67 protein-coding genes and 1 riboswitch (1 of these 68 only partly in view) are annotated in these 57,450 nt (G+C 41.9%); of the genes, 59 read left to right on the forward strand and 8 right to left on the reverse strand.

Going from position 1 to position 57,450, the window contains the following annotated elements; all coding sequences use genetic code 11:
* Positions 1-165: 165 nt before the first annotated feature.
* The 15 genes from CS060_RS07495 (at position 166) to CS060_RS07565 (ending at position 13,393) form a co-directional block, all read left to right on the forward strand.
* Positions 166-882, forward strand: a complete 717-nt coding sequence (locus tag CS060_RS07495; RefSeq protein WP_035046019.1) for a response regulator transcription factor — start codon at positions 166-168, stop codon at positions 880-882.
* Positions 879-2,642 carry an ATP-binding protein gene (locus CS060_RS07500; protein WP_035046021.1) on the forward strand — a complete coding sequence of 588 codons (1,764 nt, stop codon included), beginning with the start codon at positions 879-881 and terminating at the stop codon, positions 2,640-2,642. Before CS060_RS07495 ends, CS060_RS07500 begins: the two co-directional genes overlap by 4 nt.
* 67 nt (positions 2,643-2,709) lie before the next feature.
* Positions 2,710-2,901: riboswitch (cobalamin riboswitch) on the forward strand.
* Positions 2,902-3,020: 119 nt separating this feature from the next.
* Entirely contained in the window at positions 3,021-3,977 is a 957-nt protein-coding gene (locus CS060_RS07505; protein WP_035046023.1) for an ABC transporter substrate-binding protein, read from the forward strand.
* Positions 3,943-4,983 (forward strand): FecCD family ABC transporter permease, encoded by a 1,041-nt coding sequence (locus CS060_RS07510; protein ID WP_035046025.1) that lies wholly within the window; start codon positions 3,943-3,945, stop codon positions 4,981-4,983. The genes CS060_RS07505 and CS060_RS07510 overlap by 35 nt, the downstream gene beginning before the upstream one ends.
* 2 nt (positions 4,984-4,985) lie before the next feature.
* On the forward strand, positions 4,986-6,437 hold the full coding sequence (locus CS060_RS07515; RefSeq protein ID WP_099668832.1) for an adenosylcobinamide amidohydrolase: 1,452 nt from the start codon (positions 4,986-4,988) through the stop codon (positions 6,435-6,437).
* Positions 6,434-7,366 (forward strand): adenosylcobinamide-phosphate synthase CbiB, encoded by a 933-nt coding sequence (gene cbiB, locus CS060_RS07520; RefSeq protein ID WP_035046028.1) that lies wholly within the window; start codon positions 6,434-6,436, stop codon positions 7,364-7,366. The genes CS060_RS07515 and cbiB overlap by 4 nt, the downstream gene beginning before the upstream one ends.
* The gene (cobD, locus tag CS060_RS07525) at positions 7,341-8,390 is read left to right on the forward strand and encodes a threonine-phosphate decarboxylase CobD (RefSeq protein ID WP_099668833.1); all 1,050 of its coding nucleotides are present in this window, start codon (positions 7,341-7,343) and stop codon (positions 8,388-8,390) included. The genes cbiB and cobD overlap by 26 nt, the downstream gene beginning before the upstream one ends.
* Positions 8,387-8,938 carry a bifunctional adenosylcobinamide kinase/adenosylcobinamide-phosphate guanylyltransferase gene (locus CS060_RS07530; RefSeq protein WP_035046030.1) on the forward strand — a complete coding sequence of 184 codons (552 nt, stop codon included), beginning with the start codon at positions 8,387-8,389 and terminating at the stop codon, positions 8,936-8,938. Before cobD ends, CS060_RS07530 begins: the two co-directional genes overlap by 4 nt.
* A complete protein-coding gene (locus CS060_RS07535) occupies positions 8,917-9,666 on the forward strand; it encodes an adenosylcobinamide-GDP ribazoletransferase (protein ID WP_035046032.1) in 750 nt (249 codons plus the stop codon). The genes CS060_RS07530 and CS060_RS07535 overlap by 22 nt, the downstream gene beginning before the upstream one ends.
* Positions 9,624-10,220, forward strand: coding sequence for a histidine phosphatase family protein (locus tag CS060_RS07540; protein WP_035046034.1), 597 nt, complete (start codon positions 9,624-9,626; stop codon positions 10,218-10,220). The genes CS060_RS07535 and CS060_RS07540 overlap by 43 nt, the downstream gene beginning before the upstream one ends.
* The gene (locus CS060_RS07545) at positions 10,172-10,597 is read left to right on the forward strand and encodes a bifunctional adenosylcobinamide kinase/adenosylcobinamide-phosphate guanylyltransferase (RefSeq protein WP_035046036.1); all 426 of its coding nucleotides are present in this window, start codon (positions 10,172-10,174) and stop codon (positions 10,595-10,597) included. The genes CS060_RS07540 and CS060_RS07545 overlap by 49 nt, the downstream gene beginning before the upstream one ends.
* 12 nt (positions 10,598-10,609) lie before the next feature.
* On the forward strand, positions 10,610-11,197 hold the full coding sequence (locus CS060_RS07550) for a cob(I)yrinic acid a,c-diamide adenosyltransferase (protein ID WP_035046037.1): 588 nt from the start codon (positions 10,610-10,612) through the stop codon (positions 11,195-11,197).
* Positions 11,194-11,664, forward strand: a complete 471-nt coding sequence (locus tag CS060_RS07555; RefSeq protein WP_035046039.1) for an ECF transporter S component — start codon at positions 11,194-11,196, stop codon at positions 11,662-11,664. Before CS060_RS07550 ends, CS060_RS07555 begins: the two co-directional genes overlap by 4 nt.
* Positions 11,657-12,358 carry an ATPase gene (locus tag CS060_RS07560; RefSeq protein WP_099668834.1) on the forward strand — a complete coding sequence of 234 codons (702 nt, stop codon included), beginning with the start codon at positions 11,657-11,659 and terminating at the stop codon, positions 12,356-12,358. The genes CS060_RS07555 and CS060_RS07560 overlap by 8 nt, the downstream gene beginning before the upstream one ends.
* A gap of 222 nt (positions 12,359-12,580) precedes the next feature.
* Positions 12,581-13,393 (forward strand): histidinol-phosphatase, encoded by an 813-nt coding sequence (locus CS060_RS07565; protein ID WP_035046042.1) that lies wholly within the window; start codon positions 12,581-12,583, stop codon positions 13,391-13,393.
* Between the two features lie 29 nt (positions 13,394-13,422).
* Here CS060_RS07565 and serA read toward each other — a convergent pair whose 3' ends face one another.
* The 3 genes from serA to CS060_RS07580 all read right to left on the reverse strand — a co-directional run bounded on the left by serA (position 13,423) and on the right by CS060_RS07580 (position 16,036).
* Positions 13,423-14,997: a phosphoglycerate dehydrogenase gene (serA, locus tag CS060_RS07570; protein ID WP_099668835.1), complete on the reverse strand. Its 1,575-nt coding sequence runs from the start codon at positions 14,995-14,997 to the stop codon at positions 13,423-13,425.
* Positions 14,998-15,171: 174 nt separating this feature from the next.
* A complete protein-coding gene (locus CS060_RS07575; RefSeq protein WP_035046044.1) occupies positions 15,172-15,669 on the reverse strand; it encodes an inorganic diphosphatase in 498 nt (165 codons plus the stop codon).
* A 118-nt stretch (positions 15,670-15,787) separates the two neighbouring features.
* A complete protein-coding gene (locus tag CS060_RS07580; RefSeq protein ID WP_003394452.1) occupies positions 15,788-16,036 on the reverse strand; it encodes a ferredoxin in 249 nt (82 codons plus the stop codon).
* A gap of 200 nt (positions 16,037-16,236) precedes the next feature.
* Between CS060_RS07580 and CS060_RS07585 the strand changes: the two genes are divergently transcribed.
* The 9 genes from CS060_RS07585 (at position 16,237) to CS060_RS07625 (ending at position 23,145) form a co-directional block, all read left to right on the forward strand.
* A complete protein-coding gene (locus tag CS060_RS07585) occupies positions 16,237-17,259 on the forward strand; it encodes a YpbB family protein (RefSeq protein ID WP_035046047.1) in 1,023 nt (340 codons plus the stop codon).
* Positions 17,252-18,694 (forward strand): RecQ family ATP-dependent DNA helicase, encoded by a 1,443-nt coding sequence (locus tag CS060_RS07590; protein ID WP_082180231.1) that lies wholly within the window; start codon positions 17,252-17,254, stop codon positions 18,692-18,694. The genes CS060_RS07585 and CS060_RS07590 overlap by 8 nt, the downstream gene beginning before the upstream one ends.
* Complete coding sequence (locus tag CS060_RS07595; RefSeq protein WP_035046051.1) at positions 18,691-19,281, forward strand: CPBP family intramembrane glutamic endopeptidase; 591 nt, start codon at positions 18,691-18,693, stop codon at positions 19,279-19,281. The genes CS060_RS07590 and CS060_RS07595 overlap by 4 nt, the downstream gene beginning before the upstream one ends.
* The gene (locus tag CS060_RS07600; protein ID WP_035046053.1) at positions 19,274-19,792 is read left to right on the forward strand and encodes a LysM peptidoglycan-binding domain-containing protein; all 519 of its coding nucleotides are present in this window, start codon (positions 19,274-19,276) and stop codon (positions 19,790-19,792) included. Before CS060_RS07595 ends, CS060_RS07600 begins: the two co-directional genes overlap by 8 nt.
* A 60-nt stretch (positions 19,793-19,852) precedes the next feature.
* Entirely contained in the window at positions 19,853-20,290 is a 438-nt protein-coding gene (locus CS060_RS07605) for a YpbF family protein (RefSeq protein WP_099668836.1), read from the forward strand.
* Between the two features lie 45 nt (positions 20,291-20,335).
* Positions 20,336-20,710 carry a hypothetical protein gene (locus CS060_RS07610; protein ID WP_099668837.1) on the forward strand — a complete coding sequence of 125 codons (375 nt, stop codon included), beginning with the start codon at positions 20,336-20,338 and terminating at the stop codon, positions 20,708-20,710.
* Position 20,711: 1 nt separating this feature from the next.
* Positions 20,712-21,473, forward strand: coding sequence for a metallophosphoesterase (locus CS060_RS07615; protein ID WP_099668838.1), 762 nt, complete (start codon positions 20,712-20,714; stop codon positions 21,471-21,473).
* An 82-nt stretch (positions 21,474-21,555) separates the two neighbouring features.
* On the forward strand, positions 21,556-22,476 hold the full coding sequence (locus CS060_RS07620) for a MerR family transcriptional regulator (protein WP_035046055.1): 921 nt from the start codon (positions 21,556-21,558) through the stop codon (positions 22,474-22,476).
* Between the two features lie 81 nt (positions 22,477-22,557).
* The gene (locus CS060_RS07625; RefSeq protein WP_099668839.1) at positions 22,558-23,145 is read left to right on the forward strand and encodes a genetic competence negative regulator; all 588 of its coding nucleotides are present in this window, start codon (positions 22,558-22,560) and stop codon (positions 23,143-23,145) included.
* 28 nt (positions 23,146-23,173) lie between these two features.
* On the opposite strand, the gene CS060_RS07630 is transcribed toward CS060_RS07625, so the two are convergent.
* On the reverse strand, positions 23,174-23,860 hold the full coding sequence (locus tag CS060_RS07630; RefSeq protein WP_035046059.1) for a PIG-L deacetylase family protein: 687 nt from the start codon (positions 23,858-23,860) through the stop codon (positions 23,174-23,176).
* A 183-nt stretch (positions 23,861-24,043) separates the two neighbouring features.
* Here CS060_RS07630 and CS060_RS07635 point away from each other — a divergent pair, with 183 nt between their 5' ends.
* Both CS060_RS07635 and CS060_RS07640 read left to right on the forward strand, forming a co-directional pair.
* Entirely contained in the window at positions 24,044-25,309 is a 1,266-nt protein-coding gene (locus CS060_RS07635) for a Glu/Leu/Phe/Val family dehydrogenase (protein WP_035046061.1), read from the forward strand.
* Positions 25,310-25,378: 69 nt separating this feature from the next.
* Positions 25,379-26,359, forward strand: a complete 981-nt coding sequence (locus CS060_RS07640) for a YpdA family putative bacillithiol disulfide reductase (RefSeq protein ID WP_035046062.1) — start codon at positions 25,379-25,381, stop codon at positions 26,357-26,359.
* A gap of 171 nt (positions 26,360-26,530) precedes the next feature.
* Here the strand turns inward: CS060_RS07640 and ypeB are convergent, their stop codons facing one another.
* From ypeB to prsW, 3 genes are all read right to left on the reverse strand, one after another.
* Positions 26,531-27,877, reverse strand: coding sequence for a germination protein YpeB (gene ypeB / locus CS060_RS07645; RefSeq protein WP_035046064.1), 1,347 nt, complete (start codon positions 27,875-27,877; stop codon positions 26,531-26,533).
* A gap of 12 nt (positions 27,878-27,889) precedes the next feature.
* Positions 27,890-28,747: a spore cortex-lytic enzyme gene (gene sleB / locus CS060_RS07650; RefSeq protein ID WP_231563489.1), complete on the reverse strand. Its 858-nt coding sequence runs from the start codon at positions 28,745-28,747 to the stop codon at positions 27,890-27,892.
* Positions 28,748-28,841: 94 nt separating this feature from the next.
* Complete coding sequence (prsW, locus tag CS060_RS07655; protein WP_099668840.1) at positions 28,842-29,516, reverse strand: glutamic-type intramembrane protease PrsW; 675 nt, start codon at positions 29,514-29,516, stop codon at positions 28,842-28,844.
* 138 nt (positions 29,517-29,654) lie between these two features.
* Between prsW and CS060_RS07660 the strand changes: the two genes are divergently transcribed.
* From CS060_RS07660 to fni, 6 genes are all read left to right on the forward strand, one after another.
* The gene (locus CS060_RS07660; protein ID WP_099668841.1) at positions 29,655-30,314 is read left to right on the forward strand and encodes a flagellar brake protein; all 660 of its coding nucleotides are present in this window, start codon (positions 29,655-29,657) and stop codon (positions 30,312-30,314) included.
* Between the two features lie 54 nt (positions 30,315-30,368).
* Positions 30,369-30,548, forward strand: coding sequence for a YpfB family protein (locus tag CS060_RS07665; protein WP_035046070.1), 180 nt, complete (start codon positions 30,369-30,371; stop codon positions 30,546-30,548).
* A 75-nt stretch (positions 30,549-30,623) separates the two neighbouring features.
* Positions 30,624-31,301, forward strand: a complete 678-nt coding sequence (gene cmk, locus CS060_RS07670) for a (d)CMP kinase (RefSeq protein WP_099668842.1) — start codon at positions 30,624-30,626, stop codon at positions 31,299-31,301.
* Positions 31,301-31,882 (forward strand): lysophospholipid acyltransferase family protein, encoded by a 582-nt coding sequence (locus CS060_RS07675; RefSeq protein ID WP_099668843.1) that lies wholly within the window; start codon positions 31,301-31,303, stop codon positions 31,880-31,882. The genes cmk and CS060_RS07675 overlap by 1 nt, the downstream gene beginning before the upstream one ends.
* Positions 31,883-32,030: 148 nt before the next feature.
* Positions 32,031-33,170, forward strand: coding sequence for a 30S ribosomal protein S1 (rpsA, locus tag CS060_RS07680; protein WP_035046072.1), 1,140 nt, complete (start codon positions 32,031-32,033; stop codon positions 33,168-33,170).
* A 13-nt stretch (positions 33,171-33,183) separates the two neighbouring features.
* Positions 33,184-34,236 carry a type 2 isopentenyl-diphosphate Delta-isomerase gene (fni, locus tag CS060_RS07685; RefSeq protein ID WP_143269810.1) on the forward strand — a complete coding sequence of 351 codons (1,053 nt, stop codon included), beginning with the start codon at positions 33,184-33,186 and terminating at the stop codon, positions 34,234-34,236.
* A 50-nt stretch (positions 34,237-34,286) separates the two neighbouring features.
* Here fni and CS060_RS07690 read toward each other — a convergent pair whose 3' ends face one another.
* Positions 34,287-34,391 (reverse strand): YpzI family protein, encoded by a 105-nt coding sequence (locus CS060_RS07690; protein ID WP_082180232.1) that lies wholly within the window; start codon positions 34,389-34,391, stop codon positions 34,287-34,289.
* 99 nt (positions 34,392-34,490) lie between these two features.
* Here CS060_RS07690 and CS060_RS07695 point away from each other — a divergent pair, with 99 nt between their 5' ends.
* The 27 genes from CS060_RS07695 to CS060_RS07825 all read left to right on the forward strand — a co-directional run.
* The gene (locus CS060_RS07695; RefSeq protein WP_035046074.1) at positions 34,491-35,090 is read left to right on the forward strand and encodes a YphA family membrane protein; all 600 of its coding nucleotides are present in this window, start codon (positions 34,491-34,493) and stop codon (positions 35,088-35,090) included.
* On the forward strand, positions 35,087-35,983 hold the full coding sequence (locus CS060_RS07700) for a YIEGIA family protein (protein WP_035046076.1): 897 nt from the start codon (positions 35,087-35,089) through the stop codon (positions 35,981-35,983). The genes CS060_RS07695 and CS060_RS07700 overlap by 4 nt, the downstream gene beginning before the upstream one ends.
* Positions 35,980-36,162, forward strand: coding sequence for a capping complex subunit for YIEGIA (locus tag CS060_RS07705; protein WP_035046078.1), 183 nt, complete (start codon positions 35,980-35,982; stop codon positions 36,160-36,162). The genes CS060_RS07700 and CS060_RS07705 overlap by 4 nt, the downstream gene beginning before the upstream one ends.
* A 90-nt stretch (positions 36,163-36,252) precedes the next feature.
* The gene (der, locus tag CS060_RS07710) at positions 36,253-37,563 is read left to right on the forward strand and encodes a ribosome biogenesis GTPase Der (RefSeq protein ID WP_099668845.1); all 1,311 of its coding nucleotides are present in this window, start codon (positions 36,253-36,255) and stop codon (positions 37,561-37,563) included.
* 11 nt (positions 37,564-37,574) lie between these two features.
* Positions 37,575-38,594 carry an NAD(P)H-dependent glycerol-3-phosphate dehydrogenase gene (locus CS060_RS07715; protein WP_035049941.1) on the forward strand — a complete coding sequence of 340 codons (1,020 nt, stop codon included), beginning with the start codon at positions 37,575-37,577 and terminating at the stop codon, positions 38,592-38,594.
* Between the two features lie 174 nt (positions 38,595-38,768).
* Positions 38,769-38,972 carry a DUF2768 domain-containing protein gene (locus CS060_RS07720; RefSeq protein ID WP_035049939.1) on the forward strand — a complete coding sequence of 68 codons (204 nt, stop codon included), beginning with the start codon at positions 38,769-38,771 and terminating at the stop codon, positions 38,970-38,972.
* A gap of 15 nt (positions 38,973-38,987) precedes the next feature.
* Complete coding sequence (locus CS060_RS07725; RefSeq protein ID WP_035049944.1) at positions 38,988-39,710, forward strand: YphF family lipoprotein; 723 nt, start codon at positions 38,988-38,990, stop codon at positions 39,708-39,710.
* A 123-nt stretch (positions 39,711-39,833) separates the two neighbouring features.
* On the forward strand, positions 39,834-41,312 hold the full coding sequence (gene spoIVA, locus CS060_RS07730; protein ID WP_099668846.1) for a stage IV sporulation protein A: 1,479 nt from the start codon (positions 39,834-39,836) through the stop codon (positions 41,310-41,312).
* A 259-nt stretch (positions 41,313-41,571) separates the two neighbouring features.
* Complete coding sequence (gene hbs, locus CS060_RS07735) at positions 41,572-41,844, forward strand: non-specific DNA-binding protein Hbs (RefSeq protein WP_003394524.1); 273 nt, start codon at positions 41,572-41,574, stop codon at positions 41,842-41,844.
* A gap of 110 nt (positions 41,845-41,954) precedes the next feature.
* A complete protein-coding gene (gene folE, locus CS060_RS07740) occupies positions 41,955-42,518 on the forward strand; it encodes a GTP cyclohydrolase I FolE (RefSeq protein WP_035049935.1) in 564 nt (187 codons plus the stop codon).
* Positions 42,519-42,532: 14 nt separating this feature from the next.
* Positions 42,533-42,757 (forward strand): trp RNA-binding attenuation protein MtrB, encoded by a 225-nt coding sequence (gene mtrB / locus CS060_RS07745; protein WP_003394526.1) that lies wholly within the window; start codon positions 42,533-42,535, stop codon positions 42,755-42,757.
* Between the two features lie 60 nt (positions 42,758-42,817).
* On the forward strand, positions 42,818-43,468 hold the full coding sequence (locus CS060_RS07750; protein WP_099668848.1) for a heptaprenyl diphosphate synthase component 1: 651 nt from the start codon (positions 42,818-42,820) through the stop codon (positions 43,466-43,468).
* Between the two features lie 25 nt (positions 43,469-43,493).
* Positions 43,494-44,207: a demethylmenaquinone methyltransferase gene (locus CS060_RS07755; RefSeq protein ID WP_099668849.1), complete on the forward strand. Its 714-nt coding sequence runs from the start codon at positions 43,494-43,496 to the stop codon at positions 44,205-44,207.
* 11 nt (positions 44,208-44,218) lie between these two features.
* Complete coding sequence (gene hepT, locus CS060_RS07760) at positions 44,219-45,181, forward strand: heptaprenyl diphosphate synthase component II (RefSeq protein ID WP_035050549.1); 963 nt, start codon at positions 44,219-44,221, stop codon at positions 45,179-45,181.
* A 112-nt stretch (positions 45,182-45,293) separates the two neighbouring features.
* Positions 45,294-45,740 carry a nucleoside-diphosphate kinase gene (gene ndk, locus CS060_RS07765; protein ID WP_004889845.1) on the forward strand — a complete coding sequence of 149 codons (447 nt, stop codon included), beginning with the start codon at positions 45,294-45,296 and terminating at the stop codon, positions 45,738-45,740.
* Positions 45,741-45,848: 108 nt separating this feature from the next.
* Entirely contained in the window at positions 45,849-46,619 is a 771-nt protein-coding gene (locus tag CS060_RS07770) for a CheR family methyltransferase (RefSeq protein ID WP_099668850.1), read from the forward strand.
* Between the two features lie 108 nt (positions 46,620-46,727).
* Positions 46,728-47,897 (forward strand): chorismate synthase, encoded by a 1,170-nt coding sequence (aroC, locus tag CS060_RS07775; RefSeq protein ID WP_035050550.1) that lies wholly within the window; start codon positions 46,728-46,730, stop codon positions 47,895-47,897.
* Positions 47,897-49,036 (forward strand): 3-dehydroquinate synthase, encoded by a 1,140-nt coding sequence (aroB, locus tag CS060_RS07780; protein ID WP_035050551.1) that lies wholly within the window; start codon positions 47,897-47,899, stop codon positions 49,034-49,036. The genes aroC and aroB overlap by 1 nt, the downstream gene beginning before the upstream one ends.
* A complete protein-coding gene (aroH, locus tag CS060_RS07785; RefSeq protein WP_035050552.1) occupies positions 48,996-49,376 on the forward strand; it encodes a chorismate mutase in 381 nt (126 codons plus the stop codon). Before aroB ends, aroH begins: the two co-directional genes overlap by 41 nt.
* Before the next feature lie 169 nt (positions 49,377-49,545).
* Positions 49,546-51,051: an anthranilate synthase component I gene (gene trpE / locus CS060_RS07790; RefSeq protein ID WP_035050553.1), complete on the forward strand. Its 1,506-nt coding sequence runs from the start codon at positions 49,546-49,548 to the stop codon at positions 51,049-51,051.
* A complete protein-coding gene (trpD, locus tag CS060_RS07795) occupies positions 51,044-52,054 on the forward strand; it encodes an anthranilate phosphoribosyltransferase (protein WP_035050554.1) in 1,011 nt (336 codons plus the stop codon). The genes trpE and trpD overlap by 8 nt, the downstream gene beginning before the upstream one ends.
* Positions 52,047-52,808: an indole-3-glycerol phosphate synthase TrpC gene (gene trpC / locus CS060_RS07800; RefSeq protein ID WP_035050555.1), complete on the forward strand. Its 762-nt coding sequence runs from the start codon at positions 52,047-52,049 to the stop codon at positions 52,806-52,808. Before trpD ends, trpC begins: the two co-directional genes overlap by 8 nt.
* On the forward strand, positions 52,805-53,440 hold the full coding sequence (locus CS060_RS07805) for a phosphoribosylanthranilate isomerase (protein WP_035050557.1): 636 nt from the start codon (positions 52,805-52,807) through the stop codon (positions 53,438-53,440). Before trpC ends, CS060_RS07805 begins: the two co-directional genes overlap by 4 nt.
* The gene (gene trpB / locus CS060_RS07810) at positions 53,434-54,627 is read left to right on the forward strand and encodes a tryptophan synthase subunit beta (protein WP_035050559.1); all 1,194 of its coding nucleotides are present in this window, start codon (positions 53,434-53,436) and stop codon (positions 54,625-54,627) included. Before CS060_RS07805 ends, trpB begins: the two co-directional genes overlap by 7 nt.
* A complete protein-coding gene (trpA, locus tag CS060_RS07815) occupies positions 54,627-55,466 on the forward strand; it encodes a tryptophan synthase subunit alpha (RefSeq protein ID WP_035050560.1) in 840 nt (279 codons plus the stop codon). Before trpB ends, trpA begins: the two co-directional genes overlap by 1 nt.
* Positions 55,408-56,523 carry a histidinol-phosphate transaminase gene (hisC, locus tag CS060_RS07820; protein ID WP_035050561.1) on the forward strand — a complete coding sequence of 372 codons (1,116 nt, stop codon included), beginning with the start codon at positions 55,408-55,410 and terminating at the stop codon, positions 56,521-56,523. The genes trpA and hisC overlap by 59 nt, the downstream gene beginning before the upstream one ends.
* Positions 56,505-57,450, forward strand: the 5' portion of a protein-coding gene (locus CS060_RS07825; protein WP_035050562.1) for a prephenate dehydrogenase. Its footprint extends 158 nt past the window's final position; 946 of the gene's 1,104 nt are visible here — the first part of the coding sequence; the start codon lies at positions 56,505-56,507; its stop codon lies off the right edge, out of view. Before hisC ends, CS060_RS07825 begins: the two co-directional genes overlap by 19 nt.

Genomic DNA, 57,450 nt, shown 5'->3' on the forward strand with positions numbered 1-57,450 from the left:
GTGGATAAAAGCGCTTACATAAAATAAGTCCATAAAACCATATATAACCAATAAAGTCGGTTGAGAAAAAAATCTCCCACAAACTCTTGACTCAAACCTTTTCTTATGGGAAGTAGAAAAAAGTTTGGCGGTTTTGTACAATAGAAAAGGAGGAGGTATGACATCATGGAGAAGGAAATTAAAATTTTAGTTGTTGATGATGAAGAACGAATTCGCCGCTTGCTTCGCATGTATTTAGAACGTGAGCAATATGTCATTGATGAGGCGGAAAACGGCGAAGAAGCGCTAGCGTTAGCACTTGAAAATGATTATGACTTAATTTTACTTGACCTTATGTTACCAGGAAAAGATGGAATTGAAGTATGTAAACAGTTGCGTGAGAAAAAAGCAACGCCTGTTATTATGTTGACAGCAAAAGGAGAGGAAGCGAACCGCGTGCAAGGGTTTGAAGCAGGAACGGACGATTATATCGTGAAACCGTTCAGTCCGCGTGAAGTTGTGCTTCGTGTAAAAGCGCTGCTTCGTCGCACTGCAAACTCTCCATATGTACCGACGGATACGACAGCGCGGGATGTGCTTGTGTTTCCGCATTTAACCATTGATCATGATGCACATCGTGTGACAGCGGATGGACATGAAGTCAGTTTAACTCCGAAAGAATATGAGTTGCTTCACTTTTTAGCAAAATCGCCAGATAAAGTGTTTGACCGTGAACAGTTGCTAAAAGAAGTATGGCATTACGAATTTTTCGGCGACTTGCGCACGGTGGATACGCACGTCAAGCGATTGCGTGAAAAACTAAACAAAGTGTCGCCAGCTGCGGCGAAAATGATCGTCACCGTTTGGGGTGTCGGGTATAAATTTGAGGTCGTGAATGAATGATGGCGTTATGGCGTAGTGTAGTCGGCAAACTATGGCTGACGATTTTGTTGCTTGTTGCTTTCGTCCTTTTTATTTTAACCGTCTTATTGCTCGGTTTTTTTGAAAAATATTATTTAGAAAAAACAAGTGATCAGCTTACCCAACAAGCGACAAAAGTGGCTCGGGTCGTCGCTGAACATGACGAGCCGTTTGCGCGCTCCATTGCGTGGACGATGGTGGATGATGTATCAAAGTTAATGATCATTATCGATGATCGTCATTATTGGTATTCACCAAATGAAAAACTTGCTGATTTGCCCCTCTCATTTATTCAGCAAGATAGGCAGTTAGCGCGCGTTTTTGATGGAAAAAAAGTAGTGAAGCGGACGCTTATGCCAAATCAAACGATGCGAAACGACGAATATAATGAACTATTTATTGTTGGTGTTCCGCTTCATACATCGGATGGAAATGGCGCGGTATTTGTATACCAGTCGTTAAAAGCGGTCGAAGAAACGACAAGACAGACGACAAAATTTATTTTTCTTGCGGCGTTTATCGCCATTGTGTTAACGACCGTGTTCGCCTTTTTCTTATCTACACGTATTACAGCCCCGCTTCGAAAAATGAGACAAGTGGCATTTGAAATTGCACGCGGAAAATTTGACTCAAAAGTGCCGATCGTTACTCATGACGAAATTGGGGAACTTGCGATGGCATTTAATCAAATGGGTCGGCAACTACAATTTCACATTAATGCGTTAAACCAAGAAAAAGAGCAATTGGCAAGCATTTTAAGCAGCATGGCTGACGGTGTTATTACACTTAATCGAAATGGAGAAGTGCTCATCACGAATCCACCTGCCGACCGATTTTTACAAGCGTGGTATTACGAACAAGGGCAACGCGATGATTTATCCCCACTCCCTCCGCAAGTGAATGAGTTGTTCAAGAAAGCGGTAGCGGAGGAAAAAGAACAAGCGATAGAAATGGCGTTACAAGGTCGTAATTGGGTCATTGTTATGACTCCGCTATACAATGGAAAAATGATTCGCGGGGCAGTTGCGGTACTTCGGGATATGACAGAAGAACGACGATTAGATAAGTTACGTAAAGATTTTATCGCAAACGTCTCGCATGAGTTGCGCACGCCGATTGCGATGTTACAAGGATATAGCGAAGCGATCGTTGACGATATTGCGGCAACAGATGAAGAGAAAAAAGAATTGGCAAAAGTCATTTATGATGAATCGTTGCGCATGGGTCGCCTTGTAAACGATTTGCTTGATTTAGCGCGCATGGAAGCAGGACATTTAACGCTTCATTACGAGCAAGTACCGCTCAAACCATATATGGAGCGTATTATTCATAAGTTTCAAGCGTTAGCAAAAGAAAAAGGCGTTCGTTTGCTTGTTGACATGAACAACGAGCTCGCTGTTTCGTTTGATCCTGATCGCATTGAACAAGTAATGATGAATTTAATTGATAATGCGCTTCGCCATACAGATCACGGGGGGGAAGTCCGTGTCATTGTCGATGCGGACGAAGAAGTAGTACGCATTTCTGTACAAGATTCTGGTTCGGGCATTCCAGAAGAAGACTTACCGTTTGTGTTTGAGCGTTTTTATAAAGCGGACAAAGCACGTACGCGAGGTCGATCTGGTACGGGATTAGGTCTTGCGATTGCGAAAAACATTGTCGAAGCGCATAAAGGAACAATTACTGTTCATAGCAAACTCGGCGAGGGAACAACGTTTACATTTACATTGCCATTAAAATAGAAAAAATTTGTTGTCATTCATGATATTTTCCGTTATGATAAAGACGTAAAAATTGTTCGACAATTACATATGTTCGTTGCAAAAAGGTGTCGAACGGGCAACCTAGTAGACTTAATAGGGAATCTGGTGCAAGTCCAGAACTGTCCCCGCAACTGTAAATGCTGACGAAATGAAACATGCCACTGTACAATTCGTACGGGAAGGCTTCAAAGTAGGATGACGCATAAGTCAGTAGACCTGCCTTTTTGCACCGTCATTCGCGTCTTCGGGGAGTGAGACGGCGAAACGACAAGGGGAAGTTGTTGTCTTTTGTTGTTTCCAGCTCATTCCATTAGGAATGGGCTTTTTTATTTGACATACATAAAAGGGGGAAAAACAATGAAAAAATGGAAACAATATGTGTGGCTTCTTGCGCTCGTATTGACGCTCGGATTAGCCGCGTGCAACAATAATGCGGAGCCAGCGAAAGAAACGAAGCAAGAGGCGAAAACAGAAGAGGCTGCATTTCCGGTTACGGTAAAAGATGCGGTTGGCGATGTCACGATTGAAAAACAACCGACAAAAATCGTTTCACTCATTCCGAGCAATACAGAAATTGCATACGCGTTAGGGCTTGGCGACAAAATTGTCGGTGTAAGCGATTTTGATAACTATCCAGAAGATGTGAAAAACAAAGAAAAAATTGGTGGCATGGAGTTTAATGTTGAAAAAATTATTTCACTTCAACCAGACGTTGTGCTTGCACATGCATCAAGCGCTCACAATTCTGAGGAAGGATTAAAGCAATTAAAAGATGCAGGCATTACAGTCATTGTTGTGCCAAACGCCACATCGTTCAACGACGTATATGCGTCCATTGAGCTCATCGGAAAAGCGACAGGGAAAGCGAAAGAGGCAGCGGATGTTGTACAACAAATGAAGCAAAAAATTGATGCCATTGCGGAAAAAGCAAAAGAAGTAAAAGGGGAAGCAACCGTTTGGGTGGAAGTTTCTCCTGCACCAGAAATTTATACGGCTGGAAAAGGAACATTTATGGATGAAATGTTAACGATTATTCACGCGAAAAACGCAGCAGGTGATCAAGAAGGATGGCCAATGTTTACTGAAGAAGATGCAGTGGCGCTGAATCCAGATGTCATTATTACAACATACGGTTATTACACACCGAACGCTGTCGAGCAAGTGCTCGCTCGACCAGCTTGGAAAGATGTCCCTGCAATTAAAAATAAACGCGTATACGATGTCAATTCCGATTTAGTTTCTCGTCCGGGACCACGTTTAGCTGAAGGGGTCGAAGAAATTGCCAAAGTCGTTTATCCAGACATTTTTAAATAATTACATTAGCGCATCGCTTATTGCAACGTTTGCTTTATTGTTAGGGGTATCGATTGGATCACAATCGATTCCCTTTTCTTCTATATGGGAAACGTTGTTGCATCATATGTTTCATACGCCCACACATGTTCCTGCGACCATTTCGCAAATTATTGTGTCTATTCGCTTACCAAGAGTGGTACTTGCTTTTTTAGTTGGCGCTGCATTAGCACTTGCAGGGGTAGCGTTTCAAGGTCTTTTGAAAAACGTTCTGGCTGATCCATACACGATCGGCGTATCGTCTGGTGCAGCTGTCGGAGCGGTCATCGTCTTCTTTTTTCAACTTCATTTGTCGTTTCTCGGTCGCTTTACGTTACCGATTGTGAGCATTATGTTTGCGCTCGTGACGTTATTGTTTGTTTTATTATTTGCTCGTCTTGCTGAGCGCAATATGGCGATGGAGACGATTGTTTTAATCGGCATTATTATGAATGCGTTTTTTGGTTCGGTTATTTCACTTATGGTTGCTTTTAGCGGTGAGGAATTGCGTCAAGTCATTAGCTGGCTCATGGGAAGCGTCGCGATGCGCGGTTGGTCTTATGTTTCTTTATTTGTACCGTTTTTTATCATCGGTTCTCTCGGCTTATTTACACATATTCGCGAGTTAAACGCTTTTTCATTTGGCGAGCGAACAGCAGCCAATATCGGAGTACATGTGGTGCGAAAAAAGTTATGGATTTTACTTAGCGCTTCATTGCTTACAGGCGCAGCAGTAGCTGTATCTGGGACGATCGGCTTTGTTGGGCTTGTCATTCCGCATATGACGCGTTTGATTTGTGGGGCGAATCATCGAAAATTGTTGCCGCTTTCTTTTCTATATGGGGGCGCGTTTTTAGCATTAGCAGATGTCGTGGCGCGAACGATTATTGCACCGCGGGAATTGCCGATCGGAGTGATTACGTCGTTAATTGGAGCACCTTTATTTGCGATGTTGTTATTTAAAAGTTTAAGACGGAAGACGGGATGAATATGATTGATGTGAAGGACGTTTCGTATCAATATGGAGAAAAACAAGTATTGCAACGTATTTCATTTACTGTTCATGAAGGAGAGTTTTTCGGTATTTTAGGTCCGAACGGGAGTGGAAAAACGACGTTAATGAAACTATTAAGCCGTGAACTCTCTTTACAGCAAGGGGACATTTTTGTTGCCGGTCAACATATTGAAGTGTATAAACCGAAGGAATATGCCCAACTCATTGCTACGTTGCCGCAACATACAGATGTTTCGTTTGGATATACAGTGAAAGAAATGGTTGAGCTCGGTCGCTATCCTTATCAATCAACTCTTTTTCCGAAATGGACGAAGGAAGATGAGCAAGTGGTTAGTGACTCACTCTATGCGGTGACATTAGCACATAAACAACATGTTTTACTAGAGCAATTAAGCGGCGGAGAACGTCAGCGTGCTGCACTTGCTCGTGCACTTGTGCAACAACCGCGCGTGTTATTACTAGATGAACCAACAAACCATATGGATGTGGCGCAACAGTTTAAGTTGTTGAATTTATTAAAACAGTCGAAACTGACGGTTATTGCTATTTTTCATGATATAAACATCGCATCGCTATATTGCGACCGTCTTCTTTTTTTACGAGATGGAAAGGTAGTGGCGTGTGGCACACCGAGACAGTTGCTGAACGAGTCCATGATTGAGAGCGTGTTTGATACATGCATGAAACGACATGAACATCCTGTATTACCGAAACCGCTTGTGACGTTTGTTCCGTTTTTGGAACAGTCGATTGACGATGTGCTATGGCACGTGACGCAACATGAAAACATGGTCGTCATTGAAACGATGAAGCCGTTTAAAGTGCTTTCATCTGCGCTTGTTGGGGGCGGTATGCGTTGGGCAACGACTTTTGTTAATCGCCATGTTTCACTTGATTACCGTTGTGACGATGCCGAGCAAGAGATGATTGAATTTTTGCGACAACAAGGTTTTGATGAGCAATGGACCGTTGGGATGATGACAGCGGTGGATATAAGGGATGTTGTGTTTACGTCCGCTTATGAACCTGTTCGCTTTTTTGTTGCGGTAACTGCTGGGGTGGGAAATGCCGTTGATAGTGCGAATGCGTGGCGTCGTGCAGATGCGATCGCTTCTCCTGGAACGATTAATACGTTTGTTTTCATTGATGGACATTTGTCAGAAGCTGCATTTGTGCAGGCGCTCATGACTGTAACAGAAGCAAAAACAAAGGCGCTGTATGATAAACAAGTCGTCGATACACAAACACATACAATCGCAACAGGAACATCAACAGATTGTACTGTCATTGCTGCGTCACAACAAGGAACATATTATGAATACGCAGGAACGATTACAGCGATTGGTAAACAACTTGCTCGTTTTGTATACGAAGCAACAAAAACAGCAATCGACCGCTATAATGAGCGAAAGGGTGAAAATCGATGACGCACGTATGGGCTATTGTGTTTGCGCTCTTGCTTGATCGCATATTCGCTGATCCACGTCGCTTTCACCCTGTTTGTTGGATTGGACAAATGATTGCGTATATGGATCGTCGCCTGAATAAAGGAAAATGGCGAAAAGAGAAAGGAGTATTCACCCTTTTTGTCGTTTTTACGTTTACGTTTGTCATTAGCTATGGGGTCATTACTGTTGCGTATCAGCTTTCTCATTTATTTGGCATATTTATTGAAGCAATAATCATTTTTGTTTCTATTGCACCAACAAGCTTAGCAAAAGCCGCATACGATGTGCTTGATCCACTAAAAAGAGGTGACATTGAGGAAGCGAGAAAAAATGTGGGGATGATTGTCGGGCGTGATACAAAAACGTTGCAGAAAGAAGGGATCGTACGTGCATGTGTGGAAACAGTAGCCGAAAATACGAGCGACGGAGTGACAGCCCCTCTTTTTTATGCTTTTCTTGGCGGGGGAGCTTTGGCGATGTTGTATCGCGCCGTGAATACATGTGATTCCATGCTCGGCTATAAGAACGACCGATATGCCCAATTTGGCTGGGCTTCCGCTCGCTTAGATGATATACTCAATTACCTTCCTGCTAGGCTAACAGCGTTTGTTATGCTCTTTGTCCATCGTGCCAACAAGCAAGCATGGAAACTATTATTTCGCGATGCGCGAAATCATCCGAGTCCAAACAGCGGATGGTGCGAAGCGGCGATGGCTGCGTTATTAGGCGTTCAACTTGGGGGAGTGAATACATACAAAGGGGTTGTATCTGTTCGTCCGACAATTGGTGATGCTTCCATTCCGCTTATGTTTATGCACATCGAACAGGCTGTGGCGGTGATGAAACGGACGACAGTTGCTTTTACGATTGGGGGGAGTTTGTTTGTATTTGCCTGCACATGGAGCTAATCCGCATCGTTTATATGAAGCGATGAAAATGAAAATACCAAGTTTATATATTGATTTTAGCGTCAATGTGAATCCGCTTCAGCACGAACATGTGCCAACGGAACAACAGTGGTTGTGTTGGATGAGTGAGTATCCAGAAGAGCGAAGTGAGACGCTTCGTACGATCATTGCTGAACGAGAACGTGTTATGCCGTCAAACGTCTTTGTTGGAAATGGTGCTGCCGAGTGCATTTATTTGCTTGCTGAACAATTTGCAGGAAGACATATTGGCATCATTGAGCCAACGTTTTCAGAATATCGTCATGCATGTGAAGCTTACGGTTGTACCGTTCACTCGTTTATGTTAGATGAACATTGGCAACAACCGCTCGACCAAATGGTTGCGAACTTGCCGTCTTTACACGCGCTATTTGTTTGCCATCCAAACAATCCGACAGGTACGGTATGGTCGAAAGAAACGATGTATGCTTTATTAAAAGCAGCAAATGATGGAGGGGTATATGTCATTGTCGATGAAGCGTTTTACGATTTTTGGCTTGACGGTTATTCCGTTTCTTCTTTTTTACGTACGTTTGATCGTTTAATTGTGTTGCGGTCGTTAACGAAAATGTATCGACTGGCAGGTGTACGGCTCGGTTATGTACTCGCACACGAACACGTCGTAAAAAAGTTAATGAAAAAACAGCCACCTTGGAGCGTCAATACGATTGCTCAACAAATAGGAAAACAATTATTGAACGATGAGGCATTTGTCGCACGAACAAAAACATATATCGCATCAGAACGAAAACGAATATTTTCACAGCTCACTGAGATGGGTTATCGCTATTCACCGTCTGTTGTGAATTTTTACATGTTACACGATGAAACAATGACACTTTTTCCTTTTTTGTTGCAACATGGAATCGTCGCTCGCCATACGTTTAATTTTCAAGGACTGGACGGAAAATATGTCCGTTTTGCGATTCGAACGAAAGAAGAGAACGATCACCTCTTGCTTTGTTTAAGGCGGTGGAAGAGATGATCGTATTTATTAGCGGTGGAGTGCGTAGCGGAAAATCTTCATTTGCGGAACAATGCGCGAAAATGATGGCAAAAGCGACTGATTCGCTTCATTATATTGCCACAGCGATGAGGACAGATGAAGAAATGGAGGCGCGCATCATTCATCATCAAAAACAACGAAAATATGATCGTTGGCAAACGTGGGAACAACCGTATGACCTTGATAATATCATTCCGATGTTTGGTAAGCGTGATATTGTTTTGCTTGACTGTTTGACCAACTTATGGGCTAATGAGCTGTTTCGTGATGATCGATGGCACATAGAAGAGAAAGTGCCACGCATCGTACAACAAATCAAAAAATTAGGCGATCAAGCGAAAGTGTGTATAGTTGTAAGTAACGAAATATTTTATGATGGTATACCTTATGAACAAGGAACGTATGCGTATATGCGCGGACTCGGTTTATTGCACCAACATATTGTTATATTCAGTGATGTAGCTATTTTGATGCGCTGCGGGTTGCCGATTGTAAAGAAAGGAAGATGGCCATGTGGCGTGGGATAATCTTAGCGATACAGTTTTTAACGGTGCTTCCTATTCGTATGCAAGTGGACTGGAATGAACGAACAGCACGCGCAGCTGTTCTGTCGTTTCCGTTCGTCGGTGCGGTGATCGGAGCGTTTCTCGTTGTTTTGTACATGTTCATGTTTCATCATGTGTCTGTGCTCGTCTTATCATTTTTGCTCATGTTTTTTTCTATCTTTCTTTCCGGAGGTTTGCATGCTGACGGATGGATGGATTGCAGCGATGCGTATTTTTCATATCGCGATCGACAGCGTCGTCTTGATATCATGAGCGATTCGCGCGTCGGGGCGTTTGCGGTGCTCTCCATTTTATTTTTACTTGGCTTTCGCTTCATTTTCATATTTGAAACGGTTGCACATATGTCATTGTTTGCTCTTTTTTGTATTCCGTTATTTTCTCGCCTTGGCATGACAGTACTTTTATTGACAACACCGCTTGCAAAACAAACCGGGATGGCAGCAACATTTCGAAAGCATGTCGATCATCGGTATGTGCCATTTGTTGTTGTGTACGGGCTTATTGCCTTCTCATCATGTGAAACGTTCGTTTTGTTTGTTGCACTTATATCGTTTTATATTGTAGCGCGTGCGTTTGCTATAAAGCAATTCGGTGGAATCACAGGCGACGTGCTTGGTGCGTTTATCGAAGGGAGCGAAACACTTTTATGGTGCGTCATTTGGCTATTACATACGTTCGCCATTTTGTAACGAAAGAAAATGAAGCGAAACAATATATCGGCTGGACGAATGTGCCAGTGATTAAGCCGAAAAATGTGTCGCATCAGCTTGAACCAGAAATTGTCATGACAAGCGACTTGCTTCGTTGTCGCCAAACGGCGCATTTGTTGTTTCCGAATCACGTCATTGAATGTTCTTATCGCTGGCGTGAACTCCATTTTGGCGATTTTGAAGGAAAAACGTACGAACAATTGCGAACGGTCAAGGCGTATCGTCATTGGCTAGATGATCCGCTTCGCTATGCGCCTCCAAACGGTGAGACGTTTGCTCAGTTTGAAGCTCGTATTGAACAAGCCGTTAGCGATGCGATTCATCGATCCGTTTCACATCTTGTCGTTGTGACGCACGGCGGTGTGATTCGTTATATATTATCGAAGTACGCACCGAACATCCGTCCATTCTGGGAATGGCACGTTCCGTTTGGCGAAGGAGTGACGCTTTATAATACGAACGAGCGATGGAAGGAGAGAAAGCGATGCATTTCGTTAGCGGCGGTGCATTTCAAGGGAAGCGAAAATGGGTAAATGCCCATTATTCATTCACGCATACGCCATACAGTTGGTATTGTGCATATGAAAATATGTTTCCGCTCCCACATGATGAAACTGCATCTGTTGTTGTGCTTGAAGGAATAGAACATTGGATTCGCGAATACTTTTTTCCTTATACGGACGATGAAAAAGAAGCGATCATGTCGTATATATATGCATGGGAACGATGGGAAAAAGAGAAAAAACGGACGGTCATTTGGATTGGCTGTGATATTAGTCAAGGGATCGTACCGATTGACTCGCATGAACGAGCGTGGCGAGATGCAGTCGGTTGGACATATCAACAACTTGCTCGCATATGTAGCCGTGTTGATTACATATGGTGCGGTATGAATGAACAAATAAAATAGGGGTGATTGATTATGAAATTGTACACAAAAACAGGTGATAAAGGCCAAACGAGTTTAGTTGGAGGACGAGTCGATAAAAACGATGTACGTGTTGAAGCGTACGGAACGATTGATGAAGCGAATTCTGTCATCGGTTGGGCCATGACGTTATTACAGGATGAGAAGTTTCGCGACATTTATGAAGAATTGCAACGCATTCAACATGAACTGTTTGATTGTGGCGGTGATTTAGCTATTGTCGGTGAAAAAATACCATACAAAGTAAAAGCGGAAATGGTGACGTTTTTAGAAGAACGCATCGATGCATATATTCAACAAGCGCCGCCGCTTGAACGGTTTATTTTGCCGGGAGGTTCGCCACAAGCAGCAGCTTTGCATATGGCACGGACCGTGACACGAAGAGCGGAACGTTGTGTCGTGGCATTGATGAAACAAGAGAAAACGAACGAAATTGTTTTGCAATATATGAACCGCCTTTCCGACTATTTATTTGCTGTTGCCCGCGTTGTCAACGCTCGCCTGCAAGTAAAAGATGTAGAATACGAGCGTAGCGCGATTGTGTTTCGTGATAAAAATGAAAAAAGGGGTGAATCGGAATGAAGCGTTTCACGTTGCTCGTCATGTTTATTAGTTTATCCGTCATTGGTTCACTTATAAAAATCCCATTTACGATTGGAAGCATTGCATTAGATAGTGCACCGGCAGTTGTTGCTGCGTTTTTGCTCGGTCCAACAGCTGCTGCGGTCGTCGCGAGTGTGGGGCATATTGTATCGGCTCTATTTGGCGGATTTCCACTTGGGCCTTTTCATATACTTGTGGCGATGGAAATGGCAGCTCTTTTATATGTTGTTGGCTTGTTAATGAGAAGGGGATGGTTCACTTCTAGTTATGTATGTTTTTTTATCGGTAATGCACTAATTGCCCCGTTGCCTTTTGTATGGATCATAAGCCCAGCATTTGTACTTTCCATCATCCCATCTCTTGCACTAGCTACAGGAGTCAATGTAGCGATTGCAATCGTCGTGTCAAAAGCGTTGCAACGAGTATGGGGGAAACGGCATGCGTGACGTATTATGTGTGCCGCTTGATGAAGAAAACGAACTCGTTTTGGCGACAGATTGTTCGGGTGGCATTGGCTTAAAACAAGATGATGTTGTAAATGTACCATACGATGTTGTTGCGTACTACGGCGCGCGGGTAGCATGGATGGAATTGATGAGTATAGGAGCCACACCAAAAGCTTTTGTTTTACAAAATTTTGTGAACGACGATGCATGGCATGCACTTGTCGCAGGCGTTCAACAAACGATGGAAGAATTGCAGTTGTCGCTCCCTATAACAGGAAGTAGCGAATCAAATATGCCGCTCATGCAATCAGCTGTCGGTTTTGTAGCGGTCGGCACGGTGCGTAAAACAGAAAAAAGGATACATTTTACGCCAACCGATGCATGTTGGGCGGTCATCGGTGAGCCGCTCGTTGGAGAAGCGGTTATACAAAAACAAGATCGGATCATTCCGCTTTCGCTATTTCGCACGTTGTTGCAGTTAGATGGTGTATATGAAATCATTCCAGTCGGTTCAAAAGGAATATGGCATGAGTGGAAGCTTATGCATGGGGAACGACCACTTCGTTGTTCCCTTCCACTACATACTTCTGCCGGTCCAGCTACGTGTGTGCTTATTAGCTATGATCAAGCTCAACAACATTTCTTGCAGTCACTGGCGCAAACACTTTTTTATCCGATTGTAAAGCAATTGTAAAATGTAGCCTTCTATCGTTCTAACCGTTCGTATTTTTGCATACAACATATATGGTTATCGCAAACGGGAGGGAATAGACGATGGAAGATATGATGAAACGAGTGCTCGTTGTGATTGGTATGGCCGCGTGCATTCATTTATTGTTTCTTGTTGGCTTAAACAACTAGAAAAAGAGAGAGATGTGCTATATAATTTAAAACAATACGAGAGGGGGAGAGAACAATGTTAACAGATTATCATAATCATTTAGAGCGTGGGACGTTAACACTTGATTATTTAAAGCAATTTACGGACGAAGCCGCGCGAAAAGGCATTGAACATTTCGGTATTTCCGAACATGCTTATCACTTTTATCAAACGAAAAACATTTTATCAAATGCGTGGATTGAAGAGCGCCGTTATTATGATATGGCTGATTACGTTCGTTTATTTCACGAAGCGTGGGATGCTGGAATTGATGTGAAAATGTCGATTGAAATGGACTACACGCCAGGTAAACATGAAGAAATGGCGGAATTTATTCGCGCTTATGATTTTGACTATGTCATCGGCTCGATTCATTGGGTGGATGACTTTGGCATTGATTTAGCCGAGTTTCGGAAAGAGTGGGATCGTCGCGATCTATACGATACATATCGAAAATATTTCGATCAAGTTGTCACATTAGCTCAGTCGAACTTATTTGACATTATCGGTCATTTAGATTTAGTAAAAATTTTTAAATACGTGCCAGAAGACGAAGAATTTTTACTAGAACAGTACGATCGTGCAACAACAGCGTTAGCGAACTCTAAAACGTGCGTTGAAATTAGTACCGCAGGTTTGCGCAAACCAGTCGGAGAGCTATACCCTGATCCTCGTCTACTGGAAATGTGCTATGACAAAGGCATTCCGATTGTGTTATCGTCTGATGCGCACGTTCCTCAAGATGTCGGGGCCGATTATGATCGAGCGATCGCTCTTGCGAAAACAGTCGGTTACACGGAAATTATGACTTTTTCAAAAGGGGAACGAAAAGCCGTTCCACTTGGATAAGAAAAGGTTCAGCCATTCGGCTGAACCTTTTATACTTCTAATCTTTTTACAACATCAATGTCGCTAATTTGTTCGAGTGTTTCAACGAGTGCGTCATCAAGTGGTTTATCGAGTGAAAGCATCATAATCGCTTTTCCACCAGCTTGTTGGCGACCGACTTGCATCGTTGCGATGTTTACTTGATGGTCACCTAAAATGTTACCGACTTTTCCGATCATTCCAGGTTTATCATGATGTTGAATGTACAACAAATGTCCTTCTGGAGCAAAATCGATCGCAAAACCGTTAAAATGAACGATGCGATCACCATAGTGAGCGATATGCGTTCCTTTCAACGTAAACGTTTTGTTTTCGCCATATACGGTTAATGAAATGCTGTTGTTATAGTCATTGCCATTAGCTGAAAATTTTTCGCTAAAAGCAATGCCTCGTTCTTTGGCGATCATCGCCGCATTCACTTCATTGACGGTTGAAGCGACGCGAGGTTTCAAAAATCCAGCAAGCAAACTACGTGTAATAAATGTTGTTTCCAAATCAGCAACAGAACCGGAATACGTAATCGCAATTTCTTGAACCGGTTCGCTCATATATTGCGAAGCTAAAGTGCCCATTTTGCGAGCTAATGTATAAAAAGATTGAATTTTTTCGTATACATCTTTTGAAAGTGTCGGCAAGTTAATGGACGATGTGACCGGTTTACCTTGTAAAAATGTTAATACTTCTTCGGCGACTTGTGTCGCGACATTCACTTGCGCCTCGATCGTTGATGCCCCAAGATGCGGAGTGACGATGACGTTATCAAACGAAAGAAGCGGATGATCTCCTGGCGGCTCTTGTTCAAATACGTCGAGTGCAACGCCTGCTACGTGTCCATTTTCTAAAAACGAAATAAGCGCTTGTTCATCGATAATTCCACCGCGCGCGCAGTTAATTAAATATACACCTTTTTTCGCTTTTGCTAAGTTTTTTGGACCGAGAAGACCTTTCGTTTCTTTTGTGAGCGGTGTATGTACCGTAATGATATCCGCTTGCGCAAGCAATTCATCAAGCGTGCAGACATCAACGCCAATTTTTTCTGCTCGTGCTTTCGTTAAAAATGGATCGTACACATGAACATGCATACCGAATGCTCGCGCCCGTTTCGCTACTTCAGAACCGATGCGCCCAAAGCCGATGATTCCTAAATGTTTTCCAAATAACTCGACACCGACGAAAGCGGAACGATTCCATTCACGTGATTTGACCGAAATGTGCGCTTGTGGAATACGGCGCACTAATGAAGCCATCATCGCAAATGTATGTTCCGCTGTAGAAATTGTATTGCCATTTGGAGCGTTAATGACGACGACACCGTATCGTGTAGCCGCGTCAACGTCAATATTGTCGACACCGACTCCAGCACGTCCAACAATTTTTAAATGCTTCATTTTTTGGATCAATTGTTCTGTGACTTTCGTTGCGCTCCGAACGAGCAACGCATCAAACTTGTCAAGCTCATCTTCTACTTCTGTTACTTTCTTTTGTACAACTTCAATCGTTGGATCAGCAAGAAGTGGGGCAAGACCTTCTTCGCTCATCGCATCAGCTACTAAAATGCGAACCACAAATATCCGCTCCTTTCAAATCATAAGTTTTTAAATTTCTGATAATTTAACATAACCGTATACATGTGTCAATAACTTTCGGAAAGGTCATACAAATGAAAGCGTTTTTATATATTAATGTTCGGAAAAAAGACAAAAAGCTGGCCAAAAGCCAGCTTAAAACACGGAATGTATTTATTTTTGTTCATTGTAACGAGCGATGCATTCGTCAATGAGTTTCGCCGCTGCTTCCGGACCTTCCCACGTACCAATTTCTGTTTTCTTTCCTTCTAAGTCTTTATAACGTTCAAAGAAATGAGCGATTTCTTTAAGCTTATGCTGCGGAAGATCTTCAAGCGTGCGTACATCAGCAAAGCGAGGATCATCAACAGGAACACCAATTAATTTCGCATCTTCTTCGCCCCCGTCTACCATGTTTAAGTAGCCAAGTATACGCGTTTCGATGACGCAACCAGGGAATGTTGGATTTGTGACGATAACTAAAATATCAAGTGGATCCCCATCTAATGCAAGTGTATTTTCTAAATAGCCATATTCTGCAGGGTAAAACATTGGCGAATATAAGACGCGATCGAGTTTAAATACGCCACGCTCTTTGTCATATTCATATTTGTTTTGGCTACCTGTTGGAATTTCAATAAACGCTTCAACAATTTTGTTTTCAAACGCCATGCCAAATTCCTCCTTTTCATTATGTATACTTTTTTATTATAGTCGATTGGACAAGTGGTGACAATGACTGAACAAAAGAAAAGGGCAACCTCCATGTGAAGTTTGCCCTTAGTTGTTCTTATTCAAATTTATTTGGATCGCCATCAAATGGCTCGTCCGCTACTTTGATCGAGTCTGTTGGACAGCCTTCAAACGCATCCATCATATCGTCAATTAATACGTCTGGTACTTCCACAATACCTTGGTTGTCGTCTAATGTAACGTACGCAATGCCTTCATCATCGTAGTCGTAAATATCTGGTGCAGCTGCTCCACATGCACCACAGGCAATACATGTTTCTTTGTCAACAATTGTGTACTTTGGCATACAATGACCCTCCTTAATTATATGGAACCAATCGCTTCATATGAAACGTTGGAAACGTATTCCTCACACTTTTATAATAAATGTGTTTCGATAACTTTTCAATAAAAAACTCCAATGAAAATGCTTATCAGTACACAGTTTTCCCTCACATCCTTTCGCTTAATCTGGTAAAATGAAAGGGAAAATGGAGTGAATGTTGCATGTTACAACACATCGTTTTGTTTTGTATCGATCGTTTTCGTGGCGAGCGATCACTCGCTGCGATTGACCATTTGCTGAATGGGAAAAAAACGGCGCAAACGCTACAAGATAGTAAGTGGTACAACGTTAGTCGTCTATTTGGAACCGTGCCAATTGATCGTTCTCGTTTATTTGACGTCGCACGAGCATTAGAGGCGGATGGACTGATTTCTCAAGTAGATGAACATATATATTGCACAACCGCAAGCGGAAAAGAGGAGCTTCGTTATTTTTCTTTTCCTCCTTACGTGGATGGATGGAAATATATGAATGAATCATCCCTGTTTTGGAAACGGCTTTCTTTGCTTATTCAAACGGTCGCAAACATCATTCATCGCACACCATTTGAGCCTATACATCGCGATGAGCGCATTCAATCATTTGTAAAGCGATGGCTCTTTCAACATAAACATATGCAGACAATTGCTCGGACGTTATATGAAGAAATGTATGAGTTACTCGGACGTGTAGAAGAAAAAGACGCAAACGTTTTTGTTTGGCGGTTGACAAGCCATGCGCGCATTGGATGGACGAACGAACAAATTGCTTATGCGATCAAAGAAGAAGATGTAGCTGTATCGCTATCGTTTCAAAATGTGTTGCATTTTATACTTGAGACGACAGAAAAAGAAAAGGAAAACTTTCCGCTTCTTTTTTCATTGCGTGAACAAATGCGCACACAATTAACAAGCTCAGCCCAAAAAACTTGGGAAATGCTAAAAGAAGGATATTCAATTGAACAAATTGCCGAGTTGCGTCGATTGAAAAAAGGAACGATTGAAGACCATATTGTAGAGATTGCAACATATATCCCGTCATTTGTGACGATGCTGTTTTTAGATGAGAATAAACGTAAGCGCATTATACAACAGGCACGACAATTAAAAACGAAAAAATTGCGGGCAATTAAAGAAGCATTGCCAGACGTCTCTTATTTTGAAATTCGGCTCGCGTTAGCAAGGTGGGATCAGGAAGATGCTTAACATATTAAAGGAACGATTTGGTTACGATTCGTTTCGCATAGGGCAAAGAGAAATTATTGAAGATGTGCTGAATGGACAAAATTGTGTTGCTATGCTTCCGACCGGTGGGGGAAAGTCGCTTTGTTATCAGCTTCCTGGCTACATATTGGACGGTAGTGTGCTCATTATTTCACCGCTCGTCTCCCTTATGGAAGACCAAGTACAACAGCTTAAAAATCGCGGTGAAAAACGTGTGGTAGCACTTAATCGTTTTCTTTCCTATCGGGAAAAAAAAGACGTGCTACATGAATTAGCATCGTACCGTTTTATTTACGCTTCGCCTGAAATTTTACAATCTCCCTTGCTCATTGAAGCGCTAACGCGTATCAACATTTCGTTGTTTGTTGTAGATGAAGCGCATTGCATTTCACAATGGGGACACGATTTTCGTCCTGATTTTTTAAAGCTCGGTCTTCTTCGTGAAACGCTCGGCACCCCACCTTGTTTAGCGCTAACAGCAACGGCCACTCGCCAAGTAATTGATGATATTGTAGCAACGCTTAAACTTGATCGAGTGAAACAGCACATATACCCACTTGATCGAGCGAACATTTGCTTATATGTTCAATACGTTCATACGCTAGAAGAGAAAATAGAAGCGTTAAAACAGCTTATCGCTATATTGCCTAAGCCAGGCATCGTTTATGTATCGAGTCGGCAATGGGCGGAAACGTTGGCAAACATGTTACATGGAGATTATCGTGTTGGTTACTATCATGGGGGCATGGATGGCGAACAGCGACTTCTCATTCAACAACAGTTTATTTATGATCAGTTAGACGTCATTTGTTGTACGAATGCTTTTGGAATGGGTGTTGATAAACCAAACGTTCGCTTCGTCATTCATTTTCATTTGCCAACGCAGCCAGAAGCATATTGGCAAGAAATTGGACGCGCCGGGCGAGACGGAAACGAAAGCATCGCGATATTATTGTATGCGCCAGGAGACGAACAACTCGGGCAAACGATGATCGATGCGGAATTTCCGACAAAAGAGCAAATTGTTTATGCGCTACACGCTTTACGTCATGGACAGAAAGAAACAGGGTTGACAGACGTACAACAACGCCTACTGTTGTATTGGCTTGAACAAATGGACAAGCAAGAACATATCCATACATTAGCGAAGCAACTACATGCTCACATGGAGCAAAGAAAAAAAGAAAAACTGACGAAATGGATATTTATGCAACGATGGATAAATGAACAAACATGTCGTCGACGAGTGATGCTTTCATATTTTGAACAACAACCACTTCCGAATGAACGATGTTGTGACCGATGTGGCGCTCGTATATATGTGGATGCCCCTATAAGACATATTCAACAAATACAGTTGCGCCCATGGCGAGAAGAGCTTCGTGCGATGTTTTCGATAAAGGTGGAAGACAAATGATAAAAAAACAAATGGACATTGCCAATCAAATAAGTGAACAGGAAATGGTATATCACTTGTATTTTACACAAGCGCTCATTTTTCTTGTTGCGCTCGCATTAGGCATATATTTATTTACGCCTGCAACGTTTTTTTCGATATGGCAATGGGATGTGCGGGAAATATTATTATATGGTGGCGCTTGTGCAGCAATCGTTCTTTTTGTCGATTTTTTACTCATTCGTTATGTACCTGAGCAGTGGTATGATGATGGTGGGATTAATGAAAAGCTATTTCGTTCTCGCTCGGTTCCGCACATTTTTATTATGACTGCAATGATTGCATTTTGTGAAGAATTGTTATTTCGGGGTGTCATTCAGACGCACGTTGGCTTACTTTTTGCGAGCGTCATTTTCGGTTTATTGCACATTCGTTATTGGAGAAGATGGCTTCTTCTTGTTGCTGTCGTTAGTTTAAGCTTTTGGATTGGCTTTATATATGAATGGACGGGAAATTTATGGGTCACGATTTTTGCCCACTTTCTCATTGATTTTATTTTAGCTTTACACATCCGGTATCGGACAAAAGAGGTGAACAGCGATGCGTGAAGACCAAGCAGAAAATTTGCGTAAAAAAATGGAAAATATCAATAAGCAACAAGAAAGCGACGAACTTCATTTGCCACCACGAAGTGAAGTGCATAAAAAGAAAAAAACGAAATGGAAAATAAAACATCCACTCGTTCGTATTCTTGCGCTCTTTTTCGTCTTATTGCCGATTTCGATTTATAGCATATACCATTTAGTTGACAAACGCCCAGTCCAAGTTGTGACGATTGATGACAGCTATGAGATCGTTGATGTCGATCAACAAAAAGAAGAGATGACACAACAAAAACCGCTCGAAAATGAAGCAAAACAAGAGGAAGATGTATCCAATGAAACAGAGCCGTCTTTTATTTATCATACAGTACAAGAAAATGAAACGTTATATAGCATTGCGATGAAATATTATGGAAATGAAAAAGGAATGGATCTTATCAAAGAATGGAACCATTTAACGAGCACGAAGCTCCAAAAAGGACAAGTATTAAAAATCCCAGATATGAACGGAAAATAAGGTATACACCTCTTCCGATGGACATACAATCGTAGTAAAACATGATCGGTAGGGGTGGCTATGATTTTCCCAATGGAATTAGATGAAGTGACAAAAGTCATTTTACAGCGCATCATCGCTCACAAAAAAGAATGGGACGATATGAAAAAAAGAATGAAGTGGTCATTCAGTTTATTTTTATTTTCTCTCGCTTTATTTGGCATGTATATATATCAAACAGTTTTCGTTTTACATCGCACGTCTGTGGAGTCAGTCGTGATGGCGCTTATTGACGAACGTATTTTTTGGTTTGTTGCATTGATTTCGTCATTTGGCTGGCTCGTCTCTTTTTATAAAAAGAAAACCGAAAAAGCGGAGCAAGATTTTCATGCACTCCGCTGTGAGTTCATTCAAAAAAGTAACGAATTGCTTCAAGAGCGGGCGTGGGAGAAAAGGCATGTTCTTTATGAATGGATGAAAAAAACGCACGATATTTCGCTTTATCATGAGAATAAGTGACCACACACTCTCTCGCTTCATATGTTGAGAAAGGGAGGGAGCAACATGTGGTTTCTTTTTATTGTTGGATTGTTATGTGGATATTTTATGATTGCCTGGACGCCAACGGTAGAGCCGTTCGTGTTGGAAGTGTTTTTGACGGATATCATTTTCGATCCAATGAAAACATTTTTTGCGCTTGTTAGTTTTTTTATTGGTTTTATTTCTAATGCTATTTTAATTCGCGCAGCGACTTGGCATACGTTACAAGCATGGCGAAAGGAAACAACGAATCGAAAAGAGCAATTTCTTTCGTATAGCGTATTGTTGACATTTTTTATATTAGCGATCATTGATGTAAAAAAAACGATAATTTTTTTTCTCTTTTCTTTCGCATATGGTATGATGTCAATGAGTGTATACAAAGAGAGGGAAAATTAAAATGTTATATGTTGTAGCAGTATTTGTCGGATTGATCGTATACATGTGGATTGAAGCGCATCGTAACCGAGTGATTTTTCATTCATTATCGTTTTCAACGTTTCCAGAAAGCTTTTCTCGCTTTCGTATTTTTTTTATTTCGGATATTCATCGTCGGCGTATATCCGAAACGTTTATTGACTCTTTAAAAGGAAAAGTCGATCTTGTCATCATCGGTGGCGATTTAATGGAAAAAGGCGTCCCATTTTCACGTGTCAAACGAAATATTGCATTGTTAAAACAACTTGGTCCCGTTTATTTTGTTTGGGGAAATAATGATTACGAAGTAGATTACCATGAGTTAGACGCACTACTGCTTGAAAGCGGTGTGAAAATATTAGATAATACAGCGGTTACATTTGAAAGTGAGCAAGGTGATCGCATCGCTTTACTCGGTGTTGATGATATGAATAAAAGGCGAGATCGACTTGATCTTGCGTTAAGCGACGCAGAGCATGCAACGTTTCGTCTTCTCGTTAGCCATGATCCACGCATCATTAAAAAAATCATGCCACAACATCAAATTGCGCTCGTTTTAAGCGGACATACGCACGGCGGACAAATTCGTCTCGGACCGTTTGGTTTATATGAAAAAGGATGTTTACAAAATATAAACGGAACGATGTTGCTTGTTAGTAACGGATATGGGACGACGACGCTTCCCCTTCGTTTAGGTGCACGCGCGGAAACACATCTTATTGAGTTGAAACATGAAAAAAGTTAAGCAAAACCTATACAAATTTTACACACTTCCTTCACATCCGCTATAATGTTGACAGAATGATACGAGATATGGAGGATTTTGTATGTCAACACAAGAAGGAAAATATAATGTGAAGGCTGTCTCAAACATGCTAGGGATTCAACCCGGGACGTTGCGAGCGTGGGAGCGTCGTTATCAAATTATCGCGCCACCGCGCAATGAAGCGGGACATCGCCTATATACAGAACAACAAGTACAAATATTAAAATGGCTCGTTGATAAAGTGAATCAAGGGTTCACGATTAGTCAAGCTATTTCGTTGTTAGAACAGCGACCGTCAGAAGCGCATATACAAGCAGAAGATCATGTCACTACGCTTCGTGAACGGTTGTTGCAAGCCCTGTTATCATTTGAAGAGTGGACAGCACATGAATTGCTAAATGAGGCGTTCAGTTTATATACGGTTGAAAAGGTCGCGCTTGACATATTAAGTCCACTTCTTGTAAGAATAGGGGACTTATGGGGAAACGGAAAAATTACGAGCGCGCATGAACATTTCGCTTCGGCTTTTTTACGGTCACGACTTGGCATGGCGTTTTCTATGATTCCCGTGAATCGCTTGCTTCCAAAAACGATTTCCGTTTGCGGACCAAATGAATGGCATGAACTCGGATTACTTATTTTTACTTTATATTTGCGCAGAAGAGGTTACGAAACCATTTATTTAGGGGCAAGCATTCAGCAACAAGATTTATCGATTATCATTCAGGAAGTGAAGCCATCATATGTCTTTTTATCTTGCACGTTACAACAAAATGTACGAGCGACATTGCAACTTATTGATGAATTGAAACAAACATATCCACATATTCGTATTGGAATTGGGGGACGGGCGCTTGACGAGATGGACGAAGAAATGAAAAACAAGTATCGCGATCATCTTCTCGGGCAGTCAAAAGAGCAATGGGATGAATGGTTAAAATCGAATGAAAAATACTTGTCTAAAGGGGAGAAAACGATGTAAACTCATTAGTAATATGACGAACATTTTTACACGTTCGTCATATGCTAACAGTAAAGTCTGTGTAGGTAAGGAGGGATGTTTATGCGGCTTGAACGCTTAAACTACAATAAAATTAAAATATTCCTCACATTTGACGATCTAGTCGAGCGCGGTTTGACGAAAGAAGATTTATGGAAAGATACGTTTAAAGTGCATGAACTATTTCGTGATATGATTGAGGAAGCAAGTGAGGAACTCGGCTTTGAAATTAACGGGTCGGTCGCTGTTGAAGTGTACTCTTTACCGGCACAGGGCATGGTCGTGATCGTAACGAGCGAAAGTGAGATGACAGATGAAGAAGACGAGTTTAGCGACGATTATATTGAAATGCAAGTCACGCTAGATGAAAGCGATGATATATTTTTCGAATTTCAAACGTTTGAAGATGTCATTCAATTAGCAACGCGTCTTTATTCGCTCGGTTGTCATGGCGGCTCGCTTTACAGTTATGAAGGACGCTTTTATTTGCATTTTGCTGAATCTGTCATTCCAACAGATGACTTTGTTGCTATTTTAGCTGAATATGGAAGCCCATCTACATTAACGATTTATCGTGTCGAAGAGTACGGCAAAAAATTGATCGCTAATGAAGCGATCGCCCAACTATATAAATACTTTTTAAAAAAATAACCTTCGCTCATACGCGAAGGTTATTTTTTTAAAACGGATAAGGTGGCTCACTTTCTTTTGACCATGCACGTATAAAATATTCCCGATTTTGAAATTTGTGAAATGAGTCATGATGGACAGCGGGAAATACACGTTCAACCGACAAATGTTGTGTACGGTGCGCAAGTAAAGCTTCACGCACTTTTTTTGCTTCCTCATCAGTAAACGTAAAGATGATATCAATGTTTTCAATTGGATCACCATAACGGTCAGGACGGCCAACGACAGTAACATAATATAACTGTTCTACAATATGATCCATTGACGTTACCGCCCGATATGTGGCCCGTTGAATCGCTTGATGGTCTCGATGCCCGGAAATACCGTGTGGTGGAAAAGTCACGACAACCGTTGGCTTATATTGTTCAATGATATGGCGAATGGAGTCAACCAGCTGTTTTTCATATTCGGGTAGCTTTCCGTCGGGATATGTATCGGTAATGACATAATTAACACCTAAAATAGCTGTTGCTTGTTCTAACTCTTTTTTGCGCACGTGAGGGAGCTGTTCTTTTGTACAAACTGGCGGATTCCCACATTTTCCTGCATCACCAAGTGTCGCGCTATATACGATCGTTTCGACATCCTCGCGCTTGGCTAATGAGGCAAGCAATCCCCCAACCGTAAACGTCTCATCATCCGGATGTGCAAAACAAAATAAAATTCGTTTTTTCATCTTTTTCGCCCCTTTCTATCGTATGTTCATTATATCGCTTTCATATCGTGATGTGAATGATCGATTTTTTTGAAAACGATTACAAAAAATCAATAAAAACTTCTTTGCATATGCGCATAGAAGGTGTATACTATGACATGAAAGGCGGACAATATTTTACAAAAGGTCATGGGAGGTTTACAAATGGTAGCCGAAAAGCATACCAACGAAGAAAAACATGATGTTCTACGAGCAACACAAATCGTCATACATAGAGCGCTTGAAAAGCTCGGATATCCTGAAGAGGTATATGAGCTGTTGAAAGAGCCTTTGCGCATGTTAACCGTGAAAATTCCGGTGCGCATGGACGATGGCTCAGTAAAAGTGTTTACTGGCTACCGTGCACAGCATAACGATGCGGTCGGTCCAACTAAAGGGGGTATTCGCTTTCACCCGAATGTGACAGAACGGGAAGTGAAAGCACTTTCTATTTGGATGAGTTTAAAATGTGGGATTGTCGATTTACCGTATGGCGGTGGAAAAGGTGGAATTGTATGTGATCCGCGTACGATGTCATTCCGTGAGTTAGAGCGACTAAGTCGCGGTTACGTTCGCGCCATTAGCCAAATTGTCGGCCCAACGAAAGATATTCCTGCGCCTGATGTGTTTACAAATTCACAAATTATGGCGTGGATGATGGACGAATATAGCCGAATTGACGAATTTAACTCGCCAGGATTCATTACCGGAAAACCGCTTGTACTAGGTGGTTCACACGGTCGTGAAACAGCAACAGCGAAAGGAGTTACCATTTGTATTCGTGAAGCGGCTAAAAAGCGCGGCATCGACTTAAAAGGCGCGCGTGTTGTTGTGCAAGGATTCGGTAACGCAGGAAGTTATTTAGCGAAGTTTATGCATGATGCTGGAGCGAAAGTGATCGGCATTTCTGATGCATACGGCGGTTTATATGATCCAAACGGTCTTGATATTGATTATTTATTAGATCGTCGCGACAGCTTTGGTACGGTGACGAAGCTGTTTAAAAATACAATCACGAACAAAGAGTTGCTTGAATTAGAGTGCGACATTCTAGTGCCAGCTGCGATTGAAAACCAAATTACAGAAGAAAATGCGCACAACATTAAAGCGAAAATCGTTGTCGAAGCGGCAAACGGTCCAACAACATTAGAAGCGACAGAAATTTTAACGGAGCGCGGCATTTTAATCGTTCCTGACGTTCTAGCAAGCGCTGGTGGGGTAACGGTCTCTTACTTCGAATGGGTGCAAAACAATCAAGGATACTACTGGACAGAAGAAGAAGTGGAAGAAAAACTTGAAAAAGTGATGGTGAAAGCGTTTAATAACGTATATGAAACTGCACAAACGCGTCGCGTCGATATGCGCTTGGCTGCATATATGGTCGGTGTGCGTAAAATGGCGGAAGCGTGCCGTTTCCGTGGATGGATTTGATATTTGCACGAACACAAAAAATCTCCTATCATTGTATGATAGGAGATTTTTTGTTGAGGTGAGCGTCAAGTGAAAAAAGAACAAGTCATTATTGTCGGTGGAGGACCGTGTGGATTAGCAGCTGCGATTGCTTTGCAAAACGCAAACTTTTCACCGCTCGTCATTGAAAAAGGAAATATCGTTAATTCCATATACCATTACCCGACACATCAAACATTTTTCAGTTCGAGTGACCGTTTAGAAATTGGTGGAGTACCGTTTATTACCGAAAATCGAAAACCGAAGCGCAATCAAGCGCTCGCTTATTACCGAGAAGTTGTCACACGAAAAAATATCCGCGTTCATGCATTTGAAAAAGTTGAGCGTGTAACGAGACAAGCGGATGGAACGTTTATTGTTGAAACGAGCAAAGATACGTATGAGGCAACGTACGTCATTATTGCAACGGGATATTATGACAATCCAAACTATATGCATGTACCTGGCGAACATTTGCCGAAAGTGACGCATTATTTTAAAGAAGCTCATCCGTACTACAATACAGATTGTGTTGTTATTGGAGGGAAAAATTCAAGCGTCGATGCAGCATTAGAACTCGTAAAAGCAGGGGCGCGCGTCACCGTCTTATATCGCGGGTCACAATATTCTTCAAGCATCAAACCGTGGATTTTACCTGAGTTTGACTCGCTTGTGCGTCAAGGTGTCATTACGATGGAATTCAATGCTCATGTGAAAGAAATTACCGAAGATGCCGTCGTTTATACAGTAAATGGTGAAGAAAAGAAAATAAAAAACGATTTCGTTTTTGCGATGACGGGATATCATCCTGATCACGATTTCTTAAAGAAAATGGGCGTTCATATTGATGCTGAAACAGGGCGGCCAATGTACAACCCAGAAACGATGGAAACAAATGTAGAAGGTATTTTTATTGCCGGAGTGATTGCAGCTGGAAATAATGCAAATGAAATTTTTATTGAAAACGGTCGCTTTCATGGCGATCTAATTGCTGCGTGCATCGCAAAAAGAGAGGGAAAAGTGTCCGAGTAATGCTCGGGCATTTTTTTGTTAGTTTGTATTGCTAATTAGAATAAAATATATGTTAACAAATAAAAGGGAGAGAAACATAGTGAAAATTTTTTATCAACTAGAAGCTATGATCACTATTATGCGTGACGCCATTATCGAAATGACAGAAAAAAGGGGCTGATTGCTAGCCCCTTATATTTCGCCATATATAGGTTCAGGATTTTGAAGTTTTTCTACTTTTTCTTCGATTCCATTTTGTGCATTAATGAAAATGCGGTACGTGTCGTCTCCGAGTGTTCCTAAAAATTCATAGCAAAGTACTTCTTGATTTACATTGTTCATAATAATCGCTTTTCTTTCCTCCATAATGGTGACATTCGGATTCATTTTTTTTCGTGCTTGTTCAATCGAAATTGATGGTTTTGGAATGGTTCGTTCACGTTTTGACGATAAGTAATCGCGGGCGGAAAAGCCAATAATGTTTCCGTCGTCTAGCGCGATTTTCATTTTAATCGACTCGGGGTAAATACGAACGCCATCTTGTGCTGTAACGAACGTGAGCACAGCGACGTGATCATACTGCGTGCTTTCGTACAATTCGAAGTTGTTAAATTTATGTTGTTTTAAAAAGCGAAGCCCGCGCATCGTTGCTTCATTTAAACTAATGTTTTGTTTGTTGACAGGACGATTTTCAATAACCCAAATCGGATATCCTCCTTTTTCAGTAATATCCATGTACGTTTCACTCTTTGTTTTCGGATTTTTAATCGTCACACTATAAAAAGCATCGCTTGCTCCTTCTCCGCTATGAACGACTTGTATGTCCTCATTTCCTTTTAAACCGAGAAACGTTTTTGCAATTTGCTTTGCTTCTTCTTTTGTAATCTTTTTCCCGGAAATATGTTCAAACCCTTTCGTCCTCTTTTCGATGCTTGTAAACGACGGGCCGAAATCGGTTTCGTTATAAGATTGAACGTTTTTCTCTACCGTTTTAAATCCATCAATAATGGTGTTGTCATTTGGGCGATTGTTTGTCGCGAGTGCCAACTCAACGTCCATCCACCGCAAGTTATTTTCTAATACGAGATGTTGCACGTTTCGTAATTCTTGTTGAATATCAGCAGACTTTTTATATAGTTGTTGCAATGTTTTATATTCTTCAGCATTTAACGGTTGTTTATCTAAATCTCGAATGGCTGCACGGTAGCTAAATGAACCAATATTAGACAAAAACTCCTCTGTTTTATTAAAAGGTAAAAGGGAAAGGGGGAGCTGTCCAACAGTTGCGTGCGCTTCAGAGGCGAGACGCCATACTTCTGCAAGCGCAGGTGACAACGATTGACGGGAGTTCATCGCGAGCGTTGTTCCAATTTGATCGTGAAGCAAATCAATTTGATACGTTAAATCGTGAAATGCGCGTTGATAATTGTTTTCTGCATGAATTAAAATCGCATTTTTTTGTTGGTGCTCGCGATATCCCCAATAGGCTGTGCCAGCAATGCCGATCGATAGTGCTCCAATTAGTAAAATTCGTAGCAAAAAACTCCCCTCCTATTTACAGAAAATATGTTTTCCAATTCGTTTAATTTGCGGACGGCTCCAAATCCACCCGTTTGTCGCTGTATGTGGATTAAAATAATATAGCGCTCCACTTGATGGATCCCATCCGTTTAACGCATCCAGTACTGCTTTGCGAGACGTTTCGTTTGGGGTGAGCCAAATTTGTCCGTCCGCGACAGCCGTAAATGCTCCTGGTTCGAAAATGACGCCAGCTACAGTATTTGGAAACGAAGGGCTATTGATGCGATTTAAAATGACTGCTGCAACAGCCACTTGGCCGATATACGGTTCACCTCGCGCTTCACCATGTACGGCGTTCGCCATCAATTGTAAATCATTTTGTGAGAATCCGTTTGGGACGTTTACTGCAGCCGCTTTTACTCGTTTTACAGCTGTTTGTTGAGGGCTCGTATTTTTGTTTGCTTGTTTATTTGTTGTTCTTGTTGCAGTTGCTTGATTTTTTGCTTTCGTTTGGCGTGCCTTTACTTGCTTGCTTAGTGGGATGCCACCGTAATGAGTAAACGTATTTCCTTTTCGCAAATTGTTATGAACAAATGATTTGTAATATTTTGATGCGCGTACTAATTTTTGTTTTGTCGTTTCTCCAGCTAAACCGTCTACAGGCAACTTAAATTTGTATTGAAAGTTTCGTAACGCCCAATATGTTCGCCAGCCAAATACTCCATCAATTTTTCCTCTATAAAAGCCGAGATATTGCAATCTTGCTTGTAGTTCAATCACATCATCACCGACAGCTCCGCGCTGAATGACTTGTTTAGAAAATGCATGCGCCTGCGATGTATAACTAAACGAAAAAATCAAAAATAAACAAATGAACCATTTGCGCATTGTGACTCCTCCCTTGATGTGTAAACAATACCTTTTGACGTTATTTTTTGTCACAATAACGTTTTTATACATAAGAAAAGCAAAAAGCCAAGCGTTACGCCTGGCTTGATGATTGTGGCATCTCTATCGTCATCCCTCTTGCAAGCTTAACTTTTCGTAAAGCGAGCCACCATAAAAAAATCATAAATGGAAGCATGTAGTATATCCAACGTTCTTGCGTTAATAAAATATAGTCATATATGCCGTGAAATAAAAAAGGGAGAAGGAAAGAAAACCATATATAATTTTTTTGTTTTTTAGGCAACCCAAATTTCGCTTTTCCTAAATAAAAACCCATGATGACGCCGAACAATGCGTGGCTTGATACAGGTAAAAGCGCACGAGTAACGGCAAATTCCACTCCATTTGCAAATAAATATAAAATGTTTTCAAGCGTAGCAAATCCGAGCGATACGCTTACTCCATAAACAATGCCATCATACGGTTCGTTAAATTCCCGATGATCATAAATGGCATAGTAAAATACAAACCATTTAAAAAACTCCTCCAATAAACTTGTTGATAAAAACGCTTCAACAAAAGAATTTGGTAACATATGTTCAATTTTCAATACGTGCTGGATAAACATGAGCGGGAAGACTAAAAATGTGCCGTATAAAAACATGCGCAAAACAAGTGATAACGGTTCGGTTTCGTATTCGTCTTTTAAATAAAAATAACTGAGCAACGCTAGTCCGGGAGCAATGCCCGCAGAAATAATAGCCCACATAAATTCTTCCTCATTCCCAATTCTTTTCTTTTCATTTTGATGGTATCATGTTATTGTCAAATTGAAAATGCTATGAGGTGTATTTTTCATATACCAAATGGAAAGATGGAAATGTTTTTAGCGAGGGGGATTTACACATTGATTAAAGTTGGGGTGCCGTTAACGCTCGAACCAAAATATAGCGAGCAAATGGAGAAGTATAAGTGTAAAGTAGCTGAAATAGAAGAAGGGAAAATTTACATTGATTACCCAATTGATATGAGCACCAATCGCACAGCATTTTTATTAGACGGAACGCAACTGAAAGTCAGTTTTGTCGGGGAAGATGAAGCTGTTTATGCGTTTGAAGCGGAAGTGTTAGGTCGCACAAAACGAAACATTCCGTTGCTCATTTTATCATATCCTGGGGACAATCAACTTCTACGCATTCAACGCCGTCAGTTCGTACGCGTTGATACGATTGTAGACGTGGCGATTCATCCGTTACAAGATGAGTTTGCTCCATTTACGACAGTGACAAGCGACATAAGCGCAGGTGGAGCAGCGATTGTATTGCCGCATCGCGAAACAGGGTTAAAACACGGGATGACCATTGAAATTTGGCTCGTATTACATATGCGTTCAGGAGATTATCATTATTTGCGTTTTCCCGCACGTGTTGTTCGTATATTTGAAGAAAACGTCGTAAAAGCATCTTTGCAGTTTTTAGAAGTGAGCGATGTCGATCGTCTCACATTAATTCGTTACAGCTTTGAAAAACAGCTTGAATTGAGAAAAAAAGAGCAGTTTGACGCATAAATCGACACGGTCTCTCCCATAATAAAAATAAACTGACAGAAGGGGGAGAAACGAATGAAGACAATTGAACGAATGTTATGGAAGCTAGCAATCATTCAATTTATTTTTTTACTTATTGCTCAATTTGTCGTCTCGCATTCGTCGTTGGCCCCTTATATTGTCAAAGTTGTTCATTACGAAGGTGTCATGAAAAATTCCGTAACAAAAACGATTGAAACATTCGACCAACGATAAGCGGTATGGTACAATATAAACAGCAGGGGTGTTCCTGCTTTTTTGTTGAAAACAAAATGATTCACAGGAGGCATTATGGAAAAGAAACTTTCGATCGCGATTGACGGACCGGCAGCTGCTGGAAAAAGCACGGTCGCGAAACGATTAGCGGAAGCATTATCTTACGTTTATATTGATACAGGAGCGATGTATCGCGCCTTAACATATTGCGCTCTTCAGCGCGGAGTAGATGTTCATAATGAAAAACAATTAATGAATGTACTTCGTGATACATATATTGAATTAAAGCCATCGCCAAATGGACAGCTAGTGTTTGCAAACGGTGAAGATGTGACCGAAGCGATTCGAACAAATGACGTCACGAACAACGTATCGTATGTAGCGAAACATCCAGCTGTGCGTGAAGAAATGGTAAAACGTCAGCGCGAGTTAGGTCAACATGGCGGTGTAGTCATGGATGGTCGCGATATTGGTACGCACGTGTTGCCACATGCTGAAGTAAAAATTTTTTTGCTTGCTTCTGTTGAAGAACGAGCAAAACGGCGCCATGAAGAAAATGTAACAAGAGGTATTCCATCTGATTTCGAGCAACTAAAAGCAGAAATTGCCCGCCGTGATCAAATTGATTCTGAACGTGCAGTTGCTCCATTAAAAAAAGCGGAAGACGCCATTGAAATTGATACGACATCATTATCGATTGATGAAGTAGTCGATCGCATTATGTGCATCGTTCAAGAAAGGGTGGAGGGGTAGTGAGTTTTTACACGTTTGCCCGCACAGTTGTAAAACAAGTGCTTACTCCGCTTTACCGTATTGAAGTGAGCGGGGTAGAGCATATCCCAAAAGAAGGTGCTGTCATTATTTGCGCCAATCATATTAGCAACTTAGATCCACCTGTTGTCGGCATTACATGTCCGCGCCCAGTTCATTTTATGGCAAAAGAAGAACTGTTCCGTACACCTGTTGTAAAACAGCTCGTTTCACGCTTACATGCGTTTCCCGTTCGTCGCGGAATGGGCGATCGGGAGGCGTTAAGAACAGGTTTAGCTTTATTGAAAGAGAAAAAAGTACTCGGATTATTTCCAGAAGGGACGAGAAGCAAAGACGGAAAATTGAAAAAAGGATTGGCAGGAGCAGGATTTTTTGCGTTGCGTAGCGAAGCGGTTGTTGTGCCCTGTGCCATCATCGGTCCTTATCGTGTTGGGAAAAAGTTAAAAGTTGTATACGGTGCTCCGATTGATTTCACACCGTGGCGGGAAAGAAGAGCGAGTGCCGATGAAGTAACAGCAGTCATTATGGAACATATTCAACAAATTTTACATGAACATCAATAGTTGTGACTTGACAAAATGTATATTTTAATACAGATTAGTAAAAAAGGAAGTTTTTTCTTTGTGTCAAATGGACGAGCACATCGTTGTTCGCCCATTGAACATATATTTCTGTCGTCGAGCAGGTGTGGAGTGTAAGGAGGTATTCACTATGGAAGAGATGAATCAAGTTGATGTGCGTGTCTATGAAGTAGGCGACACAGTAAAAGGCCAAGTAACAAAAGTAGAAGACAAGCAAGTGCTGGTAGATGTTGAGGGAAGCAAGCTAGTTGGTATTATCCCAATTAGTGAGCTATCAAGCCTTCATATCGAGAAAGCAAGCGATGTACTCTCAGTCGGAGATGCAGTCGTCGCAAAAGTGAAAAAAGTAGAAGATGAAGCGCTTATTTTATCAAAAAAAGCTGCAGATGCAGAAAAAGCATGGGAAGACTTGGAGCGCAAACACGCAAACGGTGAAACGTTTGATGTGATTGTAAAAGATATTGTAAAAGGCGGACTTGTAGCGGATGTCGGTGTCCGTGCATTCATTCCTGCATCGCTTGTTGAAAAAGATTTTGTGGAGGATTTCACAGACTATAAAGGACGTACATTAACTGTGAAAGTTGTAGAACTTGACCGTGAAAAAAATCGCGTTGTTTTATCACATCGTGCGGTTGTAGAAGAAGAAGAATCATCGAAAAAGAAAGCCGTATTACAGTCACTTCAAGTTGGTCAAGTGCTTGAAGGAACGGTGGTACGCATGGCCAACTTCGGTGTGTTTGTCAATATTGGCGGAATTGATGGTCTTGTACATATTTCTCAGCTTGCTCATACACGTGTAGATCATCCGTCAGACGTCGTAAAAGAAGGCGATGTTGTAAAAGTGAAAGTGCTTGCGATTGATGAAGAAAGCGGACGCGTTTCTTTATCAATGAAAGCAGCGCTTCCAGCTCCTTGGGACGGCATTGAACAAAAAATAAAAGAAGGTGACGTATTAGAAGGCACCGTCAAACGTTTAGCCCCATTCGGAGCATTCGTTGAAGTATTGTCGGGCGTTGAAGGGCTCGTTCATATTTCGCAAATTTCAACAAAACATATCGGCACGCCGCATGAGGTGTTAAAAGAAGGCGATGTCGTAAAAGTAAAAGTGCTTGCCGTAAACGAACAAGAGAAACGCTTATCGTTAAGCATTCGTGAGTTGCTTGAAGATGATGTGCAAGAAGACTATCGTGAATATACAACTTCAACAGAAACGACGACAGGATTTCAAATTGGTGAAGTGATTGGAGAGCAGTTAAAAAAATTAAAATAAAATGGTGATCGCAGTGGAACGTGCAAAACGAAAATTACAACATATTGAATACGCCCTCGCAACAGGACAACGTCGCTTGCACGGATTTGAAGATATTACATTTGTGCATAATAGCTTGCCGAATACATCCACTGCTCATATCGATCTACAAACAAACATCGGCGAACTTTCATTACGTTCGCCGATTTTCATTAATGCGATGACAGGTGGCGGAGGCGATGAAACGGCAAAAATTAACGAGCAGTTCGCCTATATCGCTAAGCAGTGTGGTATGGCTATGGCTGTTGGCTCACAAATGGCTGCTTTAAAAGATGAACGAGAGCGACAGTCTTTTACAATTATTCGCAAAGTCAATACGCATGGCGTTGTATTTGCTAATTTAGGTAGCGAAGCAACGGTTGACGAAGCAAAACGTGCCGTTGATATGATCGAGGCGAACGCGCTTCAAATTCATTTAAACGTCGTTCAAGAGTTAGTTATGCCTGAAGGAGATCGTAATTTTTGTGGGGCGCTTTCACGCATTGAACAAATTGTCTCTGCCATCGATGTGCCTGTGATCGTAAAAGAAGTTGGATTTGGAATGAGCAAAGAGACAGCGCGGAAGTTAGAAAGTGTAGGTGTGTGTGCTGTTGACGTTGGGGGATTTGGAGGTACAAATTTTGCACAAATTGAAAATCAACGGCGTGAGAATCAACTTTCGTATTTTAATGAATGGGGAATAACGACGACAGCATCGATTGCGGAAGTGGCGTCCGAAGTTCAACGTATAAGCATCATCGGAAGTGGGGGAGTACAACATGCACTGGATGTGGCCAAATGTATTGCACTTGGTGCTTCTGCAGTAGGCATGGCGGGTTATATGTTGCGCTTTTTAATCGAGCAAGGCATGGAGGCATTAATGGCAGAAATCCATCGTTTGCATGAAGACTTAACGCTCATCATGACCGCACTCGGTACCGAAACGATTGCCGACTTGCAAAAAGTTCCTCTCGTTATTACAGGAAAAACGCATCATTGGTTGCGTGAACGCGGCGTCGACACGACGCGCTATAGCCAGCGCTCATGAAAAAAGGTGTCCCGAAAAAAACGGGGCACCTTTTTAGTATGTGGACGTGTTTATTTTTCTAATTTTGTGGTCCCTTTAAAGTTTTTCGCTGGATCGCGATCGGATTCGACGCGACGTGATTGCTTCAACTTCTTCTCTTGGCGATCTTTCCCCATTTATATCCCTCCTCGTGTTTTATTTTGTCCGTCCTCTTTTTTTACATGCAGAGATTAAATTTTTAAAAATAAGACATAATGGAAAGTGGAGGTGTGACGGTGGAAGGAGGTTATTTTTATTGGATTTCATGGTTTTTATGGATTGTTTATACATTTTTCGCCCCGAAAAACCGAGTTCGCCTATTGATTTGTCTATATGTTTTATTGTTAATGACGTTATCTATTTATGAGGTAACGATCCTTTCGTTTCACATTTCATTTGCTTACATATTGATGTTAGTTGTTAGTTACTCTTTTGTCATGAAACAAACAGGAACAGCATTTATTTATTTTTTCTTTGCCAGTGCGAGTGTCACGATGTTGTATGCCACATTTCATTTTTTATTATTGTTCGATCCGATTTGGGTGTTTGTTGAAGCGACATGGTTGCTAGCTTTGGCACTTTTGTTTGCATCATTTGCGCTATATCGCTCATTTTATGAACGTCTACTTTTATTGACGGTTGGGTGTTGTCAAGGTGATTTTTTATACGCATTTGTGTTAAAACAATTTTCTTTTCCTTATTTGATCGGTTCTTTTTCTTTTTTAGATGGCTGGGCGTTAGCGAGCGCATGTTTATTTATATGGAAATGGCTTGAACAATTACCAATGTATATCGATGGACGATTTCAAAGGCGGACAAAGGAGGTCAAAACGTGAACGAATATACGTATCCCATTTTATTTGGTGTCACGATTGGTGTATTAACGAGACTGTATTTATTAAAAACAGACTATCGTCAATATCCAACGTATTTACACGGGAAAATTATCCATATTGCTTTAGGGTTTATTGCAGCTGGACTTGGAACAATTGCGGTACCGGCTATTATGGAGAAAGAGTTTGCAGCTATCACATTTTTAGCATTAGCTGCTTCTCAGTTTCGCGATGTGCGCAACATGGAACGAAATACGTTAAATGAACTCGATCAATATGAGCTCGTTCCGCGTGGCAAGACGTATATTGAAGGAATTGCGATTGTTTTTGAAGGGAGAAACTATTTAGTTATTTTTGCCTCATTTTTAAGCACGTTTGCCTATTTAGTTTGGAACATATGGCTTGGGCTTGTTGCGGCTGTCGCTTCATTTATCGTTGCGCGCAACCTAATGTCTGGTAGCCGTCTTGGTGACATTGTCGAAGTAGAATACGTGAAACCGCATTTTAAAGGAGCTGGGTTATATGTCGACAATATTTATATCATGAATATCGGTTTAGAAGCGCGACGTGAAGAAATTTTACGATATGGCATGGGATTTATTTTAAAACCGAAAAACTTTAACGCTCGCTCAACAATTGCAAATCTCGGGCAACGCCAAGCAATTTTACATGATATTTCAACGGCATTAGGTGTGTATCGCGATTCCGGCACACCAGCTCTTGTGCCGCTTGCGAAACGCGATTTGGATGATGGCCGAGTTGGTATTTTTATTTTACCACAAGAAAAAGATGTCGAAAAAGCAAAAGCGATCATTCGTAACGTACCGACGTTAGAAAATGCGATTCGCATGCCGACGAAGTCCGAAACGAATCAAACAGGGAAGGTGTTAAAATGACCGTAGAAAAAATGATTTTAGCTGTTATTACGACGTCGCCGCATAAAGTGGCTGGCGGAGTGACGTTTATTTGTGAAAACGATGAAGAACTGCAGCGAACTGCAGCGAATTTAGAGGCGATTTTAGACGGTATTGCTCACGCGTTAAGCGACGATTTGCTCATTATTGTGAAACATTGATTTTTTTGATAAAATGGGAAAGCTAGCCCCTTCAGTGGAAGGGCTTCTTTTTTGTTCGGGTTTCGAAACTTGATGAAGGAGTGTGAGAATATGTCGAAACCAGTTGTAGCGATCGTTGGTCGCCCAAATGTCGGGAAATCGACGATTTTTAATCGTATTGTCGGGGAACGTATTTCTATTGTAGAAGATGTACCGGGCGTGACACGTGACCGGATTTATAGTAGCGCAGAATGGTTAAATACAACATTTAACATTATTGACACCGGTGGAATTGATATTGGTGATGAGCCTTTATTAACGCAAATTCGTCAACAAGCTGAAATTGCCATTGACGAGGCGGACGTCATCATTTTTATGACAAACGGTCGAGATGGTGTCACAGCAGCGGACGAAGAAGTAGCGAAAATTTTATACCGTTCTAATAAACCAGTCGTTTTAGCGGTAAACAAAATTGACAATCCAGACATGCGTGAAAACATTTACGATTTTTATACGCTTGGATTTGGAGAGCCAATTCCAATTTCTGGTACACACGGATTAGGCATCGGGGATTTGTTAGATGCAGTCGTGGCACATTTTCCTAAGCGTGAAACGAGAGAATACGATGCGGATGTCATTAAGTTTTGTTTAATCGGTCGTCCGAACGTTGGAAAATCATCACTTGTGAACGCTATTTTAGGGGAAGAACGAGTCATTGTTAGCGATATAGCAGGAACGACGCGCGATGCAATCGATACGACATTTAAGCGAGACGGACAAGAATATGTCATTATTGATACAGCAGGAATGCGCAAAAGAGGAAAAGTGTATGAAAGTACCGAAAAATATAGTGTATTGCGAGCGCTAAAAGCGATTGAGCGTTCTGATGTTGTGCTTGTCGTTATTAACGCAGAAGAAGGCATTATCGAACAAGATAAGAAAATTGCTGGATATGCACATGAAGCCGGCCGTGGTGTCGTGATCGTTGTGAATAAATGGGACGCGATTGAAAAAGATGAAAAGACGATGAACGAATTTGAGAAAAAAATTCGTGATCATTTCCAATTTCTAGACTATGCGCCTATTGTATTCGTATCTGCGAAAACGAAACAACGATTGCACAAGTTACTTCCAGTCATTCAAATGGTTAGTGAAAATCACGCGATGCGCGTTCAAACGAATGTATTAAATGAAGTACTTATGGATGCGATTGCGATGAATCCGACACCGACACATAATGGCCAACGATTAAAAATTTACTACATGACACAAGTTGCAGTAAAACCACCGACGTTCGTTGTATTTGTCAACGATCCTGAACTCATGCATTTTTCGTATGAGCGCTTTTTAGAAAACCGTATTCGCGATACGTTCGGATTTGAAGGAACGCCAATTAAAATTATTGCACGCCCACGAAATTAAGGGGGGATAATATGGTTACTGTATTAGGTGCAGGTAGTTGGGGCACAGCTTTAGCGATCGTTCTTGCTGATAATGGACATGACGTTCGTCTTTGGGGGCAGCGCCAAGAACAAATTGACGAAATTAACGAAAAACATACGAACGAAAAATATTTGCCAAATATTCATCTCCCTGAGGCCATTGTTGGTTATACCGGTCTTGCCCAAGCGCTTGAAGGGGTTGAAACAGTTGTATTAGCTGTTCCGACAAAAGCGATTCGCGAAGTGTTGCAACGTGTTCGCGCGTGTATACAACAGCCGATTACGATCGTTTCGGTTAGCAAAGGAATTGAACCGGATACACATAAACGCATTTCAGAAATTATTGAAGAAGAAATGGCAGAACAATTGAAAGATGTTGTCGTTTTATCAGGTCCGAGTCATGCGGAGGAAGTGAGTTTACGTCATCCAACGACCGTGACGGTGTCATCGAAAAACATGGAAGCGGCCGAACGCATTCAAGATTTATTTATGAATCATCAATATTTCCGCGTATATACAAACCCAGATTTAATTGGCGTAGAAATTGGCGGGGCGTTAAAAAATATTATTGCGTTAGCAGCAGGAATTACGGATGGGCTTGGTTATGGGGATAATGCAAAAGCAGCGCTTATGACGCGCGGACTTGCGGAAATGGCTCGTCTCGGTAGCCGTCTCGGTGCCAATCCGCTCACATTTGCAGGATTGACTGGAATCGGTGATTTAATTGTGACGTGTACAAGTGTCCATTCGCGCAACTGGCGTGCGGGCAATCTGCTTGGAAAAGGATATGCGCTTGATGATGTGTTAGCAAATATGGGAATGGTTGTCGAAGGTGTGCGAACGACAAAAGCTGCCTATCAGTTAGCGAAAAAAATGAATGTCGATATGCCGATTACAAATGCACTTTACGATGTATTATTTAACGGAAAAGATGTAAAAAGTGCAGTAGATTCGTTGATGGCGCGTGGGAAAACGTCAGAACTTGAAGATTTGGCAAACATTTCGCTATAATTTTCTTTGAAATAGGCATGTGAAGAGCGCTTTGTTATGTATGTTGCATACAATGCTATGAAAACATTCTCAGACTCGAATGGATGGTGCATGTTTAGTCATCGTCTGAAGTAAAGAAGCCCCGCTTTACTTCAGCTTTTTTATGCAGCAATTAAGAGAAAGCGAGGGAGAGGAATGTCACCAGGTCTTTTAAAAATGTGGATTTCGTTAACAGGAATCGGTTTAATGTTTATTGCTGTATTTTCGATTTATTTTAGTCGATATAAGGTGAAAAATAAGGTCATGAAAATCGTTTTAGCGACAATTGCATACATAAGTATGATTATCGCTGGTCTCATTATTGTATTTGTCGTATTTAGCGGACCGGTGCAAGAATAAAAGGGTGGATGAATGATGAAAAAGTGCCTATTTTCTGCAATGGTCGTTGTCATATCGATTATGTTGTCTGGATGTTTATATCCGCAAGAACGATTAGCACAAAACCAAATTCCGTATAAAGAGCAAGTTGATCGTGTGCAACAAGCAGTAAATGAATATCGACAGGCGACAGGTGGATTACTACCAATTAAAACGCGTGACATGTCTACGCCAATTTATCAAAAATATCCGATTGATTTCAATTTGCTTGTGCCGCGATATATGGCTGAACCGCCAGGAAACGCGTTTGAAAGCGGCGGCGTGTATCAATATGTTCTTGTCGATGTCGAAACAAATCCGACAGTGAAATTGCTCGATTTACGTGCCGCAGAGGCGATTCGTGATTTAAAGTTACGTATTCGTATGTATCAAGACACTCACGGTTACCCGCCATTTAAAGACGTGTTGGCCAAAGGGGTATTTACGCTTGATTACAAGAAGCTTCGTTTAGATGCACCTCCCCATGTCGTTAGTCCATATTCAGGAAAGAATCTTCCACTCATCATTGATGGCAAAGGGGAAATTTATATTGATTATCGTATAGATTTATACGAAAAACTGCAAACAGAGACGCATCATTATCGATATGGGGATGATATTCGCGACTTGCTTGTCAAGCATTCGCTTTTTGTGCCTGCTTATTCCCTCCCTTATACGATTGATGAAAAGAAAAAAGAGCCAATTTTTCTTGTGAAATAGTCATGATCCCTTCTCTAAACAAATACATTTTAGAGAAGGGATTTTTTTAGTCATAAACAAATAGGACAACAACATATGCATATAATGTCCTCATATGTTTCAAATATAAGGGAGGGAAGGCAGTTGGAAAAGGTCGATCTTTTTAAAGATATTGCTGAACGAACAGGCGGAGATATTTATTTAGGGGTTGTTGGTGCTGTTCGAACAGGCAAATCGACATTTATTAAAAAGTTTATGGAACTTGTTGTCATTCCAAATATTCAAAACGAAGCAGATAAAGCTCGGGCACAAGACGAACTGCCACAAAGTGCAGCCGGAAAAACAATTATGACGACAGAGCCGAAGTTTGTTCCGAATCAAGCGGTAAAAGTGAAAGTAGATGATGGACTTGAAGTGAACATCCGTCTTGTAGATTGTGTCGGTTATACTGTGCAAGGGGCAAAAGGTTTTGAAGATGAAAACGGGCCGCGTATGATTCATACACCGTGGTATGAAGAGCCAATTCCGTTTCAAGAAGCGGCCGAAATTGGCACAAGAAAAGTCATTCAAGAGCATTCAACGATCGGTGTCGTCATTACAACGGACGGTTCGATTGGAGAAATTCCACGCGAAAATTATATCGAAGCAGAAGAGCGTGTCGTCAATGAATTAAAAGAGGTTGGTAAGCCGTTTATTATGATTATTAATACGGTGCGTCCACAACATCCAGAAACGGAGACGTTGAAGCAACAATTAAGCGAAAAATACGATATTCCGGTGTTAGCATTAAGCGTGGAAGGAATGCGTGAAGCAGATGTGTATCAAGTGCTTCGAGAAGCATTATATGAATTCCCTGTGCTAGAGGTGAATGTGAATTTACCAAACTGGGTTATGGTGTTACGTGAAAACCATTGGTTGCGTGAAAGTTATCAAGATGCGGTGCGTGATACAGTAAAAGATATTAAGCGATTACGTGATGTCGATCGTGTCGTACAACAATTTAGCGAATATGATTTTATTGATGAAGCTCGTTTGGCTGGCATTGAAATGGGGCAAGGTATTGCCGAAATCGATTTGTACGCCCCAGACGAACTGTACGATCAAATTTTAAAAGAAGTCGTCGGCGTAGAAATACGCGGGAAAGATCATTTATTGCAATTGATGCAAGATTTTGCTTATGCGAAAGCGGAATACGATCAAATCGCTGATGCCCTCCGCATGGTGAAACAAACAGGTTATGGCATCGCTGCTCCGTCACTTTCTGATATGAGCTTAGATGAACCAGAAATTATTCGCCAAGGATCTCGTTTTGGCGTTCGACTAAAAGCTGTGGCACCGTCCATTCATATGATTAAAGTGGATGTCGAATCGGAGTTTGCGCCGATCATTGGAACGGAAAAACAAAGTGAAGAGCTTGTCCGTTACTTGATGCAAGATTTTGAGGACGATCCGCTTTCCATTTGGAACTCTGATATTTTTGGCCGATCGCTCAGTTCCATTGTTCGCGAAGGCATTCAAGCGAAGCTAGCGCTTATGCCTGAAAATGCTCGTTATAAACTAAAAGAAACGTTAGAGCGCATCATTAACGAAGGATCAGGTGGACTTATTGCCATCATCTTATAAAAAGACTCCGTTTGGGGTCTTTTTTGCTTTGAAACAAAAATTTTTTCTTGCAGTGAAAAAGAGCGATATGATAATCTTTATTCAGAAAATGTTAGGCTCGTTGGAGAATAATAGGCAAATTGCATGATTTTGCTGAAAAAATGTTGAATTATGAGCAAGAATCAGTTAATATAAGGCATGTTAATGTATAGAAACAATAGAAAGTGTAAACAACTGAAAGTAATGTATAATGCATACGCTTTGGGAGGAGGTGAATGGCATGAACAAAACGGAATTAATCAACGCGGTAGCTGAAGCGAGCGGTCTTTCTAAAAAAGATGCATCAAAAGCAGTTGATGCAGTTTTTGACGCGATTACAGAAGCGCTTAAAAACGGTGATAAAGTGCAATTAATCGGTTTTGGTAACTTCGAAGTGCGTGAGCGTGCGGCGCGCAAAGGACGCAACCCACAAACAGGAGAAGAAATCGAAATTGCTGCAAGCAAAGTTCCTGCTTTCAAACCTGGGAAAGCGTTAAAAGATGCTGTAAAGTAAGAAATTACATACAGCCAAAGAGGTAGCCGGTTGCGAGCTACCTCTTCTTTTTTGCCTTTTTTCATCTTTATATGCTAGAATCGGATTACGTGAAGTTGAATGCTAGGAGGATGCAACAAATGAATGTAGAACAAATCGAACAGGCAGTCCGATTAATTTTAGAAGCCATTGGTGAAGATCCGAATCGCGAAGGGTTGCTCGATACGCCGAAGCGGGTAGCAAAAATGTATGCGGAAGTGTTTTCTGGTTTAAACGAAGATCCGAAAATACACTTGCAAACGGTATTTAGTGAAGATCATGAAGAACTTGTCCTCGTCAAAGACATTCCGTTTTATTCGATGTGTGAACATCATCTTGTTCCATTTTTTGGTGTTGCTCATGTCGCATACATTCCACGTGGTGGCAAAGTGACAGGGTTAAGCAAATTAGCAAGGACGGTCGAAACAGTGGCGCGACGTCCACAGTTGCAAGAGCGAATTACAGCAACGGTAGCTGACGCCATTATGGAGACGCTCGAACCGCATGGAGTAATGGTTGTTGTTGAGGCTGAACATATGTGCATGACGATGCGTGGCGTGAAAAAACCAGGAGCTAAAACAGTTACAACCGCAGTACGTGGAACGCTTGCAACAGATGACAAAGCTCGTGCAGAAATATTAGCGCTCATTAAATAGGAAGGGGGATTATAATGCAAGGCGATTATGTTGTGATTAAGGCTTTAGAAGACGGAGTGAATGTCATCGGGTTAACGCGCGGTTCGGATACGCGCTTCCATCATTCTGAAAAGCTTGATCAAGGGGAGGTGCTGATTGCGCAATTTACAGAGCATACATCAGCGATTAAAGTGCGCGGAAAAGCACTTATTCAAACGCAACATGGCGAAATCCAGTCTGATGCGAAAAATCATCGTTAACGTGAAGACGGTTTATGATATAATAAAGTTTGAGTTTTTGGGAAGCAAGGGTGATCAGTCATGGATATGCAACAGCAAATCGAACAAGTACGAACGCGCATTCAATGGGCAATTGCCCATTCGTATGTAGATCGCTATATACAACCACGCATCATAGACGAAGATCGCATATCGTTTGCTCTTTCTATGTTACGTTCGGCTCAAGTGGAAGAAAACATCGCACTCGATTACGTGTTTGCCATGATGTTAATTCAACTCGCCCTTGACACCCATGATGAAGTAGATGGGCAACAAATAATGCAAAAAAAGCAATTAACGGTGCTTGCCGGAGATTTATATAGTGGATTGTACTACGACTTTTTAGCGCAACGACATGACATTTCACTCATTCGTCGCTTTGCTGAAGCGATTAAAGAGATCAATATACAAAAAATTCGTCTACAACAACTGTCGTCAGATGATCTTGAACGCTTTCATTGCATTGCTATTATTGAATCTGCGTTGCTTCGTCAACTGGCGGAACATGTGCATGCTCATGAGTGGGGAGAATTGGCGTACTACTTGTTCGCGCTAAAACGTGTTCATCGTGAAGGAGCGAAATCGACAGCATTGATGAATTATATTGATCACTGTCAGCGAAAATTACAAGATCTTCTCCCGTTTCATGCGTACGAAGAAGTAAAAGAGCGATTCTCTCATCTCCTCGTTTGATTTCAGTTGAAAGAAGGGGATTTTTATGCAACAGTCGAAGGAAGAACGTGTGCATCGTGTATTTGAAAAAATTTCTGATCATTACGACCGGATGAATTCAGTCATTAGTTTTAAACGTCATGTCGCATGGCGAAAAGATACGATGAAACGAATGAATGTTCAAAAGGGAGCGAAAGCGCTCGATGTGTGTTGCGGAACGGCAGATTGGACAATCGCGTTAGCCGAAGCCGTTGGACCGAGCGGTGAAGTATATGGACTTGATTTTAGTCGCAATATGTTAAAAGTTGGGGAAGAAAAAGTAAAAGAACGCGGTTTTCAGCACGTGACACTCGTGCATGGCAATGCGATGAGTTTACCGTTTCCTGACAACACATTCGACTATGTGACGATCGGGTTCGGATTGCGTAACGTTCCTGATTATATGACGGTATTAAAAGAAATGTATCGTGTCACAAAACCAGGCGGGAAAGTCGTTTGTTTAGAGACGTCACAGCCAACGCTTATCGGTTTTCGACAACTGTACTATGCATATTTTCGTTATGTCATGCCTTTTTTTGGGAAGATTTTCGCAAAAAGTTATGAGGAATACTCGTGGTTGCAAGAGTCAGCACGTGAATTTCCGGGAATGGACGAGCTAGCAAACATGTTTCGTCAAGCCGGTTTTGTAAACGTACAAGTGAAACCGTATACGTTTGGAGTGGCGGCGATGCATCTCGGACATAAACCTTATGGACGTTAAGGTGAATCATAATGAAGCTAAAAGCAATGTATTCATTTTTGAATGGGGATTTAAACAAAATTGAAGAACAATTGAAACTGACCGTGCAAGCGTCTGATCCGCTCGTCAATGAAGCATCGTTACATTTGCTTGAGGCGGGCGGAAAGCGCATTCGACCTGTGTTTGTTTTGCTCGGCGGACAATTTGGTACATATCATTTTGAGAAGATGAAGCGGGTAGCTGTCGCTCTTGAGCTCATTCATATGGCCTCGCTCGTCCATGATGATGTGATTGATGGGGCGATGTTGCGACGTGGAAAGGAAACGATTCAAGCGAAATGGGGCGATCGATTTGCCATGTACGTTGGTGACTATTTGTTTGCCCGAGCGCTTGAGCAAATGTGTGAAATTGATGATCCAGTCGCTCATCATATTTTAGCAAACACCATTGTTGAAGTATGTCGAGGAGAAATTGAACAAATTAGTGACAAATATCGATTTGATCAAAATTTGCGCCGTTATTTGCAACGAATTAAGAGAAAAACAGCTTTGCTTATTGCAGCGAGTTGCCAACTCGGTGCTGTCGTGGCAGGAGCGCCTGAGGCTGTCCATAAAAAATTGTATTGGTTCGGTTATTATGTCGGCATGTCGTTTCAAATTACAGACGATATTCTTGATTTTATTGGGACAGAAAAACAGCTCGGCAAACCGGCAGGAAGCGATTTATCGCAAGGCAATGTGACGCTCCCTGTTTTGTATGCTATGAGAGAACGAACATTAAAAGAACAAATTATGAAAGTAAACGAACATACAACAAGTCATGAAATGGCGCATGTCATTGATGGGATTAAGCAAACAAACGCCATTGAGAAATCGTATGAGCTCGGAGATCGCTACTTACAAAAAGCGCTTAACATATTACAAAAACTGCCACGCAATCGCGCTTGGACAGCGCTTTATAACATTGCAAAGTATATTGGTAAGCGGAAATATTAAGAGAAAAAATTAAATCGTTTTCATGGCGAATATTGCTAATTTGTATGTAAGATGATATAATTGCGGAGGAGTCAGTTCCAATACATAACGTATCAGGGGTGGAGAATTCGTCATGGAAAGAACATTTCTAATGGTCAAACCAGATGGGGTACAGCGTGGTGTCATCGGTGACATCGTTGCTCGTTTTGAGCGTAAAGGTTTTCAGCTTGTCGGTGCAAAGCTCATGCAAGTATCACGTGAGCTTGCTGAACAACATTATGCAGAGCATAAAGAGCGTCCGTTTTTCGGTGAACTCGTTGAATTTATTACGTCCGGTCCAGTATTTGCGATGGTATGGGAAGGCGAAAACGTCATCGCAACAGCTCGTCAAATGATGGGGAAAACAAACCCACAAGAAGCGTTACCAGGCACGATTCGCGGTGATTTCGGCTTAACGGTCGGAAAAAATATTATTCACGGTTCTGACTCAAAAGAGAGCGCTGCACGCGAAATTCAACTATTTTTCAAAGAAGAAGAACTCGTTTCCTACAGCAAGCTAATGAACGAGTGGGTATATTAAAATATACTAAAAAAGGTAGGCACATGCCTATCTTTATTTTTTTATTCCCGTTTTTTCACATTTTCGTTATACTGTATGTATGAAAGAAAAGGAAGAGGAGTTTTTAGAATGAGTGATTATCAACAATTTATTGCAAACGTGAAACGCAAAACAGGCATTGACTTAGCGCTATATAAAGAAGCGCAAATGAAACGGCGGTTAACTTCTCTTTATGAAAAGAAAGGATTTAAAAATTTTGATGAATTTTTTCGGGCAATGAATCATGATCAAGCGCTGTTTCATGAGTTTTTAGATCGCATGACGATCAACGTATCTGAATTTTTCCGAAATGCAAAACGTTGGGAGGTGCTAGAGAAAAAAATTATTCCGAAACTTCTTGAAACAAATAAACGATTAAAAGTGTGGAGTGCTGCTTGCTCAACGGGGGAAGAACCTTATACGTTAGCAATTATTTTGTCTAAATTTATGCCATTATCGCAAGTAAACGTATTAGCGACAGACATTGATGATAACGCCATGGCTCGCGCGAAGCTTGGCATTTATATGGAACGTTCTCTTCAAGAAGTGCCAGAAGACGTGAAGAAAAAATTTTTTGTTAAAGAAGGGTCCCACTATAAAATCATCGATGACATTAAACGAACGGTCACGTTTAAAAAGCATAATTTGCTTGCCGATCCATTTGATACAAATTTCGACTTAATTGTTTGTCGCAACGTGCTTATTTATTTTACGGAAGAAGCCAAACATGAATTGTACTTAAAGTTTAATCGCGCTCTTCGTTCCGGAGGAATATTTTTCGTCGGTAGCACAGAACAAATTTTTAATCCGACAGCATACGGTTTTGAAGTAGAAGACACATTTTTTTATCGAAAAATGTAATCGCGACCGAACTTGGTCGCTTTCTGTGCAATTAAGGGGTTACGTCTACAAAAAAAATGTGCTATATTCATACATAATCGCTTTAAAGAGATGAAGGGAGAGAGGGAATTGCGATACTTAACAGCTGGTGAATCTCACGGTCCACAATTAACAACCATTATTGAAGGTGTTCCAGCCGGATTGACGCTTTTGGCGGAGCATATTAACGAAGATTTAGCGCGTCGGCAAAAAGGATATGGTCGTGGGCGACGCATGCAAATTGAAAAAGATGAAGTAAAAATTTTAAGCGGTGTCCGTCATGGAAAAACGCTCGGTTCTCCGATTACACTCGTCGTTGAAAATCGCGATTGGAAACATTGGACGAGCATTATGGGGATCGAACCGCTCGCTGATGATACAGAAGAAGTAAAACGAAAAGTGACACGCCCACGTCCAGGACATGCTGATCTAAACGGGGCAATCAAGTATGGGCATCGTGATATGCGCAATGTGTTAGAACGCTCCTCTGCGCGTGAAACGACGGTGCGGGTGGCAGCAGGAGCGGTAGCGAAGCGCATTTTATCGGAATTAGGCATTCGCATCGCAAGCCATGTCGTTGAAATCGGAGGGGTAAAGGCGGAACATACCGCATATACATCGCTTGAGGAGTTGCAACGAGTGACCGAGCAATCCCCTGTTCGCTGCTTTGATTCAGAAGCAGAAAAAAAGATGATGGCGGCCATTGATGAAGCGAAAGAAAAAGGCGATTCGATTGGTGGAATTGTCGAAGTCATTGTTGAAGGTGTTCCGGTTGGTGTCGGGAGCTATGTGCATTACGACCGAAAGTTAGATGCAAAAATTGCTGCTGCCATCGTGAGCATCAATGCCTTTAAAGGTGTTGAGTTTGGCATCGGCTTTGAAGCTGCACGTCGCTTTGGAAGCGAAGTGCACGACGAAATTATATGGAGCAAGGAAATGGGATATACGCGCAAAACAAATCGACTTGGCGGATTTGAAGGCGGGATGACGACGGGTATGCCGATCGTTGTGCGCGGGGTCATGAAGCCGATTCCAACATTGTATAAACCGCTCATGAGTGTCGATATTGAAACGAAAGAACCGTTTGCGGCAAGCATTGAACGTTCAGATAGTTGCGCGGTTCCAGCGGCAAGCGTCGTTGCTGAAGCCGTTGTAGCATGGGAAATTGCAAAGGCAATTGTTGAACAATTTGGACAAGATCGCATCGATCTCATTATGCAGAATGTTGAAAACATGCGACGGTACGCAAAGGAGTTTTAATGATGAAACGCATTCACATCGCTACGTCGTCGAAACGGTATGAAGTCGTCATTGGGAATGAATTGCTGCATATGATAGATCGCATGATTGACCGCGTCTGTCCAAATGTGACAGCAGTACTCATTATTACAGATGAAACAGTTGCTTCGCTTTATTTGGACGATGTGCAGCAAGCTCTTCGTCAAACATACGACCGTGTGTATACGCATATTATTCCGAGTGGAGAAGAAGCGAAGTCGTTCGAACAGTTTTACGCGTGCCATACGGTAGCACTAACAAACCATCTCGACCGTGATTCATTAATCATTGCGCTCGGCGGAGGGGTCGTCGGAGATTTAGCCGGTTTTGTCGCAGCGACATATATGCGTGGCATTCGTTTCATTCAAGTGCCGACGACCCTACTAGCACACGACAGTGCTGTTGGTGGGAAAACGGCCATTAACCATCCGCTCGGGAAAAATATGATTGGCGCTTTTTATCAGCCTGAACTCGTTTTTTACGATATTTCTTTACTTCGTACACTTCCAGAACGAGAGATGCGGTCAGGTTTTGCGGAAATTATTAAACATTCCTTAATTTATGATCGTGCTTTTTTCGGTTGGTTACAAGCGAATGTGCAAAAGCTCAATGATTTACGTGGTGATCGTTTGCAATACGCGATTCAAAAGGGAATTGAAATTAAAGCATCTATTGTCGCCAAAGATGAAAAAGAGCAAGGAGTTCGCGCTCATTTAAACTTCGGTCATACGCTCGGCCATGCGTTAGAGAGTGAACTCGGCTATGGGGTGATGACGCATGGCGATGCGGTTGCTCTCGGTATGTTATTTGCCATTTTTGTAAGCCAACATTTTTACAAACAACAGCTTTTTTATTCATCTTTTCGAACGTTGTTTCATCATTACGGGTTTCCAATATCTCTTCCGTCACACGTATCACCTGAACGGTTGCTCGAAAAAATGAAAAAAGATAAAAAAGCGAAAGATCAAACGGTGCGTATGGTGTTAATGAAAGAGATTGGAACGGTATGCGTAGAGCGGATAGACGATGACCAATTGTTGCGATGGTTATACGCGTTTGCCGAAGAAGGAGGGAAGAGGAGTGATTCGAGCGATTCGCGGGGCAACGACTGTGAGCGATAACGATGAACGAGAAATTATAGACGAAACGAAGCGATTGTTAACGGAAATGATTCGTCAAAACGATGTGCATGCAGAAGATGTCGTATCGATATTGATTTCGATGACAGATGATTTAAACGCCACATTTCCAGCCAAGGCATTGCGTCATTTAGACGGTTGGACGTATGTTCCTGTTATGTGCATGCGAGAAATTAACGTGCCTTATGCATTGCCGAAATGTATTCGTGTCATGATGACCGTACATACGAAGCGCTCACAGCAAGATATTCATCACGTATATTTACGTGATGCCGTCCAGCTTCGGCCAGACTTACAGTTGACAAAAAAGTCAGATATATAATATGATGGTTTACAAGTTAGTTGAGTAGAGTAAGAGTTGAGCAGAGAATGAGTGAGAGCGGAGCAGAGGATCATTAGGATACGTACGCCTAAAGACCGCTCGTCTTTAGGCTTTTTTACTTTCCTCTTTGTTTCCCCTCATGTTCATTCTCCAAGAAAGGAGAACGATCATGGATATAGCTACATTTTTACAAGCAGCTTCCCAGTTCCGAACAATTCCGATTGTGCGCCGTTTTTTTGCAGATACGTTTCAACCCATTCAACTATTTATGGCGTTACGTGATGAGGCATCGTTTTTGCTTGAAAGCAAAGATGACATGTCCCCTTGGTCGCGCTATTCATTCATCGGTATTCGCCCATTTATGTCGATTGAAAGCGATGATGGCAAACAATTTTTTGTGAAAGAACAACAACAAGTGTTAGCGTGCACCGGGACGATTCAAGAAGCGTTTGCTGTCATGCAGCAACATCTTCACGTTCAACTGTTATCATTAGACGTCCCATTTCGCGGGGGAGCTGTTGGTTATATTAGCTACGATTTTATTTCTTCCATCGAGAAAATTCCTTATCATGCGTATAACGATTTACAAATGAAAATTGTCCATTTCGTCGTTTGTGAATCACTTTTCGCCTTTGATCATGTAAAAAAAGAGCTATTACTCATTCATTATGTTCGTTTAACGGAAGCGGATGATGAAGCAAAACAAGCAGAAAAATATGAAGTAGCTTGCCGAAGAATAGATGAGCTAGCGCGCCAAATGGTTCAAGGTTGCGATGAACAAGCGCATATGATGTTTGACCGAAACATATCTGTTTCGTTTGATCGGGTTCGTTCAAATATGGATCGGCAAACGTTCTATGAAGCCGTTGAAAACATTCAATCATACATTGCAAGCGGAGATGTGTTCCAAACGGTGTTGTCCCAACGATTTGAGATTGAAACGTCCATTGATGGACTTGAGCTATATCGTTTATTACGTTTATTAAATCCGTCCCCATACTTATTTTATTTAAAAATTGGTGAAGAGCAAATCGTTGGTAGCTCTCCCGAAAAACTCATTCAAGTACGAAACAGGGAGCTTGAAATTGATCCGATCGCAGGTACGCGTCGTCGCGGTAAAAATGAACAAGAAGATGATGCGCTTATGAACGAGTTGCTTCATGACCCGAAAGAGCGAGCGGAACATTATATGCTTGTCGATTTAGCACGTAATGACATCGGTCGCGTCGCCATGTACGGAACGGTGCGTACACCACAATTTATGCAAGTCGGGAAGTTTTCACACGTCATGCATTTAATCTCAAAAGTAACGGGAACGCTTCGCGATGATGTTCATCCGCTTGATGCCCTTATCGCTGCTTTTCCTGCAGGAACGGTGAGTGGAGCACCGAAAATTCGGGCGATGCAAATTATTCAAGAGCTAGAGCCGACAGCACGCAACGTATATGCGGGGGCGATTGCTTATATCGGTTTTGACGGGAATATTGACTCGTGTATAGCCATTCGCACAGCTATATTAAAAAATAAAGTAGCATACGTACAAGCAGGTGCGGGAGTAGTTGCGGATTCATTGCCTGCATTGGAGTGGAAAGAAACGAGAAATAAGGCGAGTGCTTTAATTCATGCGATTCAGCTTGCAGAGCACGTGTTTAAAGGGGGAGAAAGATGTGTTTGAACGGTTTTTGCATAAATGTGTCGCACAACAAACATTGACGCAACAAGAAGCGTATGAGGCGATGCATGCGATGATGAGCGGGGAAGTGGATGAAAAACAAGTAGCTGCTTTTTTAGTTTTGTTGCGTTTTCGCGGTGAAACGGTCGATGAGCTTGTTGGCTTTATTCGGGCGATGCGTGAACGAATGCGAACAGTTTCGTTCGACGAACCAGTAATCGATACGTGTGGAACAGGTGGAGACGGAAAAGGGACGTTTAATATTTCGACAGCTGTCGCGTTGCTTGTTGCATCCCTGAACATTCCTGTTGCGAAACATGGCAATCGTGCGGTGTCGTCGACAAGCGGAAGCGCAAATGTCATTGAGCATTTCCTTATCCCGATGCCGAAAACGGAAGAAGAAGCAAAAAAAGCATTACGCACACATCGGCTCGTTTTTTTATTCGCTCCATTTTATCATGAAGCAATGAAGCATGTTGCCCCCATTCGTCAAAGTTTAAAAATGCGAACGGTATTTAATTTGCTTGGTCCACTCGTCAATCCTGCGCGACCGAAAAGGCAAGTTATTGGTGTTCCTCATGCAAAAGATGCGCAAAACATGGCAGAAGCGTTGCAGCAAATCGGAACAGCACATACGGTGTTTGTCACAAGCAGTGACGGGCTAGATGAATGTAGTATCGCTGCGGAAACACAATTGATTGAGCTGAAAAACGGTCATATTATTCAACGTACTATTACTCCAGAAGATGTAGGATTACCGCGTGGTTGCTTGTCCGATATATGTGTTCATAGTGTAAGTGAAAGTGCCGAACTCATTGAACGTGTGTTTGCCCAACGTGCAAATGAAAGTGCGACAAATATCGTTTTACTAAACGCAGGTGTTGCATTATACGTTGCCGGTGCCGCATCGGATATTGAAGATGGAGTCAATATGGCGAAGCGAGCCATTGAAACTGGCCATGCTTATGCATATTTACAACGATTGCGAGGTGCAATGTATGCTTGAAACAATTTTACAAACAAAGAGAGAAGAAGTTTCATCGTTACAATTACCAGAGACATATGAACAACTTCCACGCCGTTCGTTTTACGATGCTTTAGCCAAGCCATATCGTATCCTAGGTTTGATTGCAGAAGTGAAAAAAGCTTCACCATCGAAAGGGATCATTCGACAACATATGAATGTCGTTGATATTGCCCGCGCATACGAGCGAGCAGGTGCGGATGCTGTGTCTGTTTTAACAGATGAACGATATTTTGCAGGTCATCGTTCATACGTGACGCAAGTGAAACAACATGTGCAAATTCCGATTTTACGTAAAGACTTTATTATTGATCGTAAACAACTTATCGAAAGTGTACGCATTGGTGCAGATGCCATTTTGCTCATTGGTGAAGCGCTTGATCCGAGTTTTTTGCATGAATTGTATGAAGAAGCGCATGAGATGGGATTGCAATGTTTAGTGGAAGTGCATGCTCCCAAAACAGTAGAAGCGATTTTAAAACGTTTCACACCGACAGTGATCGGTATCAATAATCGCGATTTAACAACCTTTCACACATCGTTGCATGTGACGACACAAATTGTTCCTCTTTTGCCTCAGTGCATCATTGTTAGTGAAAGTGGCATTCACACATACGATGACGTGCAGAAGGTACGACAAGCGGGTGCTCATGCGATGCTCGTTGGTGAAGCACTTATGCGGAAGCCAGCAGTCGATGTAGCCATTTATGAATTGTTTGGGGAGCGTGAAATATGACCGTCTTAAAATATTGTGGCAATCGTTCGTTGCAAGATGTGCAACTTATTGCCAAAAGCAAAGCGGACTATATCGGATTCGTTTTTGCGGAAAGCAAGCGAAAGGTCGAACCGAAAAATGTAAAACGATGGTTATCTGTCGTTCAACTTGAAACAAAACAAATCGTTGGGGTTTTCGTTCATCCAACGATTCATTCCGTTGCTTCCGTTCTCGAGCACGTTCCATTATCCATTATTCAATGTCATGGGATGGAAACTGTTCAGACAGTAAGGGAGATCAAAGAGGCTTTTCAACTTCCAGTTTGGAAAGTCATTCATCACATACCAGAAGCATGGTCATATATGCGTATATGGGAAGGAGTTGCAGACGGTTTTGTCATTGATAGTGGTCGCAAAGGAGCATGGGGCGGAACGGGGGTTTCGTTTGATTGGACTACCGTCCCTTGTTATATGGAAGAAGCAAAACGTCAAGGTGTTCCGTGCTTCATTGCAGGAGGCATTACGCCAGACAACGTTGAGCAACTGTTAGCATATGAGCCGTTCGGTATAGATATTAGTAGTGGAATTGAAGAAGACGAGCAGAAAAGTGAACAAAAAATAAAACAAATTGAACAGAAGGTGATGAAATGTTGACGTTACCAAATGAACGTGGTCGCTTTGGTATGTTTGGTGGAAAGTTTGTTCCAGAAACATTAATGCGTCCGTTAGCTGATATAGAGAACCAATTGCATGAAGCACTGGCTGATTCTTCGTTCCATGCGGAATATATGCATCATTTGTATGAATATTCAGGCCGTCCGACCGCCTTAACATTTGCAAAAAACTTGACAGAACGATTAGGCGGGGCGAAAATGTACTTTAAACGTGAAGACTTAAACCATACAGGTGCTCATAAAATTAACAACGCGATTGGGCAAGCGCTGTTAGCGAAACGAATGGGGAAACGAAAAATAATCGCTGAAACAGGTGCAGGACAACACGGAGTAGCTGCCGCTACTGTTGCCGCTCGTTTTGGTATGGAATGTAAAGTGTTTATGGGTGAAGAAGATGTGAAACGGCAATCATTAAACGTATTTCGTATGAAACTACTTGGTGCACAAGTCATTCCAGTAACAAGCGGCAACCGTACACTCAAAGATGCGACAAACGAAGCGATTCGTTATTGGGTAGAGCATTGTGACGATCATTTTTACATGATTGGCTCTGTTGTTGGACCTCATCCGTATCCGATGATGGTGCGTGAATTTCAACGCATTATCGGCGAAGAAGCGCGCGAACAAATGTTAAAAGCAGAAGGAAAACTTCCGGACACGATCATTGCTTGTGTTGGTGGTGGAAGTAATGCAATCGGTATGTTTCATCCATTCTTAGATGATGATGTTGAATGTATTGGCGTTGAGGCAGCAGGAAAAGGTGTGCATACAACTGAGCATGCCGCAACAATAACAAAAGGAACAAAAGGTGTCATTCACGGTTCCCTCACATACGTATTGCAAGATGAGCACGGTCAAATTACAGAACCATATTCGATTTCAGCAGGGTTAGATTATCCAGGTGTTGGACCAGAGCATGCATATTTAGCACATATTGGACGCGTTCGCTATGAGAGTGTAACGGACGAGGAAGCGATTGCAGCCCTTCAAATGACTGCAGAAACAGAAGGAATCATTCCAGCAATCGAATCTGCCCACGCGCTTGCCAAAGCGTTTCAAATCGCCCCCCTTCGCCCAAAACATGAAACGATTCTCGTTTGTTTATCAGGAAGAGGAGATAAAGATGTGCAAACGGTGATGAACTATTTGGAAGGGGATGAGCGGTAATGAAACATTTTATTCCATTTATCGTGGCGGGCGATCCGTGTGAAGAAGTGACGATCGATTTAGTTATTGCTCTTGAACAGGCAGGTGCAACGATATTAGAGCTTGGTGTACCATACTCGGATCCGCTTGCAGATGGCCCGATCATTCAACGGGCAGCGAGCCGGGCTCTAAAAAATGGAATGACCTTAACAAGAGCGCTTGAACTCATCGGCCAAATGCGAAAAAAAGGTGTAAAAATTCCGATTATTGTCTTTACGTATTACAATCCTGTGTTACAATTAGGAGAAGAACGCTTTTTTGCTTTAGCGCAACAAAACGGTGCGAGCGGCGTGCTCATTCCAGATTTACCGTTTGAAGAAAGCGAGCATATGAGAATATTAGGTGACACATATGGAATTCCTTATATTTCGCTCGTCGCCCCAACGTCTCATGAACGCATCGCAATGATTGCCTCGCAAGCTCAATCGTTTTTATATTGCGTGTCATCATTAGGTGTAACAGGCATTCGGGATTCGTTGCCAAAACAATTGTACGAATTTTTGCAACAAGTGAAATCATATAGCCGTGTTCCTGTTGTCGTTGGATTTGGTATTTCGACGGCTGATCAAGTGGAGCGACTTCAACACGTATGTGATGGCGTCGTCATCGGCAGCGCCATTGTACAAAAAATTGAACAGCTTCAACATCAGTTAAACGATGTGCATACACGCTCAAATGCGCTCATCGCTTTTTCTCAATATGTCGTTTCACTTATTGAACCATTAAAAAGGGTGGGGAAAAATGAAAGTCAAACAACAACTGAAACAACTAAAACCGTATCAACCGGGCAAACCGATTGAGGAAGTAAAACGCGAATATCAGTTAGAAACGGTAATTAAACTCGCATCAAATGAAAATCCGTACGGATGTTCACCTCTCGTGCAACAAGCGATGATTGCAGAGCTTGATTACTTAGCACTATATCCTGACGGATATAGCCGGTCGTTGCGCGAGGCGCTCGCTAAGCATGTTGGCGTCAATGAAAAACAACTTATTTTTGGAAACGGTTCGGATGAAGTCGTTCAAATCGTTTGTCGCGCCTTTTTACAAAAAGGAACGAATACAGTGATGGCTACGCCGACGTTTCCGCAATATCGTCATAATGCGATCATCGAAGGTGCGGAAGTGCGTGAGATTCCGCTTCAAGACGGACATCATCATTTAGAAGCGATGCTTGAAGCGATCGACGACGATACGCGCGTCGTTTGGATTTGTAGTCCAAACAATCCGACAGGTACGTATGTCAATGACGCTTCTTTACGTGCCTTTTTGGACAAAGTGCCTAAACACGTGCTCGTCGTTGTCGATGAAGCGTATTACGAATACGTGCAAGCGGAAGATTATCCGGATACGGTTTCTTTGCTTCGGCAATATGAAAATATGATGATTTTACGCACGTTTTCTAAAGCATACGGGTTAGCAGCGCTTCGTATCGGATATGGCATTGCACATGAACATATTTTACAAGCGATCGAGCCAGCGCGTGAGCCATTTAACACGTCTCGTCTTGCTCAAGTTGCTGCACGGGCTGCATTAAACGACCAAACATTTATTCAACAATGTGCACAAAAAAATAAACAAGGTTTAAACCAATTTTACGCATTTTGTGATGAGTACAGTTTGCGCTACTACAAATCAGAGGGAAATTTTATTTTAATCGATTTTGGTTTTAGCGGTGATGAAGTGTTTACGTATTTGCTGCAACGCGGCATTATCGTTCGTTCAGGATGCGCTCTCGGTTTTCCGACCGCTGTGCGCATTACAGTCGGATCGGCGGAACAAAACGAAACGATCATTCGTACATTAGCGAACATGTTAAAAGAAAGAAGGGAGCAACTTTGCAAGGAAACGTTTTAGTTGCCGGTCTTGGCTTAATCGGCGGTTCGATTGCGCTTGCGATCAAGCGAGCGCATCCGGACGCCACAATAATCGGATATGACGTATTAGATGAATCAATGCGTCTAGCTCGTTCGCTCGGTGTCATTGACGAAGCGGTACCATCGTTTGCTCAAGGGGCATGTGAAGCAGATGTCATCGTGCTCGCTGCACCTGTCGTTCAAACAGAGCAATTGCTTCATGAGTTGGTCGGTCTGTCTTTACGGCCACATGTCATTGTTACAGATGTAGGAAGCACAAAAGAACGCATTGTCGAGCAAGCGTTGCCGTTATTAGAAAAAGGGGTGTCGTTTATCGGTGGACATCCGATGGCAGGTTCACATAAAAGCGGAGTGGCAGCTGCGCGTGCGCATTTGTTTGAAAATGCATTTTACATTTTAACGCCGACGGAACATGTGAAAGAAGAAGATGTCATACGTCTAAAACATTGGCTTAAAGGAACGAAAGCACACTTTGTTACATTAACACCGAAAGAGCATGACCGCATTGCTGGCGTCATTAGTCACTTTCCGCACATCGTTGCAGCAAGCCTCGTTCATCAAGCACAGCAGTACGAACGAGAAGATGAACTTGTGAGCCGATTGGCGGCCGGTGGATTTCGTGATATTACGCGCATTGCCTCAAGCAATCCAGAAATGTGGCGCGATATTTTTATACATAATAAAGAGGAACTGTTGCAACTATTTGATCGTTGGATCGAGGAGATGAAAAAAATTCGTACGTATGTTGCTGATGGGGATAGCGACCGGATTTATCATTATTTTCATGAAGCGAAACAGTTTCGTGACGGATTGCCTGCCCGAACGAAAGGGGCGATCCCTTCCTTTTATGATTTATATGTCGATGTGCCAGACTATCCGGGGGTTATTTCTGAAATTACGGGCTATT

The organism is Anoxybacillus flavithermus (assembly GCF_002742685.1).
Lineage (GTDB): Bacteria > Bacillota > Bacilli > Bacillales > Anoxybacillaceae > Anoxybacillus > Anoxybacillus flavithermus_E.

Bases quoted from the DNA above. Each gene is read 5' to 3' on its own strand.
- CS060_RS07755 (WP_099668849.1), top strand. From the start codon at position 43,494: ATGCAACAGTCGAAGGAAGAACGTGTGCATCGTGTATTTGAAAAAATT.
- CS060_RS07630 (WP_035046059.1), bottom strand. From the start codon at position 23,860: ATGAAAAAACGAATTTTATTTTGTTTTGCACATCCGGATGATGAGACG.
- trpC (WP_035050555.1), top strand. From the start codon at position 52,047: ATGCTTGAAACAATTTTACAAACAAAGAGAGAAGAAGTTTCATCGTTA.
- trpE (WP_035050553.1), top strand. From the start codon at position 49,546: ATGGATATAGCTACATTTTTACAAGCAGCTTCCCAGTTCCGAACAATT.
- CS060_RS07625 (WP_099668839.1), top strand. From the start codon at position 22,558: ATGCGGCTTGAACGCTTAAACTACAATAAAATTAAAATATTCCTCACA.
- CS060_RS07505 (WP_035046023.1), top strand. From the start codon at position 3,021: ATGAAAAAATGGAAACAATATGTGTGGCTTCTTGCGCTCGTATTGACG.
- CS060_RS07635 (WP_035046061.1), top strand. From the start codon at position 24,044: ATGGTAGCCGAAAAGCATACCAACGAAGAAAAACATGATGTTCTACGA.
- CS060_RS07610 (WP_099668837.1), top strand. From the start codon at position 20,336: ATGTGGTTTCTTTTTATTGTTGGATTGTTATGTGGATATTTTATGATT.
- CS060_RS07720 (WP_035049939.1), top strand. From the start codon at position 38,769: ATGTCACCAGGTCTTTTAAAAATGTGGATTTCGTTAACAGGAATCGGT.
- folE (WP_035049935.1), top strand. From the start codon at position 41,955: ATGCAACAAATGAATGTAGAACAAATCGAACAGGCAGTCCGATTAATT.
- CS060_RS07575 (WP_035046044.1), bottom strand. From the start codon at position 15,669: ATGGCGTTTGAAAACAAAATTGTTGAAGCGTTTATTGAAATTCCAACA.
- aroB (WP_035050551.1), top strand. From the start codon at position 47,897: ATGATGAAACGCATTCACATCGCTACGTCGTCGAAACGGTATGAAGTC.
- CS060_RS07495 (WP_035046019.1), top strand. From the start codon at position 166: ATGGAGAAGGAAATTAAAATTTTAGTTGTTGATGATGAAGAACGAATT.
- CS060_RS07530 (WP_035046030.1), top strand. From the start codon at position 8,387: ATGATCGTATTTATTAGCGGTGGAGTGCGTAGCGGAAAATCTTCATTT.
- trpB (WP_035050559.1), top strand. From the start codon at position 53,434: ATGTTGACGTTACCAAATGAACGTGGTCGCTTTGGTATGTTTGGTGGA.
- CS060_RS07690 (WP_082180232.1), bottom strand. From the start codon at position 34,391: ATGGGGAAAGATCGCCAAGAGAAGAAGTTGAAGCAATCACGTCGCGTC.
- CS060_RS07565 (WP_035046042.1), top strand. From the start codon at position 12,581: ATGTTAACAGATTATCATAATCATTTAGAGCGTGGGACGTTAACACTT.
- CS060_RS07615 (WP_099668838.1), top strand. From the start codon at position 20,712: ATGTTATATGTTGTAGCAGTATTTGTCGGATTGATCGTATACATGTGG.
- trpA (WP_035050560.1), top strand. From the start codon at position 54,627: ATGAAACATTTTATTCCATTTATCGTGGCGGGCGATCCGTGTGAAGAA.
- CS060_RS07770 (WP_099668850.1), top strand. From the start codon at position 45,849: ATGAGTGATTATCAACAATTTATTGCAAACGTGAAACGCAAAACAGGC.
- CS060_RS07715 (WP_035049941.1), top strand. From the start codon at position 37,575: ATGGTTACTGTATTAGGTGCAGGTAGTTGGGGCACAGCTTTAGCGATC.
- CS060_RS07805 (WP_035050557.1), top strand. From the start codon at position 52,805: ATGACCGTCTTAAAATATTGTGGCAATCGTTCGTTGCAAGATGTGCAA.
- CS060_RS07550 (WP_035046037.1), top strand. From the start codon at position 10,610: ATGAAATTGTACACAAAAACAGGTGATAAAGGCCAAACGAGTTTAGTT.
- mtrB (WP_003394526.1), top strand. From the start codon at position 42,533: ATGCAAGGCGATTATGTTGTGATTAAGGCTTTAGAAGACGGAGTGAAT.
- CS060_RS07545 (WP_035046036.1), top strand. From the start codon at position 10,172: ATGCATTTCGTTAGCGGCGGTGCATTTCAAGGGAAGCGAAAATGGGTA.
- CS060_RS07595 (WP_035046051.1), top strand. From the start codon at position 18,691: ATGATAAAAAAACAAATGGACATTGCCAATCAAATAAGTGAACAGGAA.
- CS060_RS07580 (WP_003394452.1), bottom strand. From the start codon at position 16,036: ATGCCAAAGTACACAATTGTTGACAAAGAAACATGTATTGCCTGTGGT.
- cbiB (WP_035046028.1), top strand. From the start codon at position 6,434: ATGACGCACGTATGGGCTATTGTGTTTGCGCTCTTGCTTGATCGCATA.
- CS060_RS07555 (WP_035046039.1), top strand. From the start codon at position 11,194: ATGAAGCGTTTCACGTTGCTCGTCATGTTTATTAGTTTATCCGTCATT.
- hisC (WP_035050561.1), top strand. From the start codon at position 55,408: ATGAAAGTCAAACAACAACTGAAACAACTAAAACCGTATCAACCGGGC.
- CS060_RS07535 (WP_035046032.1), top strand. From the start codon at position 8,917: ATGGCCATGTGGCGTGGGATAATCTTAGCGATACAGTTTTTAACGGTG.
- CS060_RS07500 (WP_035046021.1), top strand. From the start codon at position 879: ATGATGGCGTTATGGCGTAGTGTAGTCGGCAAACTATGGCTGACGATT.
- hepT (WP_035050549.1), top strand. From the start codon at position 44,219: ATGAAGCTAAAAGCAATGTATTCATTTTTGAATGGGGATTTAAACAAA.
- rpsA (WP_035046072.1), top strand. From the start codon at position 32,031: ATGGAAGAGATGAATCAAGTTGATGTGCGTGTCTATGAAGTAGGCGAC.
- CS060_RS07515 (WP_099668832.1), top strand. From the start codon at position 4,986: ATGATTGATGTGAAGGACGTTTCGTATCAATATGGAGAAAAACAAGTA.
- CS060_RS07560 (WP_099668834.1), top strand. From the start codon at position 11,657: ATGCGTGACGTATTATGTGTGCCGCTTGATGAAGAAAACGAACTCGTT.
- sleB (WP_231563489.1), bottom strand. From the start codon at position 28,747: ATGCGCAAATGGTTCATTTGTTTATTTTTGATTTTTTCGTTTAGTTAT.
- CS060_RS07750 (WP_099668848.1), top strand. From the start codon at position 42,818: ATGGATATGCAACAGCAAATCGAACAAGTACGAACGCGCATTCAATGG.
- CS060_RS07705 (WP_035046078.1), top strand. From the start codon at position 35,980: ATGACCGTAGAAAAAATGATTTTAGCTGTTATTACGACGTCGCCGCAT.
- CS060_RS07540 (WP_035046034.1), top strand. From the start codon at position 9,624: ATGGTGCGTCATTTGGCTATTACATACGTTCGCCATTTTGTAACGAAA.
- prsW (WP_099668840.1), bottom strand. From the start codon at position 29,516: ATGTGGGCTATTATTTCTGCGGGCATTGCTCCCGGACTAGCGTTGCTC.
- CS060_RS07600 (WP_035046053.1), top strand. From the start codon at position 19,274: ATGCGTGAAGACCAAGCAGAAAATTTGCGTAAAAAAATGGAAAATATC.
- CS060_RS07725 (WP_035049944.1), top strand. From the start codon at position 38,988: ATGAAAAAGTGCCTATTTTCTGCAATGGTCGTTGTCATATCGATTATG.
- CS060_RS07665 (WP_035046070.1), top strand. From the start codon at position 30,369: ATGAAGACAATTGAACGAATGTTATGGAAGCTAGCAATCATTCAATTT.
- CS060_RS07620 (WP_035046055.1), top strand. From the start codon at position 21,556: ATGTCAACACAAGAAGGAAAATATAATGTGAAGGCTGTCTCAAACATG.
- hbs (WP_003394524.1), top strand. From the start codon at position 41,572: ATGAACAAAACGGAATTAATCAACGCGGTAGCTGAAGCGAGCGGTCTT.
- der (WP_099668845.1), top strand. From the start codon at position 36,253: ATGTCGAAACCAGTTGTAGCGATCGTTGGTCGCCCAAATGTCGGGAAA.
- CS060_RS07590 (WP_082180231.1), top strand. From the start codon at position 17,252: ATGCTTAACATATTAAAGGAACGATTTGGTTACGATTCGTTTCGCATA.
- CS060_RS07585 (WP_035046047.1), top strand. From the start codon at position 16,237: ATGTTACAACACATCGTTTTGTTTTGTATCGATCGTTTTCGTGGCGAG.
- CS060_RS07605 (WP_099668836.1), top strand. From the start codon at position 19,853: ATGATTTTCCCAATGGAATTAGATGAAGTGACAAAAGTCATTTTACAG.
- cmk (WP_099668842.1), top strand. From the start codon at position 30,624: ATGGAAAAGAAACTTTCGATCGCGATTGACGGACCGGCAGCTGCTGGA.
- ndk (WP_004889845.1), top strand. From the start codon at position 45,294: ATGGAAAGAACATTTCTAATGGTCAAACCAGATGGGGTACAGCGTGGT.